The following is a 46,184-nucleotide window of genomic DNA, read 5'->3' as shown; positions in this document are numbered from 1 at the left end:
GATTGAAAGTTTGTGACGCTTTTTGAGCGATTTATGAGTCATTAAATGGGGACTTAACTCTTGTTTAAAACTGTGAACAAACCATGATTTATTGTAGTTTCAGTGAATTTGAAAGTGTAGTGGAAAGATGAATTTGGTCAGCAAACTAGAGGATTACCATACTTGAGCTAATTCATGTTCTTCTAAATTAGCAAAGCCACTGACAAGGTTATGTCCAAACCTGAGTTTGCTCATTGAAAAAGATAGCCTGTAGACCTTAAACAGGCTTCCCTTGAGCAAAGAGACAGTTCTTGCTGGTTACCATCTTTCGTTGCATACGTTCCAGCCTCGCACATTTAAAAAGCCGACTTAGCTGTTGGTTTTTTATATCCAAATTATGTCTAATTGGGTATATACGTTTACCTTATGACTGTGCGAACAGCGAGTTAAGTTTCTATCTCAGAAGTACATGTTTGTGATGGCTTGTTGTGGGGCTGAGGACTGCGCGTTGGTTGTATACTAACAATTTGTGTGTAAGCGATGAGTATCTTGCCAGACTTCCAGATTCTTGGCTCTGTAGGAGTAAACAATGAACATAAATACCGTGAGGCTCGGACTTGCTGCTGCGGCGGCAATGAATATAGGTGGGGTGTTAGTCTTTTCGCGGGCCTTGAGCAATAGTGTGATCAACGAGTTTGACCCTGTTGTGATGTCTAATTTTGGCTTGTTGATGATTATGGTATGGGGGCTTGCCTATCTGGGGGCGGCGACGATAAAAGCCAATATCACATGGCTGGCGGGGGCATTTACCTTAGAGAAGCTGGTGTATGTTGTCGTTTGGGTAAAATGGATAGCGTCCAATAGCCTTTCTGCTGTCTATGATGCCGATTTGTTTGCGGGCATTTTCTATACCATCTACGGGCTCAATGATTTTGTGTTCATGCTGTTTTTCTTTTTTGTGTTCAAATCACAATGGGCAAAGAAAGATTGATCGTTTTAATGAAAATTGCCAGCTAATGCGCTTATACGAAATTAGCTGGCATAAAATATTATTGACTTTCTGTCTTCATAGATAAGCTATATTTCAAGCTCAATAGTGAAACTAACACCAAGCCATAGTAGCCCCAGTAGATACAGTAACCATTAACGTGGTAATAAACATCAAGCGCAGTGATGGCGATGATGGCGGAGAAGGCGAGTGATGAGATAATGGCAAATGCTTTTGTTCTCACTAATGCCGAGAGGATAAACAGCACGACAGAGATAACAAAAAAGGGTGTTATCTCCTCTAATGATTCGGCTGGGTATGTGTAGTAGTTGTAGTAATGTTGCGATGGGGAAAATATGCCCTCATACCACATAACCTTCCAAAAACTGCATGTGGAGTCGAAGCTCTGGGGGATCTCGTAGGCAATGGGCATGTACCACAGAAACAATGCGAGCAATCCGAGAACGACACCCTTTATCATAGATATTTTTTTCAATCGTTCTTTTTCTTTGAATTTTATAATGGCTTCATTTTCAGTGCTGGCGTTTACTTTGTAACAATAATCATATCCATTTTTAAGTAAATCATCAGATTGTTTTTCAGCATTGATATCTGCGGAGTCAATACATACAATCACATCATTATTTTTGAAAATTTTATATATTATCATTCGTGTTTTTAATGTCATAAAAAGATAATGGATAGTATGGCTAAAATATCTATATATCAATAAGTAAATGAAGTCGGAGACTAAATAATGCTAGCAATGTCATTATAATTTGCTGTCTATTGTTATTTTACTGACTTGATTAATCCATAATCAAAATAGGCGCATAAAATGGCTTCTATTCTTCGTTCGATTATTTCTTCTTGGTATGAGTAATATATGGCTTTGCTTTGTGGTGTCGAATTTTGTTTTTGTGTTTACAATAAATCACCATTATATAAACACCTTTAAAAACAACTGCTTGTAATATATCTATGAGTGTTTGGTAACGATTATTATTACCATTGATTGTGTTATTAATATCCCATTAATAATAAATGCCAAAATGGAATGTAAGATTCCACCTAGTGTCATTTTATAAATTGATTGTGGTCAACACAGTGGGTTGTAACACATATAGAGTTGTCAGTAGTGGTTGTCTGTTGAGCCTTGTTATTTGGCTTGGCGAGCTTGCTTAATTGATAGCTTTTGTAAGTGATACATAACAATAAGTTATGGCTTGCTTATTTTATCCGTGTTCTTTCCTGTCTAAAGCTATTAATTAAGCGCCACTATCTAATTCAAACCGGAAATTAGGAAAAACCATGAGCCAAAATGGTAAGTTAAATATTACGCGGCGCGATGCATTAAAGGGCGGCTCTGCACTGGGTGCATTGGCGCTGGCAGGAAACGCGCTGTCTTTGCCTTTCGCAACCAAGGCTGTAGCGAAAGAAACCCCAGCCAAGCCAGATGAGAAAATCGTCTGGTCGGCATGTACGGTGAACTGCGGCTCTCGTTGCCCGCTGCGCATGCATGTGGTTGATGGTGAGATCAAGTGGGTGGAAACCGATAACACAGGTGATGATGTGTATAACCACAATCATCAGGTGCGCGCCTGTCTGCGTGGCCGTTCTATGCGCCGCCGTGTTTACGCGCCAGACCGTTTAAAATACCCACTTCTTCGTGTAGGTAAGCGTGGCGAGGGCAAGTTCAAGCGTATTACCTGGGATGAAGCCTATGATCTGATTGGCGATAATCTGCAGCGTATCATCAAGGATTACGGTAACGATGCCGTGTACCTGAACTATGGTACGGGTACGCTGGGCGGTACCGTGACCAAGAGCTGGGATCCAAGTGCAACACTGGTTGCCCGGATGATGAACCTGTGCGGCGGTTACCTGAACCATTATGGTGATTACTCTGCGGCTAACATCGAATGTATGTCTGAGTACTTTTACGGTACATGGGTCGATAACAACTCGATTGACGATATCCAAAATGCCGATCTTTGCCTGATGTTTGGTAACAACCCGGCAGAAACACGGATGTCCGGTGGTGGCCAAGTCCACAACTATGTGGACGCGAAGAATATCAGCCAGACACGTACGATCTGCATTGACCCTCGATACACGGATACGGCGGCAGGCCGAGAAGATCAGTGGATCCCGATCAAGCACGGTACCGATGCGGCCTTGGTGGCAGCAATCGCGCATGTCTTGATCAGCAAGGACAAGGTCGATCAGGACTTCCTTGACCGCTACTGTGTCGGCTACGACCGCAAAACGCTACCGGCCTCGGCGCCGGAAAATGGCAGCTACAAAGATTACATCATGGGCACGGGCCCAGACGGTATTGCCAAAACGCCTGAGTGGGCACAGCCAATTACCGGTATTCCGGCTGATGTGATCACCAAGCTGGCAGTTGAAATCGGTGATGCTAAACGTATTTACATCACACAGGGTTGGGGCCTGCAGCGCTCAGCTAACGGCGAACAAGCCTGTAAGGCAATCATGATGCTGTCGCTGCTTCGCGGTCAGGTTGGCTTGCAAGGCGGTGGTACTGGTGCCCGCGAAGGTAACCATTCCTACCCGTTCCAGCGCTTCCCTAAAGTGCCGAACCCGATCACCGCGTCTATTCCTATGTTCCTGTGGACCGATGCGATTTTCCGTGGCACCCAGATGACCGATCTGACTGACGGCATCAAAGGGGTGAAGAAGCTAAACAACAATATCAAGTTTATCTGGAACTACGCAGGTAACTGCCTGATCAACCAGCATTCTGATATCAACCGTACTCACGATATTCTGCAAGACGAAAAAGCGTGTGAAATGATTGTGGTGATCGACAACCACATGACGTCATCAGCCAAATACGCCGATATCGTGCTGCCGGACTGCACCACCTCAGAGCAGTCTGACTTCTGTATGGACGGTGCTGCGGCATCTATGCCTTACTTTATTTTTGCCAGCCAGGCGATTGAGCCGCGTTTCGAGTGCAAGCCAATTTACGAGATCATGTCCGGCGTTGCCAAACGCATGGGTGTGTTTGACGAGTTCACCGAAGGCCGCACTCAGGAAGAGTGGCTGCAATGGATGTACGCCGAAACAGTTAAGCAAAATAACGATCCTAACTTGCCGGCATACGACGAGATGAGAAAGCAGGGGATCTACAAGAAGCAATTCGACCGTCCGCATGTGGCGTTTGAGGACTTCCGCCGTGATCCGGAGGCCAACCCGCTTCCGTCACCATCGGGCAAGATCGAAATATACTCGGAGACGCTGGCCAAAATCAGCGAGGAGTGGGAGCTTGACCCGGATGAGTCGATCACCCCGCTGCCGGAATATGTCTCGACCTTCAACGGTTGGGATTCGCCGGATCGCAAGACTTACCCGCTTCAGCTTACCGGTTTCCACTACAAGGCGCGTGCCCACTCGACCTACGGTAATGTCGATATCCTGAAAGCGGCTGCTCCACAGGAATTGTGGATCAACCCGGTAGACGCCACCGAGCGCGGTATTGAAAACGGCGATTTGGTCAGCGTACGCAGCAAGTTCGGCGAGATGAACGTTCGCGTGAAAGTCACGCCTCGCATTATGCCGCATGTTGTCGGTCTGGGTGAGGGGGCATGGTATGCACCGAATGCCAAAGGTGTTGACCAAGCTGGCTCGATTAACGTGCTGACCACGCAGCGTCCTAGCCCGTTGGCGAAATCCAACCCAAGCCATACCAACCTCGTTGAAGTGACGCTAATTAAGAAAATGGGGGCCAAATAATGAGCACCGCGAAGCAGTATGGCTTTTACATTGATTCCAGCAAGTGTACGGGTTGCAAAACATGCCAGCTTTCTTGCAAGGACAACAAAGATCTTGGCGTCGACCGCAACTTCCGCCGTGTGTACGAGTATGTAGGCGGTAACTGGACCGAGCAGGATGGGGCATTCCGCCAGAATGTGTTTGCCTACTACCTGTCGATTTCCTGTAACCACTGTTCGAACCCGGCCTGTACCAAAGTCTGCCCGTCGGGGGCGATGCACAAGCGCGAGGAAGACGGCTTTGTTGTGGTTGACGAAAGCGTCTGCATCGGCTGTAAGTCATGCCATATGGCGTGTCCTTACGGTGCGCCGCAGTACAGCGAGGAAAAAGGCCACATGACTAAGTGCGATGGCTGCTACGAGCGTGTCGCAGAAGGCTTGATGCCTATTTGCGTCGATAGCTGCCCGCTGCGTGCGATCGAATTCGGCCCAATTGATGAGCTGCGTGCGAAGTACGGCTCCAATGCCGATGTGGCACCTCTGCCAGACTCTCGCATTACCAGCCCGAATCTGATTGTTAAGCTGAACCCTAATGGTCGCCCAACCAATGACCGTACCGGTTTCCTCCAGAATCCAAGAGAGGTGAAATAATGTTATACGAAGCGCCATTAGTCGCCTTTACGGTTCTGGCCCAAACTGCGGTCGGTGCGCATTTGACCATGAACGGGTTCCAGACATTCAGCAAATTGCCTTCTATCTCTGAAGCGAGGATGAATATCGCCCGCTTTGCGGTGTTGGTTCTGATGGGGGTGGGGTTCATCTTTTCCACCACGCACCTGGGCAGCCCGCTGCGCGCCTTTAATGCTCTTAACCGAGTAGGCAGTGCCGCCTTGTCCAACGAGATCCTGACCGGTGCGGGATTCCTCTCTTTGGCGGGGTTGTACTGGTTGATGACGGTACTGAAGATCGGTAGCGAGGGGATCCGCAAGAGCATCAACGGTCTGTCGATTGTTGTCGGTGTGGTTTTCATGTTTGCGATGGCGAACGTATACCAGATCGAAACCGTACCGGCTTGGTACACGTCGATGACCACGGTGGCATTCTGGTTCACCGTGGTGACCTCTGGCCTGATGTTTGGTTACACCCTGCTTAATGTTCTGAATGTGTCGGCAGAAGGGATCAACCGCAGCATGATGTGGGCTGGCGTAACGCTGATCGCCCTCAACATTGCGTTTGCCGTGATGCATACCTTGTATTTTGCCGGGATCTCAACGGCTATTCACAGCGGCTTGCAGCAGATCACCCAGCTATCAGGCTACGTTGCCGGGCATGTAGTGCTGTTGGCTGCGGCCGCGGCGCTATGGCTGTATGCCGAGCTGTTTGCTGCGCCGGAACGCCAGAAGAACCTGTTCGTGGTCATGGCCTTTGTCGTGCTGTTCGTAGCCGAGATCCTTGGCCGCAACGTGTTCTATGGTATGCACTTTACCTCTGGCTTGTACTAACAGCCATGAGCGGGCGGGGTAGCGGTGCTATTCCGCCCGATTTTTTTGATATTACCCACCAGACATCAAAGGTACGTCATGCAAATTAGCCAGCTTGAACAACAAGATCTCAGCGTTGTACTCAAATTGTTCGGGGCGTTGTTTTACTACCAGCCCAAAGATTATGCTGCGGCTAATCTGGATGCGCTGCTCCACAGTGTCGATACGCCTGTTGCTGCGTTGAACGAGGTGCTTGCCCGTTTTTCTGCTGAGGATCTATCCATGTTGCAGCTCGAACACGACCGTTTGTTTTCGGGGATAGGCGAGATGCCTGCTCCGCCGTGGGGCTCTGCGTATTTGGATCGGGAAGCGGTGCTGTTTGGCGAATCCACTATTGTTTACCGGTACTTTTTGCAGCGTTGCGGCTTTGTGCTGGACTCGGCGCAGCGTGAGCCTGAAGACCAGATCGGGCTGATGCTGATGGTGCTCGGGATGTTGCTTGAGTCGGGCCGCGAGGAGCTGGCCCGAGAACTGTTGGGCGAACACCTGATGACATGGTTCGGCTTTTTTAATCGGCGTTTTGCGGTTGCCGCCGCCCAGACCCCTTATGCCTTACTAGCTGAGGTAACGGCGGATGTGCTGGGAGCACTGTGCGATCATTACCACGTTGTGGTGCCAACCAAGCGAGATTATCTGGATGCCGCACTCTGAAGTGATTGATCATAGCAAGCGTCGGCTATTCGGGCTCTGCCGCCCGGCCGTGCAACCGCGAAGCGAGCCGCGTATGAACGCGCGTCCGCCTTTTGCGGTTGAGGAGTCGATGTTTGTTCGCCTGTGCGATGGTTGCGGCCAGTGCGCGGCGGCATGCCCCAATCAAATTATCGAAATGGCAGGGGGCGTGGCAGCCATTGATATTAGCTATGCTTTTTGTGACTTGTGCGGGCAGTGCCAGCAGGCCTGCCCGACGCTTGCGCTGTCCGGCCAAAAGATCAGTACGGGGTTGGTGGCGACGGTATCCAATAGCTGCGAAAACCTCTACGGCTACTGCGGTAGTTGTGAAGACAGTTGCCAATACGGGGCATTAATATGGCAAGACGATGCCAAGCCGTTTATTGATGCCGATAAGTGCAATGGTTGCGGGCAATGTGCCCAAAGCTGTTATACCAGCATGATTAGCTTTCAACTCAAACGATAAATATACCCAAGCACCATCGTATTTATGAGGCTTATTTAAGAGCCGCAAGTAATAAGATATGAGGTTGCTTGGTATGTTTGTTTTTAATTTCTCCCTCTTATAAATTATCGATGTTTTTGTCTTGTTGAGCTTTTAGTTTAATCATGATTTTCATGACTTTTAGCTGCGCAGTTATGGTTTTTATTTATATATCGTCTCTGTTCTTCCATGGAAATTATGGTGTTTAAGACAGTTTTTATGAGCTGAAGAGCCTCCTTCTATTTCTCTCTATACTTAATAATCATTCTCATCAACAGCTTATCTCATTCCATAAAGACATAAAAATACAATATTAGATTGATGTTTTATGTGTTTATAGAGCATTTCCTCAGGAATAATATGGCCAATAAGAGTCATATTAATAACTCTCTTTATTTGAAGTGGCGCATGTGATCTTATTTTTCCGATAATGATCCATGCGGTTGGGTGTTGTCTTTAAGATTTTGTACTGAAGGGTCTGAATATAATATTTGGGCGGTCTTGCATGTTTTTTAGATATTCCCATTTATACATTCTTATTGAGTTTAAATAGAAATATTTATATTTCTTTAAATGTGACTGAAAAAAGTAAATTAATAAATAGAATGTGTTTGGAGTATTTATGTGCAAAGACTGTGGTTGTTCTTTAACTGATCATCATCACCACGATATAGTCCAAAATCCGCAGCTAAATGATAAGAAAACGCTGAGAGTTATCCATAAAATACTCGATAAAAATGATCTCGAAGCGGCGCACAACCGCCAGCATTTTGAGTCGCACGGGGTCTCGGCATTCAATTTGATGAGCAGCCCGGGCAGCGGCAAGACGACCCTTCTTGAGCACTTGCACCAACACACCTCACTACGTTATGCCGTGATTGAAGGCGATTTGGAAACCTCGCGCGATGCCGATCGCTTGCAGGCTCAGGGTATTGCTGCCTACCAAATTCAAACCGGATCGGCCTGCCATCTGGATGCGTTTATGGTCCACGGCGCGCTGCATCATCTCCCGCTGGATAATCTGGATATCTGCTTTGTTGAAAATGTCGGCAACTTGGTTTGCCCTGCCAGTTACGATGTGGGTACCCATAAGAATATTGTTTTGGTTTCGGTTCCCGAAGGCGATGACAAAATTGAAAAATACCCGGTGATGTTCCGCCGTGCTGATCTGGTTCTGCTGACCAAGTGCGATTTGCTGCCGTATTTTGATTTCAGTGTCGAGGAAGCACGCGAGCAGGTTGCAAAGCTCAACCCCAACGCCGTGGTTCTTGAAGTGTCGGTAAAACAGCCCGAGACATTGGTCCCTGTTGTGGATTGGCTTAACAGCCAGATTCAGTGAGGAGGCACTATGTGTTTGTCAGTGCCATCGAAAATTATCGCTATCGACGATGATGATCTGAGCGTCACGGTTGAATCGCTCGGGGTGCAACGCAAAGTCAGCCGTCATTTGTACATGGAGCCATTGGCGATCGGCGACTATGTCTTGATCCACATCGGTTTTGTGATGAATAAGATCGACAAGGCCGATGCCGAGCTAAGCCTTGCGCTCTATCAGGAAATGATTGATAAGCTCGAGGATGGAAACGAACCATGCTCGATATAAAGCAGCTTTATGACGGTTTCCGCAATCCGGAAACGGTGCGTCATCTGGCGCGTACCATCAAGGATGAGGCCGAGGATCTTGCCGCCCCGCTCAATATCATGGAAGTGTGTGGCGGTCATACCCATACCATTATGAAGTTTGGCCTCAAGGCGCTGCTGCCCGATAACATCCAGTTCATCCATGGTCCAGGCTGTCCGGTGTGCGTCATGCCCAAAGAGCGGATTGATCACGCCGTGACGCTGGCAATGCAGCCGGATGTGATTCTGGTGACGCTGGGGGACATGATTCGGGTGCCGGGCTCGCAGGGGAGTCTGGCCCAATGCCGCGCCCGTGGCGGCGATGTGCGCCCCCTCTATGATCCGCTCGATGCATTGCGCATCGCGCAGGACAACCCAACCAAAACTGTCGTTTTCTTTGCCATCGGTTTTGAAACCTCAACCCCGATGACTGCCGTGCTGTTGCAGCAGGCCGAGTCACGCGGGGTCACCAACTTGCTGTTCCATATCAACCATGTCTTGGTGCCCCCTGCCGTCAATGCGGTAATGGATGATCCCCAAGTGCAGGTCAATGCCTTTATCGGCCCGTCGCACGTTAGCGTGATTCAGGGGGCGAAGATTTACCAGCCGCTGGTGGATAACTTTGCCACTCCTGTGGTTGTGGCGGGGTTTGAGCCGGTCGATGTGATGGAGTCGGTCTTGCGTCTGGTTCGGCAGAAAGTGGCCGGCGAGGCGAGGGTCGATATCCAGTATAGCCGTGCTGTTAGCCCTGATGGGAACGTTCCAGCCCAGCAGTTGGTGAATACTTACTTTGAAACCCGCGACGCGTTCCGCTGGCGTGGGTTGGGGCCCATTGCCCATTCCGCACTTCGCCTCAAGCCCGAGTATGCCCATCGTGATGCCGAACGTCAGTTCGGTGCCGTTCTTACCGATCGCGAAATTGACGACCACAAAGCGTGCCAGTGCGGCGATATTCTCCGTGGTCTTGCCAAGCCCGCAGACTGCCGAGTGTTTGGCCGGGGATGCACCCCGCAGCGCCCGCTTGGCAGCTGTATGGTGAGCTCGGAGGGAGCCTGCAACGCCTATTACCGATATCAAGGAGTGCTGAATGAAAGATAAATATATCCAACTGAGCCACGGTGGCGGCGGCGAAGAAATGAACCAGTTGATCAAGGGAATGTTCTTTTCTGCGTTCGACAATGAGGTCTTGCGGCAGGAAGAAGACGCGGCGGTATTGTCGCTGTCGAACCAGACCGCTTTCACGACCGATAGCTTTACGGTGTCACCGCTGATTTTCAACGGTGGCGATATCGGCAAACTGGCGGTGGCCGGTACCGTCAATGATCTCGCGATGATGGGGGCCCAGCCGCTCTATCTCAGCTGCAGCTTTATTTTGGAAGAAGGGTTGGCGATTGAAACCCTCGGCACCATTGTCGAGAGCATGGCCAAAGAGCTTCAGGTCAGCGGGGCGCTGGTTGTGTGCGGCGATACCAAAGTGGTGCCGCGCGGTTGTGCCGATGGCATCTTCATCAATACCGCAGGCTTGGGCCAGTTGCGGCGGCCGGGCATTTCAGCCCATCAGATCCGCGAAGGGGATGCCATTATCGTGTCGCGCGATATTGGCTGCCACGGCGCAACGGTGCTGATGAACCGCGAGGGGCTGGAACTGAGTTCGGATCTGCAAAGTGACTGCGCCACCTTGTGGCCGGTGGTCGAGGCATTGATTGCGGCGGGCATTGATATCCATGCCATGCGCGATGCGACCCGGGGCGGTCTGTCGGCGGTCGTCAATGAATGGGCCCGTACCGCTGGTATCGGTATCACGCTGGATGAAAAGGCGATTCCGGTTCGTGACGAGGTGCGGGGCCTGTGTGAGCTATACGGCATGGAACCGTTTGATCTCGCCAACGAAGGGACGTTCGTTCTGGCCCTGCCAGCCGAGCAGGCCGAAGTGGCACTGGCCGTGATGCGTCATTTTTCTTGTTGCCCAGAGGCGGCGGTGATTGGCTGTGTGGACCAGCGCCAGATTGGCCGGGTTCTGCTGACTACCCCGTGGGGCAGCCTGCGCTACCTTGATGCCCCGCAGGGGGAGCTGTTACCGAGGATTTGCTGATGCATGAATACTCTATTGTCAGCGCGCTGATCGACCAGTGTGAACGCCATGCCCGCGAGAATCAGGCGAACCGAGTGACACGGGTCGCCATCAAGGTCGGCCAGCTTAGCGGCGTGGAGCCTGCGTTGTTGGAGACGGCGTTTGAGACGTTCAAGCAAGAAGGGGTATGCCGCGATGCCGTGCTCGAGATGCAAATTCAGCCTCTGGTGATCCGCTGTCGTGAATGTGGGCATGAATCGGTGATGGAGACACGGCAGGTGATCTGCCCGCACTGTAACAGTCGGGATACCGATGTCATTGATGGTGAGGAGCTGCTGCTGATGCAGCTGGAGCTGGAAACCTGAGCCCTGCAACATGACGGGTTTACTCTCGTCTTTTTTTTCGCATGAGATTCCTTGGGCCGTCTGCCTTATCGGGCTGGCGGCCATCGATACCACAGAAACAACCAACCCATAATAATAAGGATGAGCAATGGATACACATGCTGCCCTCTACGAGCTGGGTAAGGCCCGGCTAGAACAGCTGCGCCAACTCCCCAGTAATAAACAACAGCCTTTGCAAGAGCGCTTGGCTGAAAATGGTATTAGCCGCCGGGAATTTCTTGTGTGGAGCGCGACCATGACGGCCGCGTTGGCACTGCCTATGCCCTTTAGCTCGTTGGTGGCCGAGGCTGCCGAGCTGGCAGATCGGGTACCTTTGATCTGGCTGCACATGGCCGAATGTACCGGGTGTTCAGAGTCCTTGATCCGTTCATCAACCCCGGATGTCAGCACGCTGATTTTTGATCATGTGTCGCTTGAGTATCAGGAGACCTTGATGGCCGCAGCAGGCTGGCAGGCGGAAGAAAACCTTGATGCGGCGATGCGCAACTACAAGGGCCAGTACCTGCTGGCAGTTGAGGGTGCTGTTCCGACCGCTAACGGGGGGGCTTTCCTTACCTTGGGCTGCAAAGGTCGTACTGGCTTGGAGATGGTGCAGGAGGCTGCGGCAGGGGCGGCAGCCATTATTTCGGTTGGTACCTGTGCGTCGTTCGGCGGGGTACAGGCCGCCAAGCCTAACCCAACTGGTGCCAAAGGTGTCCATGCCGTGGTTGACCGCCCGGTGATCAACCTAGGTGGTTGCCCGCCGAGTTCTTCGAACATTGTCGGCACCCTGATGTATTTCATCATGTTCGGCAAGTTGCCGGCCCTTGATACTTTCAACCGTCCGAAATGGGCTTACGGGGCCCGAGTGCATGACAACTGCGAACGACGCGGCCATTTTGACGCCGGTGAATTTGTCGAAGAGTTCGGTGATGTCAGTGCAGAGAACGGTTATTGCCTATACAAAATGGGATGCAAGGGGCCTTACACCTACAACAACTGCCCGCAGGTGCGTTTCAACAACCATACCAGTTGGCCTGTTTTGGCCGGTCACGGCTGTATTGGTTGCTCCGAGCCGGATTTTTGGGATGACATGGCGGATTTCGAAAAGCCGCTGGGCCGCCAGCTGTTGCATGGTCTGGATGCGACGGCGGACACTATTGGGGCCGTCACCCTTGGCCTGACCGCGGTAGGAATTGGCGCTCACGCAGTGGGTAGCTTCTTTGCCGGTACGTATAACGATGAGGACAACTAAGAATGAGCAAACGTGTTGTAATTGACCCTATCACCCGCATTGAAGGGCACCTTCGCATTGAAGTCGAGGTCGACGAGAACAATGTGATCGAAAAGGCGTGGGCGTCTTCGACCTTGTTCCGCGGGCTGGAGATCATCCTCAAGGGCCGTACGCCGTTTGACGTCGGTTTGTTGGTTCAGCGCATCTGCGGTGTTTGTACCTTCTCGCATTACCTGTGCGGCACCATGGCGGTGGAAAATGCCATTGGCGCGGCCGTTCCGATGAATGCCCAGTACTTGCGTTCGATGATGCTCGAAGCACTGCACATGCATGACCATATCGTGCACTTCTATATCCTGCACGGCCTCGACTGGATAGATGTTGTTTCTGCCCTGAAGGCGGATCCAGCCAAGGCCGCCCAGGTAGCAATGAAGTATTCCGATACCCCGATGGCTGCCGGTGAAGGCGAGCTGCGTGCGGTGCAAGAGAAAGTGAAGAAGTTTGTCGATACCGGCAAGCTTGGGCCATTTGCCAATGCCTATTGGGGGAACCCGTCGTATTCGTTTACGCCGGAGCAGAACCTGATTGGTTTGTCTCACTATTTCAAGGCGTTGGAAATTCAGCGTGTTGTGGCCGAAATGATGGCGATTTGGGGGGGCAAGAACCCGCACCCGCAATCGGTAGTGGTTGGTGGGATCACCTGTGTCCGTGACATGATCAACCCAGCAAGGCTCCAGGAGTGGGAACAGCGCAGGGCCACGGTGGTGGAGTTTATCGAGCGTGCCTACCAGGCTGATTTGATCATGGCGGCTGACGCCTACGGCAAAGAGACCTCGGTGCTCGGCGGTGTCAACGTGCGCAACTTCATGTCGACCGATGATGTACTGGTTGGCCAGAACCAGCACCTGTTCAAGAGCGGTATTGTTCGCAACGGCGACTTGGCCAATGTCGAGGATATCGACCCGTACAAGATCGAAGAGGATGTCACTCACTCTTGGTATAACGCGGCGCACCCGCAGCATCCGCTTGATGGAACGACGATCCCCGAGCATACCCCGTTTGTCGAGCGCGATACCGTTTATGGCAAGCTGCCGACGGTTGACGGCGAGGGCAAATATTCATGGGTGAAATCCCCGCGCTATGCCGGAGAGCCGGTTGAAGTCGGCCCGCTGGCCGCCATGCTGGTGAACTACGGCCGTGGTGTGCCGGAGGTCGTCGAGGTTGTCGATGACTTCTTGGCCCGTACCGGGTTGCCGAAGGAAGCCTTGTTTACCACGTTGGGCCGTACTGCGGCTCGTATGCTGCATACCTTGGTGCAGGCCCGTCATGGTAACCGTACCTTTGATGCCCTTGTCACCAATATCCAGTCTGATACCTCGACCTACATTGCGCCGGATCTCGATGCAGCTAAGGAGTACAAGGGCTTTGCGATGATCGAAGCGCCGCGTGGCCTGCTGAGCCATTGGATTCGTATCAAGAATGGTTTGGTCGAGAACTATCAGGCCGTGGTGCCGACCACATGGAATGCCGGCCCGCGTGACGGCAATGGCAAGGTGGGCCCGTACGAGGCTTCTCTGGTTGGCCTGAAACTGGATGATCCGACCAAGCCGTTGGAGATTTTGCGGGTGATCCACTCCTTTGACCCGTGCATGGCCTGTTCGGTACACGTGATGGACTACAAGGGCCAGTCTCTGAGCCAGTTCCGTATCGATCCTAACGCACTGTAAGGAGTTCGCGATGAGTACCGAAGAAGTTCTCTATAAACGAGAGCGGGTCTTTTCTGTTGTTATCCGCGTCTGCCACTGGCTGCGGGCCTTGGCGATTACGGCCTTGGTGATCACGGGTTTTTATATCTCGTGGCCGTTTTTGGTCGCACCGGACAGCAGTGACGTGCTGGTCAATGGTTGGATCCGTTTTGCCCATGAGGTGTTTGGCTTCATGCTGGTGGCAATCACGATGGCCCGGGTCTACCTGTTCTTCTTTAGCCGCAGCAATGTGGAACGACGTTCTATCAGTGATGCCCTGAGCACCAAGAGCTGGCTTCAGCAGATCAAGGCGTATTTGTGGATGGGCAAGCCGCCGCACCACGGTGCCTACGGTCCGTTGCAGCTGATGGTGTATGCCGGTATTTCGACATTGGCCATCTTCATGTGCGTAACGGGGTTGATGCTGTATGACAACGTTTATCACGGTGGTCTGGCGGCCTTGCTGCTGCCGGTGACGGACTACCTGACTCGCCTGATGGGTGGGCTCGCGAATGTTCGTTTGTGGCACCACTACGTGACATGGGCCTTCATCATCTTTGTGTTTATGCACATCTACATGGTGGTATGGACCGGGATCCGCTTCCGTAACGGTTCGGCCGACTCGATCCTGTCCGGTTACGATTACAAATCCGTCCGTAAGGATCACGCTGAATGAAGATATTGCTGCTTGGTATTGGCAATGTCTTGTACGCCGACGAAGGAGTCGGCGTACACTTCGTCAATTATATTGCTGAAAATTACCGCTTTAGTCATCCCGAACACCAAATCGACACCTTGGACGGCGGCACGCTGGCTCAGGGGCTGACGCCGATCCTGTCCCGCTATGACCACTTGGTTGTGGTGGATACCGTCAATGCCGCCGGGGTCGAGCCCGGTCAGGTCTATTACTTCAACTTTGATAATGCGCCGCCGGAAATCGACTGGCAGGGCAGCGCCCACGAAGTGGAAATGCTGCAGACCCTGATCATGATGGAGATGGTGGGCGATCGGCCGGATACCTGGATTGTCGGCGTGGTGCCGACCGTGCTGGAGCCTATGCATTTAGGTCTGACAGGAAAAATTCAGGCGGCGATCCCGGTGATGGAAAAAGCCCTGCTCGACCATATGGGCTCGCTGGGTATTGAGTGTCGGCGGGTTGCCGATGTCGATATCAATGCCTTGATCCCCGATTCATTCAAACGCGGCTAATGTCAGGTGTCCTATGAAGCTAATTCGATTTTCTTTTGCCTGTTCGCGCAAGGTGCCGTTCTACGCCCAGTTGTGCAACCACTACCTTGATTATCCTGAACTGCAGGTCACCATCGCTTGGCACAACAGCTGCTTTATTCTCGAAGCAGAGGGCAACCAGAGCCAGTTGGAAGCGTTGGCTGCGTCGGTTGCCAAGGATTTCCTTTACTCAATCTGGTTGACGGATGCCAAGATGGAGGAGGTCGCGGAGCGGATCGGCAGCCGCAGCGCTCTCAGCCACCTCATGGTGCAATTGCCGTTCTGCAACCATTGCCATCCGCAGTTTTCCGACAACCAGTCATCCCTGTTTGGCCAAATGGCGCTGGAATGCCCGCTGTGTCATGGTGAAAAGCACGTACCCGGCGAGGTTTCGCTGGGCGGCTTGCAGGAGCTGGCTGCCCAGTTGCGCCGTTGCGGTGAGGCGAAACTGATTTGGGCAGGGCACCGCTATGATTTCCGGACCACGCCGTTTGCCGATGGCCTGCGGGCGCAGGTTCTGGTGTGCAACCCCAATCGGCTTTCTGCCCATTTTGCGGCAGATCACCACCATGTCTTGGCGTTATCGAGCTTGGAAAAGCCGCGGGTTGCGTTGCGTGCCAAGGAGGATCACCAAACATTGGTGCATACCCTATATGATGTGCGCTTTGCTTGGAGCCGGGCGCTGTCTGTTTTGGCCGAGGTGCTGCGCCAGCAGGGGATGGACTATCTCTTTTACCACACCAGCGATGCCAAGATGGCGGTAGCTTGGGTTAACGGCCAGTGGAGTGAGCTGGCTTACGCCTCGCAAATGCCGTTGCCCAACCCGCTGTTCGGGATCAAGGAGCCGCTGCATGACAGCGCGACAATCCGTGGTTTGCGTGCCGACTGGCACAAGGGCAAGGTTAAGGGCAAGGTGATGTTTTCGTCGCATACCCCTGACACCTCAGGGCGGGAAACCCATGCGCTGTGCGCGCTTCATGGTGGCAATATTGAATCGGGCGTGTTGCGCAATAGTGCCGTGGTGTATTTTAGCGACCAGTCCCCCGGTCAGCTTGCCGTTCTCGATCACCGCCTGAATACCGAGGTATTCTTTATGCTGCGCCCATTGCCCAAAACGGGGGAGCAGTTGCTTCACGAGTTGGAGACGCGGGGGCGTAGCGAGCTGGTTGGCCGCTTCACCACCGAGTACCCCGATGCCATGGCTGAGATGGCCTATACCTTGTTTCAGGGCGAGCGCGATAACCTCACCACCTTGTTTGCGGCAGCCGCCTGTGTGATGGGGCTGGCGTCATCGGGGTTGTCGAAGCAGCAGTTGGCCGATCGGGTCGTCGCGGCGGCGTTGGCCTACCGTGGCAAGAATGCGCACCGTATTGATTTTGCCTTTGATGAATCATCGCCGGTAAGCGGGTTGGATTTCTACCAGACTCTAGCCAGTATCATGGCCTTTCGGCTTGCCACCAACGGGGATGACAGCCTAGTGCCCAAGTTGGCGTTTGGGATCATGGATTCTCTGGCTGACTATCTGGCTACGTGGATCGAGCACCTCGACGGCAAGCATGGTATCGAGCAGGTCGTGCTGGCGGGTAATGAAATGGGCAACGAGTGCCTTGCCCAGCGTATCGCGGTACGCGTTGGCAAGAACTTCTCCCTGTTCGCCAACCGTCGCCTGATGCTCGATGGCAGCAATCTTAGTGTCGGTGCCTTGTTGCTCAAGCAGCGTCGCCGGAGATAAGCACGATGGCTGTAGCAACAACAATTCGCCATTGTGAGGTGAAAATCCAAGGCATTGTGCAGGGGGTCGGCTTTCGGCCTTTTGTCTATCGCGTGGCAAAGGGTTTTGAACTGGATGGCACGGTGCTGAACAACGCGCAGGGCGTGACGATTCACCTTCATGGCAGCGCGGCATCGGTTGAGGCTTGCGTTGCGGAAATCATTGCCAATCCGCCGCCGTTGGCCCGCATTGACGGTTGTACGGTAGAGGATCTCGCCCAATGGCTACCGGTTGACGGTTTCCATATCATCGGAAGTGATGAATCTTCTGCGGGGGCTACCGTTGCGCTGTCGCCGGATATGGCAACCTGTGAGGACTGCCTTGCTGATATGGCCGATCCGGCCAGCCGTTTTTATCGCTATCCCTTCACCAACTGTACTAACTGCGGCCCGCGTTATTCGATTATTCGCCATCTACCCTATGATCGGCAGGCGACATCCATGGCGGGTTTTGCCATGTGCCCGGATTGCGCCCGTGCCTATCATGACCCGCTGGATCGCCGTTATCATGCCCAGCCGATTAGCTGCCATCATTGCGGGCCCCAGTTGCGCTATTTGACAGTCGACGGCGCGGTAACGGGCTCAGAAGAGGCCGCTTTGAGCGAGGCAATCACGGCGTTATCACAGGGAAAAATTATCGCCGTTAAAGGATTGGGTGGTTTTCATTTGATGTGCGATGCCACCAATGATGCCGCCGTCCAGTTGCTCCGCGCTCGCAAGCAACGCCCGGCCAAGCCGTTGGCAGTGATGGTGAAGGACGAGGCGATGGCTAGGCAAATTGTCGTTGGTAACAGCGATGAGTGGCGGACACTGGGCAGTGCCCGTCGGCCGATTGTCCTGATGCAAAAGCAGCCGCACCCGGTGTGCGCGGTGGCTGATAGTGTGGCGCCGGATATCGACACTCTTGGCTTGTTCTTGCCTTATACCCCCTTGCATACCCTGCTTCTGGAAGGCTTGGCGACGCCGCTGGTGGCAACCTCGGCCAATATCAGCGGGGAGCCTATTCTCACTGATTATGAGTCGGTGATTGGTCAGCTGGCACAGGTGGTTGACGGCATTTTGGACCATGACCGTCCTATCGAGCACCCGTGTGACGATAGCGTCGTGCAGGTCATCAACGGTCAGGAGATGGTGCTCCGACTCGGGCGCGGGTATGCCCCGTTGAGCTTTTCCCTGCCCGAACCGGTTGACCGCACGGTCTACGCAGCCGGGGCCCAGCAGAAAAACAGCTTGGCTGTCGCGTTCGAGCGGCAGGTTCTCGTCAGCCCCTATATTGGCGATCTCTATACCTTGGCCAGTGAGCAGCACTATCGCCAAGTCTCCGATTTTCTTATTCATTGCTACGGTTTGACACCAGAAGTCGCGGTGCACGATTTGCACCCTGATTATGCCTCGACCCAGATTGCTCAGGCGTTTCCTGCGGCGCATCTCGCGGTGCAGCACCACTATGCGCATATTCTCGGCCAGTTGGCGATCAACCAACGGACCGCGCCTGTGCTGGGGTTTGCCTTTGATGGTACCGGGCTGGGTGATGACGGCAGTGTGTGGGGATCTGAGGCGATGGTGGCCGATGTTCATGGCTATCGGCGTGTCGCCAGTCTTAAGCCTTTCTTTTTGATAGGCGGTGACAGTGCAGTCAAGGATCCGACCCGGTTGATGTTGGCTCTGCTGTTCGAGCGGTTCAGCGCCGATGAGGTTGTCGCGATGGAGTTGGAGGCTCTTGATGGCGTAGACCCTCGCTGGATACGAAACCTGCACCGGTTATGGGCATCCAAGGCGGCCTGTGTGGCCTGTAGCTCGATGGGACGTCTGTTTGATGCCGTTGCCCGGTTGTTGGGCTTGGTTGGTCAGACCCAGTTTGAAGGGGAGGCCGGAATGAAGCTTTCCGCGCGGGCGGCACTGGTGGGCGCGGCTGATGGCAATGGCCAATGCGAAGAGGCACGGGCGGCGTTTGAATTGCCGTTGGTGGCGTTTGAAGGGCGTGAAGTGTGGGATACGCAGGCGTTGTTTGGGCAGATCGTCGCGGCGGTCAACGCGGAGCCCTTATCGCATGCACGGACGGCCTCTATTGCTTTGGGGTTTATTCAGGCTCTGGCCGATGCTGTTTGCCAGCTATCCGTTGCACATTATTCCCAAGCCAAGCGGGCTGGGGGGGAAAAAGAAGAGCAGCCTTGTATCGCTTTGTGCGGCGGGGTGTTTCAAAACAAATTGCTGTATGCCTTGTGCCAGCAACAACTTATCGCGTTGGGCTTGCCGGTTCTGCCTTGCAGGCAACTCCCGGTCAACGATGCCAGCATTGCGCTGGGCCAACTCTGGTATGGAATTCACAATGAACAATAATACGTTCCCATTCGTGGTGAAACGAAAAAACAACGGGACGCAGGCCAGAAGACGATCGGCACTGTGCTCCGCCCTTTCTGTGTCGGTGCTATTGAGCGGTGCGGCTTGGCACCCGCTTGCGTGGTCTGCGGTATCGGATCATCCGGCAGCCTCTGTGCAGGCCACGGACGGTTATGATCAGCCAGTGACACTTTCGCTGGGGGATGAGCCGGAGGCCGGTTTCGATCCCATTTATGGTTGGGGCCGATACAATAATCCTTTGATCCAATCGGCTTTGCTCAAACGCAACGGCGAGCTGAATGTGGAAGGGGACTTGGCGGAGGGCTGGACGCTCTCCCCTGACAAGAAGGCGTGGACAGTCACACTCCGTCCCGGCTTGGTATTTAGTGACGGTAAGCCCCTGACGGCGGAGGATGTCGCCTTTACCTATCGTACGGCCCAGTCGGCCGCGACGCTCTATGATTTGAGCAACCTTGACCGGATAGAGGTTAACTCACCGGAATCGCTGACCTTCTACCTCAAGCAAGCGGATATTCTATTCGCGGATACGCTGGCCTCGCTGGCTATTGTGCCGCAGCATGCGTACGGGGCGGATTATGCGCAGCATCCGATTGGCTCCGGCCCGTATCAGTTTGTGCGCTGGCAAAAGGGACAGCTTCTCGAATTGGTGGCCAATCCCCTGTATTACGGCCCCCAGCCTCATCTCCGCCATCTTATTATCGTTTTTAGCGATGAGGAGAGCCGCTACACCCAGTTGCTGGCCCGTCAGCTCGATCTTGCTGCGATCCCGCCGCAATATGCACGTAATCTTCCGGGAACGACCAAGTTATGGAGTATCACCAGTGTCGATAACCGGGGGATCGCCTGGCCGATGGTGCCTTATGACGGCCATAGTATTGGCAATGATGTCACCAGTGACAAGGCCATACGGACAGCGATCGATGGAATCATTGACAGGAAGCTGCTGGTCGGCGCCTTGTTGGATGGCCACGCGAGGCAAGCATACTCGATAGCCGATGGTCTGCCGTGGAGCACAGAACCGGTTCACCGCCATACCTCTTTGGATCAGGCTAAGGCGCAACTGGATGCGGCTGGCTGGCAGGTTCAGCCTGACGGTGTTCGGGCCAAGAACGGGGTGAGGGCTGAGTTTACGCTCTATTACAAATCCGGCGACAGTATTCGCGAGCAACTGGTGCTGGCCGTGGCGCAGATGATCAAACCGCTGGGCATTGCCGTCAGGACTAAGGGAACAAGTTGGGAGAATATCAGCAAGGTGATGCACCGTTCCCCAGTGCTGTTCGGGTTTGGGGCGCTGTCGCCAAGCGAGATGCGCTACACCTACCATAGCCGTTTTCGCGGAGTGGATTTCTACAATAGCGGGTATTATAGCCGTCCCGCCGTGGACCGCGAGCTGGATGCGGCCCAGTCATCGCCGTCGTGGCTGGAGGCGATGCCCCATTTCCAACAGGCCCAGCAGTTGGTCTATCAGGATGTCCCTTGGACGTGGCTGGTGAATTTGCAGCATTTGTATGCGGGCAATCCTTGCCTTAATCTGGCTTCGCCGATGGTTGAACCCCACGATCACGGCTGGCCCTTGACGAATAATATTACCGACTGGACGTGGGAGTGCTCGGCCCGGCCATGATGTTTTCGATATTCAGGACCAGTATCAGGCTGGGGCTGCAGCTCCTGCTGGTGGTTGTGCTGGCGTGGGGGCTGCTTGCCTTTTCCCCGTTGGATCCTGTCACCCAGTACCTTGACGGCAATGTCTTTGCCGCATCGGCGGCGCAGAAAGCGCTGTTGGCCGAGCGGTTGGGGCTGAGCGGGTCTGGTGGTGTGCCTGATGGTGGGTCTAGTGGCGTGCACTGGTGGCCGGTGGTCTCGCAGTGGCTGGCGAACCTTATTCGCGGGGATATGGGATTTTCTAATCTCTACCGTCAGCCAGTGCTGGATGTGCTGTGGGCGCGGGGACAGCTCTCTTTGCTGCTGATGGGATCAAGCTGGCTGCTTGCGCTGTTGGTGGGGTATGTGTTGGGCTTGCTTGCCGGTCTTTTTTCCTACCGCTGGGTCGACAGTATCATCCGCACTTTTGCGTGGGTGCTGGCTGCCATTCCGCCGTTCTGGCTCGGAATGGTGATGATCGCCCTGTTCGCGGTGAAGCTCCAATGGGCTCCCGCGTGTTGTGCCGCCCCGTATCATAGCAGCTTTGGCGATCAGGGGATGGCCAGCATGTTATTGCATCTGGTCTTGCCGATGACCACGCTGGCATTGGTCTACATGGCTCCACTGATATTGCATACCCGGGAAAAGGTCATCGATGTATTGGCTGATTCCCCGGTGCAATATGCGCGTCTTCATGGCCAAAGTGTCATGGCGCAGATCCGCTTCCATGTTGTGAAAAACAGTCTGCTTCCAGCCCTTGTGCTTCATCTGGCCTGTTTTGCCGAGTTGTTCAGCGGCTCGATCTTGGCTGAGACGATTTTCAATTACCCGGGGTTAGGGCAGACGCTGGTGAAAGCAGGATTGGCGAACGATGTTGCCCTGTTCATGGGGGCCACCCTAATCAGTGCCGTACTTGTTTTTGTCGGCAATATGGCAGCATCGCTGTTTGCCGCCGGGTTAACGCCGGGAGTGCGGGGGTGAGTGCTGTGTTATGTCTCCGTAAGTTACGTTTGATGGCGTGGCCGCTGTGGGGCGCGATATTCTTGGTTGTAATAGCGGCGCTGTGGCCTCAGTCTGGGCTGGAACTTAATTTGCTGGCCCGCAACATGCCGCCTAGTTGGCTGCACCCCTTCGGAACTGACTGGCTCGGGCGGGATATGCTGACTCGTAGCTTGAAGGGCTTGCTTAACAGCCTTTTTCTGGCTTCTGTGGCTGTGGTGATCAGCAGTATGCTGGCGATGGTGCTTGCTTTGGCCTCGACGTTAAATCGTTGGATCGGCAGTGGTATTGAGTTGTTGGTCGATGTCTTCTTGTCTTTGCCGCACCTGCTGCTTTTGATTTTGTTGTCGTTGGCCTTCGGTGGCGCGTCATCGGGGGTGGTGGCCGCCATTGCGCTGAGTCATTGGCCGCGCCTGACCCGCTTGCTGTTGTGCGATATGCAGGCCGTGACGCATTCGACGTATTATCAATTGGCCCAGCAGTTTGGTCAGCCCAGATCCCATTTGCTGCTCCGGCATATCGTGCCTCATGTTGCCCCTCAATGGCTGACCGGGGCATTGCTGATGTTGCCCCAGGCCCTGTCACACATGGCGGGATTGACGTTTTTGGGGTTTGGCCTTGAGCCCTCAACACCGTCGATGGGGGTGATATTGTCTCAGGCCAGTCGTTATCTTCTTGCCGGTGAATGGTGGCTGGCCGTGCTGCCCGGTGCCTTGCTGGTGGTCTGTTTGTTGTTGCTGTCGTTGCTGACCCAGCGAGTCAGCCTGCTGATCCGCGGGCAGTGCTCACCGTTGTCATTATACCGTTCGTCTTTGTCCGAGAATCATTATGCTGCACGTTAATCAACTGGCCATTGCTGCCAATAATGGGGGAACATATTTGCTCCACCCGCTGAGCTTTACCTTGGCGCAGGGAGAAATCGTCGGGGTTATTGGCGAGAGCGGAAGCGGCAAGAGCCTGTTGGCACATGCCATGCTTGGTCATGCCCCCAAGGGTTACCGTTTGCAGGGGGATATCCAAGGTGTCGGCTCGGTGGCACTCTCGGCCCAGTCGGCGTCGGTGTTCGATCCGCTCAAAAGTGTCAGACAACATCTGTCACGTTGGCTGTTGCGTTCGTCTTGCCAAGAAGAGAGTACGGCATCCCACCACCGCTGGAGCACGTTGGGTATCGATCCTGAGATTGCGGGTAGCTACCGTCATCAGCTCTCTGGCGGCATGGGCAAGCGGGCCTGCTTGGCGCAGGCACTTGTGCAGTCCACGTCCTATATTCTGGCGGATGAACCCTGCGCCGGTTTGGATGAGGTAGGCGCACAGCGTACTTACCGTCAGTTGCGCGATAAAGCCGATAGCGAACACCTTGGGCTGCTGATCATCTCGCACAATTTGCGCCAGCTGCTGACGTGGGCCGATCGTATTTTGGTTCTGCGCCATGGTCAGTTGGTTGATGTCACGACCCCAGCAGCGATAAGGCGGGGGGACTGTGCCCCGTACAGTCGGGCGCTTTGGGAGGCATTGCCGGAAAACTGGGGGGAAAGCCATGTTGATGCTGCGTAATGGGGTGGTTTGCTATCAGCGAAACCGTCTTTCCCTGTGTGATCTTTCACTGGCTCGTGGCGAGGTGGTGGGATTGTCCGGGCCGAGTGGCGTAGGCAAGTCGACTCTGGCCAAAGTGCTGGCGGGGATCCAGCCGCTAAGCAGCGGCATATTGTCGGTTCCTGAGCGGCAAAAGGGGCAGGCGAATCCCGTTCAATGGGTGGCCCAGCAGCCGGAATTTGCCTTTAACCCGTATTTGACCGTGGGCCAGTCGTTACGCGAGAGCTGGCGATCAGAGGATTTTTTCGCCTTGCTGGATGATTACCGTATTTGCCCGAGTTGGCTGGAGCGTTATCCGCAGCAGTTGTCCGGCGGGCAACTGCAACGGCTCAATGTCGTTCGTGCTTTGATCCCGTCAACCCAGTATCTGCTGTGTGACGAAATATCGGCCCCGCTCGATCTGCTGACCCAAAAGCACCTTTGGCAAACCTTGCTGGGCCATTGCCGGGCGAGGGAATTGGGCGTACTGGTGATTTCCCATGATCGTATGCTGTTGGGCCAAGTTTGCGACCGTCTACTGAGCTACTGAATTGGGGCCTTCGTCTTCCGGTGAATGCCGGCTTGTAAGGGGATTGGGATATTATCCGTTGTTATTCGAATGCCCTTTCTTTTTGTCGCAGGAACTCAATCAGGGTCCGGACGCGTAATGGCATCAGGGCCTTTTCCTGATATACGGCATAGATAGGGATCGCCAAGTCATGCACATCGGGCAAAAGGCGGGTTAGCTCTCCCCTTGCCAGCTCGTTCTTCATCATGAAGCTGGGCATAATCGCAAAACCCAGATCATTTAAGACAAACTCTTTCACCGTGGCGGAGGTGCGAACTTGTACTTTCGGGCTGTGGGGTAATCGGGTAATCGTCCCTTGGTTGTTGGTCAGGGTCAGTTGTTTGTCGCCGTGGACGATGTGATGGCTTATCCAATCAAGTTGCAGCAGATCTTCCGGTTTGGTGACGGGGGCAACCTTGGCGAGGTAGGCAGGGGAAGCGCACAGCATATCGCGGAAGTAGCCGAGCTTGACCGCATACAGGCTGGAATCCTCCAAGGCTGAAGAGGCACGCAGCGCAATATCACAGCGTGATTCAATCAAGTTGCTATAACTGTCGCTTTCAACAATATCCAGTTTGATCTTGGGGTAGAGGTGGAGAAATTCACTCAGGATATCGACCATTGCCGAGCTGGGGGTCGATATCCGGATGATACCGCTTGGGATCTGGTTGGTGTCTTGCGTCTCTGCATTGGCCTCAAGGGCGATCTCTCCAATCAGCTTACATTTGTCGTAGTAGCGGGCTCCGGCATCAGTTAGCGACAGTGAGCGGGTTGTACGGTGCAATAGGCGGGTATTCAAGGATTGCTCGAGCTTGGAAACAATTTGGGAAACCCGTGCCTTGCCGATATCCAGCTCTTCGGCAGCTAAGGTAAACGACTTTCGTTCCGCGACTTTGGCAAAAACCATCATGTCATCAAGTGAGATCATAGTGCGCATTGTTTAGCTTTAGTTAACAATCAGTTTAATCAAAGGCTAATTATCTATCAATCATCAAACGATATAGTGTCTCCATCAACAGCGAGACGCCCGCGCATGAGGGGGATCGCTGTCTTATTTAGCATCAATAGATGGAGAGACAGATATGTCAGATCGCAAAATTCTTGTTACGGGTGCCTCAGGCAAATTGGGTGCGCAAGTGGTTGAAAGTCTGCTGAAGGATCTGGGTGTGAAACCAAGCCAGCTGATTGTGACGACGCGAAATGCCGAGCGACTCCAAACATTGGCTGCGCAAGGTGTCGAAGTGCGCGAAGCTGACTTCTTCAGCGCGGCATCACTGGAAAATGCCTTTCAGGGTGCAGATAGTATGTTGCTGATTAGCATGGATGCCACGGGCCCGCGTACCCAGGCTCACTTAAATGCCGTGGCAGCGGCAGAAAAGGCCGGCGTTGATCATATTGTCTATACCTCGATGGGGGCGGCGCAATCGTCACCGGTTGTTTTTGCCCATGAGCATGCCGCAACGGAAAACGCCATTAACCAAAGTGCCATCGCGAACGCGACGATCCTGCGCAACAACTGGTATTTTGAGAACCTGCCGGAATATTTCGCCAGTGTGTTGCAAACGGGGCATTGGCTGAGCTCTGCCGGAGAAGGCCGAGTGGCACAGCTGTCTCGCAAAGATTTGGCCTTTGCAGCGGCGTCTGCCCTTGTTAAGCCAGCACAGGGCAAGGTGACGTTGGCGATGAACGGCCCGCAGTCACTGACCCACGCCGACATGGCCAAGCTAATCGACAAGGTGCTGGGTACTTCCACCACTATGGTGCATCTGACGGATGAGGACTATCAAGCACAGCTGGAATCATTCGGGCTGCCAGCACCGATAGTGGATTTGTGCGTGACGATGGATCAGCATAACCGCGCCCAGTGTTCAGATGGCACCAGCGAGGCATTTGAAACCCTTACCGGAAAACAGCCTCAACCCTTCGAGGCTTGGCTTCAAGAGCACAAAGCCGATCTCATCAAGCTGGTTGCTTGATAGTACACAAAAGGGACGCCTTGGCGTCCCTTTTGTTGTATGTGGAGACACTTAGCCTGCCACAGGTTCGACATGGTATTGGTGAATTATCATTTTCCCTTCGCTATTCAAAGAAAGTTGCCAGGTTTCGTTGACCAGAATATTGATGGTTTCGCCGTTGAAACACGAAGTTGCTTGGGTATCTGCCTGTAGGCGCACTCGAAGTTCGGCCTCATAGCGATCGCCGTTGGGTTTAATATCGATTTGCTCGATGGTATGGGTGCATCCCGGCTTGAATAGGCTCCGTGCTGTACCGTACCAGTCACGGAAACCGTTGACGCCATTGAAAGTGCCTTCGGGCATATCCATCATGAGATCATTGGCAAGATGCACGGTAAAGCTATCGGTATTCTCCGGTAGTTTATCCATGGTCGCGAACCATTCGATGATCTGTTGCTTGATAATGTTTTCGCTGCTTTGGGCCAGAGTATTGATCTGTTCGGCAAGGCGAACGGCATGGGCTTTGGCTCTGTCTTGCACCTCTGTCAGTTCGTTATAGACCCCTGGGATATAAACCATGCGGTGGCTGTAAACCGGTTTTTGGTAGTTCATCCCTGCCAAATAGGCTGTTTGCTGCAGCGGGTGCATGATCTGTTCGATGGTGAAGTGGTTGTAGCCGAGCGGATCATAGGATTCGGCTGGGCCGCCGATGGTAAAGGATAAAATGAAATCTTTGCCTTTTAGTTTGTCGCCTTTACTGCCGTAGGCGAAGTTGTAGCTAAATACGTCATCGATCCATTTTTTGAGTAGGGCCGGAACGGAATACCAGTAGAACGGAAATTGGAGCACGATGATATCGGCCTTGAGTAGTGCTTGCTGTTCGGCGGCGATATCGATCTGGTAGTCTGGGTAGAGGCTGTCTAGGCGACGCACTTCAAGGCTATCGATACGGCGTTCGAGCTCATTGAGGATCACGGTGTTGGTATTGGAAGACTCAAGGTTTGGGTGGCCTGAAATCACAAGTACATGGCTCATGGTGCTGTCTCCTAGCTATGTGGTGGTCTTATTGCAGGTGTAGGGCCCTGCAATGAAATCTAAAAACGGTTGATGTGGTTGCCAGTGTACGTGAGCCAATAGCTAATGATTAGATGACTTTTCTTTAAATCATTATTAGTCTTTAGCTAATAATAAAGTGTGTACAGTGGTGCTGGGTACACGGTGCCTAGGTGAATACGTGAATGAATGGAACGACATTTAATCAGTTGACAATGTTTCATACGATTGTCAATGAAGGCAGTATTACCAAGGCTGCACAGAAATTGGAAATTGCCTCGCCGTCAGTCAGCAATGCCCTCAAGGCGTTGGAGAATGAGTTGGGGTTGCCTCTATTTACCCGTACAACTCGGCGCATTGAGCTGACCGAGGCCGGTAGGCTGCTGTATGAAAGTACCAAGGGGGCGGTTGCCGAGCTCAATGTGGCTGTTGAAAGTATTAGTGATCTTAGCAAGAGTCCGTCTGGTAAGGTGCGGCTGACGGTGCCGCGTTTTGTCTATCAAACACTTATCAAGCCGGTTTATCCCGAATTTTGCCAGCGTTATCCGTCGATTGAACTAGAGATCTCTATTTCGGATGCTGCCATTGATATTCTCAAAGAGGGGTTTGATGTGGGCATTCGTTTTGGTCATCGTATCGAAGAAGGGATGGTGGCAAGGCCGCTGACTCCGCCGATGAAAGAGGCGTTGTTTGCTTCGCCCGGTTATGTGGCCCATTGGGGGAATCCCTTGCAGCCAGCTGATCTGAAACAACACAGGCTGATCCAGTATCGATTTATTGCGTCTAACCAGTTGGCACCGTTGGTGCTCAATAACCACGGCGAGTCACTGACCGTCGATATGGCCAATGCGCTGGTGGTCAATGATACCGATGTGATGGTGGATGCCGCCCTGAATGGGCTTGGTGTCGGCCGAATTGTCGAACCGATAGTTGCCGGGCATTTCGCCAAAGGGGATTTGGTGCCGGTGCTGGAGGCGTTCTGGCATACCTATCCTGGGGTGTTTATCTATTTTCACAGAAATGCCCAGAAAGCGAAGCGGGTTAGGGTATTGATTGATTTTCTGCTTGAGCGCAGCCAGGTTGTCTGAGTTCTTTGCCTTGTTTAATGGATCAAAAAGCCCTGCTTGATGGGATATACCAACTGGCAGGGCTTTGTCTTTTTAGCTTGTCTTTTTCGTTAGAGCTAAACTAGTTAGCTCGCTTGATATTCCGGGTAATCCAGAAGACCTTTCTCATTGCCCCCAAACAGGGTGTTGGGATCATGCTCGGCCATCGGGTAGCCGTGCTGGATTCGGCTTGGCAGATCCGGGTTTGCGATGAACGGACGGCCAAAGCCAATCATGTCCGCTAAGCCGCTGTCGATAGCTTCGCTCGCTTTGTCGCTGTTGTAGCGACCCGCATAGATGATCACGCCCTTGTAGGCATCGCGTACTGCCTGCTTGAACTCGGCGGGTGTGTCTGGTGCGTCATCCCAATCCACTTCGGCAATATGTACGTAGACCACGTTGAGTGCGTCGAGCAACTTCGCGGCGGCAGTGTAGGTTTCGACGGGCGTCTTATCTACCGTGCCGTTTAGCGAGGTAAACGGTGCAAGGCGAACACCGACACGGTCGGTGCCGATGGCATCGGTCATTGCTTCAACGACCTCGCCCAAAAAGCGCAGGCGGTTTTCGATTGAGCCGCCGTATTCGTCGGTACGGTTGTTGGCTTCTGAATCGATGAACTGGTTCACTAGGTAACCGTTCGCTGCATGCAGTTCGATACCGTCAAAACCGGCCTCAATGGCATTGAGTGCTGCTTGGCGGTATTCGCCAACGACTTTCTTGATATCTTCCTTGGTCATTTCGCGCGGTTCGACAACCTCGACAAAACCCGGCGCATCGGTGCCGTTATCAATGAAGACCTTGACGTTTTCTGCCTTCAGTGCCGATGATGAGATGGGTTGGTTACCACCGATATTATCCGGGTGGGTCACTCGACCAACATGCCACAGCTGGGCAAAGATAGCCCCGTCTTTTTCATGTACTGCATCGGTGACTTTTTTCCATCCGGCAATGTGTTCTTGGGTGTAAATGCCCGGTGTCCAAGCGTAGCCTTGACCCATTTCTGATATCTGGGTTCCTTCGGCAACAATCAGGCCCGCACTTGCGCGCTGTGCGTAGTAGGTAGCCATCATATCGTTGGCGACATTGCCCGGCTGACTGGCGCGAGAGCGCGTCATTGGCGGCATAACAATACGGTTGTTCAGTAATAGCGAACCCAGTGTGATAGGTCGGAAAAGTGCATTGCTCATACTCTGGTCCTCTTATTTGCTGACTTGGATAAGTTCGATTTGGTAGCCGTCCGGATCTTTGACGAAGGCAATATGGGTATCGCCTCCCTTCATTGGTCCCGGTTCGCGGGTAATATTGCCACCCACTGATTTGATAGCGTCGCAGGTTGCGTAGATATCGTCGCAGCCAATTGCAAGGTGACCGAATGCATTGCCAAGATCGTAGTGATCGGTATCCCAGTTGTAGGTCAGCTCGATGGTTGCGCTGTCGTGGCCTTCGTAGCCGACGAAAACCAAGGTGTATCGATATTCGCTGTTTTCGAATTTGTCCAAAACGCTCATGCCTAGCACTTTGGTATAGAACTCAATGGATTTATCTAAATCGGTAACACGAAGCATTGTGTGCAGAAATTTCATGGCGAACCTTCGTTGACATGTTGAACGGGCCAAATGCCGTAGCATTTCAAGGCTGAACTATGCAGGGGATAGCTCGTTGATGAGCACTAAGATAGGCCTTTTTCTGCCAAAAATTAAATTATCATAATTTATAATTTTGATAGCGAAACGTTATTGTTGATGGGTTTTTTGATGAAAATAAAAAAGCACCCGAAGGTGCTTTTGTTCGTTGTTGCCTGCTGTTGCTATAAGGGAGTGTAACGCTGATGCGATTCCCTTAGATTTTGAACTGCGAGGTCATACTGTGCAGGTTGTTGGCCAGTGTCGATAGCTCTTCGCAGGCACGCGAGGTTTGGGTTGAGCCTTCGGTTACTTCGCTGGCTGCCTTGGTGATCCCCGCAACGTTGATCCCCAACTCGTCAGATACGGCAGTTTGCTGCTCGGTGGCGCTGGCGATTTGGCTGCTCATATCGAAGATCTCGGAAACCAGTTGGTTCATCTGTTCGATAACCTCGCCGCTGCGGTTGACGGATTCAACACCGCTGGCAATTTTCACCACGCTTTCGTTCATCGTCATTTCGGCAGCGACCGCCTGCTCCTGCAGGTGCTTGATGATGTTGCCAATCTCTTCGGTTGAGGCTTGGGTACGGGTTGCCAGCGAACGAACTTCGTCAGCAACAACCGCAAAACCACGGCCTTGATCGCCCGCGCGGGCGGCTTCGATTGCGGCGTTTAGGGCAAGCAGGTTGGTTTGTTCAGCAATAGAGTTAATCACATCGACAATAGAGCCAATACGCTGGCTTTCTTCTACCAAGCGGTGGATGCTGTCTGTCGTGTTACCCATTTCTTCTTCAACCAAACGGATTTGGTTGATTGAATCAGAGATTGATTCGCCACCGACTTTGGCATTGTGTGCCGCGTTGTTGGTTGCTGTTGCTGAGTTTTCGGCATTGTTGGCAATATCAAGCGAAGTGCTGCGCATCTCTTCCATAGCGGCGGACAGCGAATCGAGCTGGCTTTGCTGATCCTGCATATTTGCCGAGGTTTGTACCGAGATCGCGCTCACTTCTTCGGCGGCCGTACTCAACTGGGCACTGGATTCAACAATGCGAGATAGCATGGTTTGAATGTTGACGCGCATCTTGTCCAGCGAGCGGGAAAGTTCGCCGAATTCGTTTTTGCCGTCATCAACAATTGATTGGCTCAAATCTCGGTTGCCAATGGCTTCTGCTGATCTCATGGTGACAGAGAGCTGGGTGCTCATCTGGTTTACCATCAAGGTGGCAACGATAGAGGCAGCGATAAGACCGGCAATAAGTACTTGAATAGTCAGCGTGTTACTGTCGTCTGTTTTCTGAAGGCTAGCATCGGCAAAGTTATAGCCGAATTCACCCAAGACATTTTGTAGCTCTGACAGCAGTGGTGTTAGCTCATCGCCCATCGCGACTACCGCTTTTAGCGCGGTATGGTATTGGTCAATGCCGCTATCGAGCATTTGCATCGCTGTTTGGTAGCGTTCTGCCGCAGCCAAGACTTCAGCCGTTGCGGGATCGGCTTGATTTTCTTTTAGGATATTAACGGCGGAAGTGATTTGTTCAAGGGCATTGTCTAGGTAGTTGATGCGCATTCCCGCTACAAAACCGTTGTACCACAGGCCCGCTGTGATCAGATTTTGTGATGCTTCGGTCGCTTTTAGCTTCCATGCTTGGGAGTAATTGGCGGTGGCGACATGTTGGCCGAATTTGCGGAATTTATCACCAGAACCTAGCACACCGTATTTTACCGCTTTGTCTACCAAGCGGTAATAGTCGAACATGTGCTTAGTTTGTTGGACATAAGTAGGAATGAGCGTTTTGATTTTACGGCCCACTTCGGTTGTCGCATCAAACGATTTTGCCATTTCATCTAATTGGCTAAGCGCTGATTCTGCTTTGGCAACGCCATTGAGATCCCGTGGGTTTGCCCAAGTGGTCACAAAGGTTACTCGGGCAATCCAAGCCTGAGATGCAAAGTCCGTTGCAATTTTAAGGTGTTCGATTTCGGTTGCGCGTTGTTGCTGGAATTGGCGCTCATTGTTTTTGTGGCCGCTGTAGAGCCACCATGAAAGTGCCATAATCAATGCCGCCATCATGATGCTTGGCAGCATGACGGATGTGCGGAAGCTAATATCTTTTAAGCGTAGAGGTATCATTCTATTGTTTACTCTTATTGCCACTTCTTGTTTTTGTCCATATCTGCTTACCATTGCCGGCTGACTATTCCATCGCGCACACGCAAGGGCGGCGTAATATAACCGCAAAGTATGATTTTCAGTGATCTTATAAATTGTAATAAAGTGTGATATTTAGCCCAAAAAATGAACGTGCAATCGTTTTTCTTACGAGGAGGGATTAGCGGTATTGAATTAAATTCCCAATGGGTATAACTGCGGCCTTGGCGGTAAAAATTGCTTTTGATGACGATGAGAGTTTTATGTGGTGGCATATCGGCAACCGAAAATAAAAAACCGCTGTACGGAATACAGCGGTACCTTGAATGTGGCGTTTCTTTTTGGGGGTATTCAGAAGCCTTGCCGACTAAGGTAAAAATGAGCAAAGGGTTAAACGGTGATTTCTAGGGTATTGCCTTCTGGATCTCTAATCGCGCATTCGTAATATCCGTCACCTGTTCGGCGTGGCCTGTCGATCACGGTGAAGCCATCCTTGACGAATTGGGCTGACATCCGCTCGACGTCCGCTTCAGAACCCACGGAAAAGGCGAGGTGGGCATAGCCTGTGAGTCCTTCAATACTGTCTGCTTCTGTTGTCCTCTCTGCCATATGCATTAGTTCGATTCTCGTCCCTTCCGGGAATGACAAGAAATATGACGAGAACCCTTTTTTGGGGTTGGTGTATTTGTCATTGCTGCTGGCATTGAAATAGTGCTGGTAGAAGTGTTTCATCTTTTCCAGATCTCGGCACCAAATAGCGATATGTTCAATTTTCATTGTTTTTCTCTTTCTCTGCGTTTTCATCTGGCCATTGGTATAACGCCAGTAGCTCTTGGGTATAGATGATGCACTCTCTTTCGAGCGCGTTGCGGCTTGCGATTAACCGCTCTTGAAAGTAGTTGGATAACGCACGGGCTTGTATGCGTATGTTTGTCTGATTGGTACTTCCTTTGAACATACAACCTCCTTAATGGCTGCCAATCGATAACAAGAGAAGGGCTTGTGGCTCGTTCTATAGAGGTATTGTCATGCAAAACAAGGAAGTGAAAAACTGACGGAATATTTTTATTAATTGCCGTATTTGGCTGTGAGCTGGCAAAATAAGCCCTAATTGGCTGATACAGGGAACAGCTTTGGGCTGAAAGGTGCCGGTTTTGTTGAAGAATAAGCAGTTTTTATATTATTCGCGGTTGTGTGTGCTTGGGGTCCGGCAAGATATTGCGATCACGCTGGATGAAGTGGCCGAGGCGATGTTTACCAGCTCGCGGCATTGCCGGACATTGCTCAGGGAGATGCAGGCGTTGGGGTGGTTGGCATGGTCTCCCAAGGTTGGTCGTAATCAGCGTTCCGGGTTGTACTTGAATTACTCTTTGCCTTCCCTTAAAGCGGAAATTGCCCAGTCGATGATCGCTGAGGGAAAATATGAAAGAGCCTTGGCGTTGATTGACAATGATCAGGCGCTGTTTGGCCAGCTGCTGAAAAAGACCTCCGGTACTAATCGTCGCGAGGGACGCCTTCATATTCAGCTAACCTATACCCGTGCGTTTTCTCCTTTGTTACCCCATTACGCGGCCAGAAACAGCGAGCGGTTTTTCCTTCGCCAGATCTATAGCTGTCTGACTCAATGCGATGCTTTTGGCAATGTGACTGCGGATCTCGCTCATCATTGGGCCTTTGATGAAAACACCTTGCAATGGCGTTTCTATCTTCGGCCACAACTAGTGTTCGATGATGGTAGCGAGTTGGATGCCACGACTGTTGCGGCGTTGTTTAGCCGTTTGAAACAGCGGGATGTTTATCGGCAGGAACTTGAGCACGTTGTCAGTATCGAGGCGGTTAGTTCTCAATGTGTTGTATTTACCCTCAATCAATCTGATTGGGGATTTGCTGGGTTATTGGCGGATGTCCGATATGCCATTCAACCTGTCAGCCAGCTTGAGGCGGCTCCGACAATTGTCGGAAGCGGGGTGTTTAGGGTGCAGGAACACTCTGGGCAACGGTTAAAACTGGAAGCCAACGGGTCTTACCACGGTTATCGGGCGTTGGCCGATACGGTGTCAATTTGGCAGGTGCCTGCCCCCTTGGTGGGGCGCGAGGATACCAAGGGGCCAGCCAGCAAAGCAACGCTGGATGATGCCATGGTGGGTGATGGGGGTACCTGTGCGAACTATCTGTCGCTAAGCGGCAGCAAGGCTCCGGATCATCGTCAGCGAAGCCGGCTTGAAGATGGCTGCCTGTTGGCACTGGTTAACCGGCATGCAGATCTTAATGTCCTGCAGCGTCGCTATTTGGCCCAGTTGTTTGCCAGCGATGAGTTAGTGGATCAATTTAGGCATACCAACAGCGCCATTGATGTCGTGCCTGCTTATAACTTGCTGCCCCAATGGCTGAAGGTGGCCAGTCCTTGCCTTGTTGAGCCTTCGCTGCCGGCGCGGATCAGTATTGGTATTTATCGGCAGCAGGCGTTGCAGGCGGCAGCACAGACGGTTTTGCATTTATTGGCGCAAGTGGGTGTGCAGTGTGATATTACGGTTTATGCCTTTGATGAGTTCAGCCGTATGGCTCAGGAAGGTGCATTGCGTGAGGATCTGCTGATCACCAGCCTTAATTTTGATGACAACCGGCCCTCCTCGGCATTTCGGTGGATGCTTTCTAATCCAGTGTTGTATCAATGCTTGGCTTCTTCTGAAATAGAGTGGCTGCGTTGTGAATTGACCCGAATTCGCCAGACCCAGAAATTACCTGACTACCTTGATCAGTTGGAGGTAATAGCAACGGCATTGATAGCCGATGGTCGTTTGTTGCCGATATTTCATCATCAGCAAGTGCTCAATTTTGATGATGTTTTGAAAGGAGTGGCAATCAATGTGTGGGGGTGGCCGGAGTTGAGGGATGTTTGGTCTGAGGATTGAGTCATTATTCGTGTGCACAGAGACCTAAGCGACATCTCAATGAGGTATCGTGAGGCAATTGGGTTATATGCGGGTTGTTTCATTGTGATGTCGGCTGTATTTACATTCTAGGTTCATTGTCTGGTTGGGTTAGTTTTGTGATATTTCATTCCCTACACATAATTAGGGGATGAAATATGCGTCAGGCATATCGACGTACATTGGCCCGCCTAAGTTGCGCAGCGCTGCTGCTGGGGGGGACTTGGGTCAGTTTTCAGGTTTTGGCCCGTAGCGATCAGCCAAATGATCTGACTTATGAGCGAAATTGCCATCTTGAGGGTATCCGGGAAAAAGTCCATTGTAATACCTTACCTGTTGCCGAAAACCGCAGCGACCCCACGAGCCGGAAAATTGAACTCTCGTATTCGGTCTTGCCAGCACATAAGCAAAAATTTCCCGACGAAGCTTTTGTGATCATTGCTGGGGGACCCGGCCAGGCGGTGTCGGATTACGCTGGGGTATTTGATAAGGTATTTTATGCCATCCGCCAGAGTCGGGATATTATTCTGCTGGATCAGCGGGGAACGGGGCGCTCCAACCCTTTGAACTGCGAGTCGGGCGAAGAGATGTCCGACTTGAGTTTTGATGATCGTGCCATTGATTATTCCGCCCTCGCCAAGGCGTGCCGAGAGGAAATTAAAGCTGATGTCAGCCAGTACGGTTCGTTACATGCGGTAGCGGATTTGGACGCATTGCGTCAGCATCTTGGGTACCGCAAACTGCATCTCTATGGCGTATCCTACGGGACTCGTGTCGCCCAACTCTATTTGAAAAAGTACCCTGATCATGTCGCGACAGTGAGCTTGGATGCGGTGATGCCGCTGGAAAAAAGCTTATTGAATAGCGATGGCAATGTTGCCCGAAGTGTATCCGGCCTGCTGGCACAATGTGCGGCGGACCCTGATTGTCACCGTTTCTTCCCTGATCTCGATAACAAGCTCAAAAGCATCAGCCGTTCATTGGCTGATCAAGTGGTTGATATCGAAACCATGCATCCCATCAGTGGTGAGATAGGCACCGTACGTTTAACGGAAACAAAGTGGGAGAGTCTGATCCGCGCGGGTCTCTATGCCGATTCATCGCGGGCGATGCTGCCTTTTGTTATTGACCGCGCCGCCAAGCAGCAATTTAGCGCCATTGTTGGTTTGCTTTCTTCATGGAACCAGAATTTGACCATGTCGATGGGGATGCATGCCTCGGTTGTCTGTGCGGAGGACTGGGGAAGGGCAACTGACACCGTACGCCAGCAGATGGCGCACGATAATGACTATGGTGCTCGCCAGTCGTTGGCGCTGTATCAGGCTTTTTGCCGCGAGTGGCAGATCCCCTTGGTTGAGCCGGTTGAATTTGAACAGTTTGAATCGAAAGTGCCGGTTCTGATGCTATCTGGTGGGTATGATCCTGTGACCCCACCAGAATGGGCGAAGCCGCTCGAAACGGATTTTTCTAACTCCTTGCACCTCGTCTCGCCGTATTCTTCCCACGGCCTTGCCCTGCAAACCTGTGCCAATGGCATTATTGCCGATTTTGTTGATAAACAGCAGCTCGATGAGCTTGATACGGATTGTATCGACAACCGCCAGCCACGTAAGTTTTGGCTGAGCCCCAACAGTGCCGAGCCACGGTTTACCCAAGAAAAAAAACGCAACAAGGAGGACGCATCATGATCAACGTTGAAGGGTTGACCAAGCGCATCGGTGAGATACAGGCGCTTAACGGTTTGAGTTTCAGTGCGGCTGATGGCCAGATCACCGGTATTCTCGGGCCTAACGGTGCGGGCAAGACGACGTGTCTTCGCACAATGTTCGGCTTGTTGAAGCAAGATGAGGGCAAGGCGTATGTTGATGGTATCGATGTTCATCATGATCCGATTGCGGCAAAGCAGCGGTTGGGACTGTTTCCTGATCCTTTCAGCCTTTACGAGCATCTGACCACCCGTGAATATCTAGAATTCAATGCCCAGCTCAGTGGCTTGCGGCCAGCGGACGTTAAGGCGGCCGTAGATTGGGTTATTGCCGAGCTGGATATGGATTCGATTGCAGATAGGAAAACCAAGGGGTTTTCCCAAGGCCAGAGGATGAAAGTCGCCTTGGGGCAAGCTATCGTCCATCGGCCGCAGAATATTATTTTGGATGAGCCGACCCGAGGGCTGGACGTAATGAGTACCCGTGTGTTGCGCCAGTTGCTGAATAACCTCAAGCGACAAGGGCACTGCATCGTATTTTCAAGCCATGTGATGCAGGAAGTCAGTGCACTTTGTGATCATGTGGTGGTGATGACCGAGGGGAAGGTCGTGGCCAGTGGCAGTCCCGCGTCGCTGTGTGCCTCAACCCGCAAGGAAACATTGGAAGAGGCATTTATCTCGATTATCGGTACGGATGAGGGGATCGCGGCATGATGACGATACTCAGGGCCTTGTTTGTCAAAGAGTGGAGGCAGGCCACGCGCTGTTCGCGTACGTTGCTGGCAGGTTTGTATTTTGCCATCGGCGCGCCGCTTCTGACGGTGTTGGGATTTTCTTTTGGAATGTCGATGATAGGGGATAATTCGGCAACGAAAATTCATATTGTGGGGAAAGGCATGGCGCCGGATCTGGTGGCATTTCTCAATAACTATCAGATCGAGCATGTCCCAGAGGATGACGCCCATTTTACCTTGGTGATCGGCGATCGTTATGCAGAGCAGATGCATATCGCAGAGCCTGCCACGGTGACGATTGTGGCGGATTTTTCGGATGAAAAATTGATGGGGAAATTGTCGCGGGTGCAAGCCTTGCTGCAGGGGTATTCGGCGGAGGTCGCCTCGCTGCGCCTGCTATCGAGGGGGGTCGACCCTGTCGTGATCAATCCGCTGGATATTCAGGTCAAAGATATCTCGTCGAGCCAGGATAAAGGCGCGCTTTTTGTCGGGATGATTTTATTTTTATTCATCTATTCATTGTTTATTTCATGTTTGAGCATGGCCATTGATACAACCGCTGGCGAGCGGGAGAAAGAGACGTTGGTGTTATTGCTCAGTCATCCGGTCATGCCACAGACGATTATTATTGCCAAGGTATTGTGCGTGTCGTTGATGTCTTATATCGGTTATTTGCTCAGCGTGTTATCAACGAAGTTCATCTTGCCGTTTGCGCCGTGGGATGAGCTGGGCATGAAGGTTGAGATTGGAACGGAAATGGTACTGGTACTGGCTGTGATTGGCTTGCCGTTGGCATTTCTTTGTTCGTCGTTTTTGATGCTGACGTCATTTTTGGCCAAGTCATTCAAAGAGGCCCAATCCTATGTCACGTTTGCCTTGATTGTGCCGATGCTAGCGATCAGTGCGGTGATGTTCAATGTTGCCGGCGGGAGCATTGAATATTGGCCGTTGGTCGGCCAGACCTATACCTTGCTTGAATTTGTGGGAGGCCAAGAGATTAGCACCGTGGCCGTATTAGTTCAGGCTGGAGGGACACTGGCTCTAACGGCACTGCTGGTGCTGGCAATGGCCAAGCTGCTGCGGCGAGAGGCGTTTATTTTCGGCTAGTTGGATAAAACATCTGCGATTGGCAAGCAAAACAAGCGTCTGGGTGGTGTGTTCTTAGATAGCGGTAAAATGGCGTCTGCGCGCACGGTAGCGATCATGCGATTAGGGTATAACTATACTTCTACTGGTATGTACATTGAAGGAACCGCAATGAAAACCTTTCCAGCCGGATTTTTGTGGGGCGGCGCTATCGCAGCCAATCAGGTCGAAGGCGCATTTGAGACGGATGGCAAAGGGCTGTCGACGTCAGATATGCTCCCTAATGGTATTTTGAGTCCGCATCAAAGCCGTGACGAGAGAACGCCGGGGATCAAGGATTTGGCGATTGATTTCTACCATCGCTATCCGGAAGATATCGCGTTGTTCAAGGAGATGGGGTTTACCTGCTTACGCCTATCGATAGCCTGGAGCCGGATTTTCCCAAATGGCGATGAGGCAGAACCTAACGAGGCCGGGCTGGCGTATTACGACCGGATTTTTGATGAGCTAGCCCATCATGGGATCACACCGTTTGTCACCTTATCCCATTATGAAATGCCTTACTATTTGGCTGAACACTATGGTGGCTGGGCAGATCGTCGTTTGATTGGTTTTTTTGAGCGTTACGCCAGTACGGTGTTCCAGCGTTATCAGGATAAGGTAAAGCTCTGGCTGACATTCAATGAGATCAATATGTCTCTTCATGCCCCGTTTACTGGGGTCGGGTTGGATGAAGCCGCATCAGAAGCTGAAATCTATCAGGCCATTCACCATCAGCTGGTGGCAAATGCCAAGGCGGTGTCTCTTTGTCATGCGATGATCCCTGATGCCCAAATTGGCAATATGCTGCTGGGGGCGATTAACTACCCGTATACCTGTAATCCGGATGATGTGATTGCGGCTATGCATGAAAACAACAAATGGTTGTTTTTCGGGGATGTTCAGACCCGTGGTCGCTATCCGGGCTATATGCTGCGCTATTTTAGGGAAAATGGTATTGAGATTACTATGGCCCCGGGGGATTTGGAGGCGATTGCGGCTGCCAGTGTCGATTTTATCTCGTTTAGCTATTATGCGAGTGGGTGTGCCAGCGCTGATCCCAAGCAAAAAGAAGTCGGAAACATTGTTGATAGCGTGCCGAACCCTTATCTAGAGAAAAGCCAATGGGGCTGGTTGATTGATCCTAAAGGATTGCGGATTTTGCTGAATTTCCTTTATGACCGTTATCAAAAGCCTTTGTTTGTGGTTGAAAATGGTCTGGGTGCCCGTGACGAAGTCAATGAGCAGGGGGAGATTGAGGATGATTACCGTATCGCCTATCTCAATGACCATTTGGTTCAGGCTCGTGAGGCGGTATTGGATGGTGTGGAGCTTATGGGGTTCACATCATGGGGCCCGATTGATTTGGTAGCCAATTCAACGGCAGAAATGAGTAAACGCTATGGATTCATCTATGTTGACCGCCATGATGACGGCAGTGGTGAGCTTACCCGGATGCGTAAAAAGAGTTTTGGTTGGTATAAGCAGGTAATTGCCACCAATGGGGCCTCATTAAAGAGTCGTTAGTACCTGATTATTATGTGAAAAAAGCCACCTTTCGGTGGCTTTTTTGTTTTTGAGGTAACGCAATGTGCTGGAATTTTTACGCAGTTATCGAGTGTGTTAGTTCACTAGAGTAACCTGCTGTTCACAACGGTAGCCCTTTTATTGCACCGCATTTTCCTTTGCTTTTGTATTGGTGTGGGTAAATAAACCTTGGTTAGGCTTGTCCATCATTTGGTCATACAGGGCGACCGTTTCCTCAAACTGGCGTTTTTCTTTGCTCGGTACGGATGAGGCCATTGGAATATTGGCTGTCATCGGGTTGACCGGGCGGTTGCGGATTAGAAACTCGTAATGGATATGAGGACCGGTTACACGGCCGGTTGCGCCAGCCAATGCAATCTTCTGTCCACGGGAGACTTTCTGTCCTTTATGAACCAGAATCTTGCTGTTGTGCAGGTAGCGGGTGCGGTAGTTTGTACCGTGCTGGATCACGATATATTTCCCAGCGTAAGGGTGGCTGACCGTCTGGATCACGACACCGTCACCGGTGGATAACACTGGGGTGCCTTTCGGTGTGGCAAAGTCAACGCCGTTATGTGGCGAAACTCGCCCAGTTACCGGATGGCGACGTTTAGGGTTGAAGCTTGAGCTGATGCGGTACTTGCGGTTGGCATCATAAGGGTAGCGTAGGAATGCACGTTGTAGGCTATCGCCTTTGGCATCGTAGAAGTTACCGTCGCTGTGTAGGTAGGCCGAGATTGTTTGGCCACGGTTGTGGATGCGAATAGCGCGGATCTCATGTTGGCCGGTAAGCTCTTTGTCTACCGACTGACGGGAAACAACCACTTCGAAGTTGTCACCGGCACGAAGATCGCGGGCAAATTTCATTTTGTCTTTGAGTAAATTGGTGATTTCATAAATTTCGGTGGCATTGAGGCCTGCTTTTTCGGCAGAGACAGAGAAGCTGCCGTGGATCTCCCCAGTGGCGATAAGATCATCCCAGTCACCAGGAATATTGATTTCTTCAATTTCAAAGCCATTGTCATCAACGCGCTTGTAGGCCACGATTTGGGCTCGGTTGAATTCAAGCTCTAGACGTTCAAGTTGGTTGGTCCCATCGGCTAACCAGAAACGTAGTTTATTGCCTGGCTGAAGGGTATCGATTTTAAGGTGGTTGAGATCAGCTTCCATTAATTGTTGCATGCTGGCAATAGGCACATGGAGGCGAGAAAAGATACCACTGAGGGTATCGCCCTTTTTGATCGTGTATTCAAAACGAGGTTGTTCAATACGGGTAGGATTATCGCTTTGAGTCGGTGCCCACGGGGCAGAACTAACAAGATTCAGAGGGATAGTGCGGTCCGTTTGCGACGGGGTACTGAACAAGACGGCCAATGTGATAAAAGAGAGGCTGGCAACCCCCAAAATTGTAGCCGGCATCCACTTTTTGGATTGCACTGAAGGTTTGTTAGATATCATGGCATTCTTCGTTTTATTAGTTTAGTCAGTACTGGCTTGGTGTTGATTGCCGTCCGTGATGGCAAATTCCAACGTTACGTTTAACCGTTTTGTGTAAAACGTGCGCAGTACTATACGTCCTAGCAAGGAAGCATGACGAAGGTACGTTGTACTCATGCTGGTTGCTTCCTTGCAAAATTCTTTTAAATTATCAATCGCACGATTGATTGCCTAAAATGGCTCTATTTTCGGTATCGTCTCAAAATGATACACATGAGCGTTACACTGAAAAATTCAATCAAGATATTATTTTTTCACTTTTTACTCAGTCTAGTGTGCCATACAAGGAAATTTTTTGTGTAAAAAAGCCGATGCAAACCACAGAAAAATACCTTTTAGTACACGAAATATGTAAAAAACGTGACCTGTGTAATGTTTTTTACTGCATCAATTCACGCAATGTGACAAAACGAGCGAAAACAAGTTATAAGCATAAATCTGACATACTCAACGTTAATATCAGCATCATCACGCATATTCTGCACCTGCTTTCTGACAAGTCTATGAGGAAAAAGTTCTACATAAAGGCAGAATTATCTGTAAGTTATTGTCAGGAACGACGGTTGAGGATGGATCTGAGTACATTCAGTCTATTTTGAATTCTGTATATAGATGTGAGCTCGATGATAAGGGGACAAATTTATCTTGAAGAAGGACGTATTGACCGTTGATACGATGAAAGAAGTAAGTGAAGTGGTTGGTAAGGCAGGTAAACAGCAAGGCCATCGCGGCCTTGCTGTATCAGTAATAGAATAACGCTTATAGGTAGCGGATGTTTACTGCTTCAAGTGCGCAGTTTGAATCATCCACGGTAAATTCAACCATGCTACCAGATTCAGGCTGTTGTAGGCTGGTAATCTGGCAAGCTGAGAAATTGATATCGCCACCCAGATCACAGGTAATCATGCCTGTGTTGTTTGCTGGGTTAAAGCTGCGAATAATACCTGTTTGTGCATTCATGGTGTTTTCCTTTTCCCATTACCTGCGGTTGGCACCTTGTGCTTGTCTTGGCTAAATGCTAGAGCAGGTGTTTTGGGATAAATTGAGTATTAACAGTGCGTTCTTAGCCAGAGGCAATGAATCACACCGAGTTCCAAAACCAGCCCTTGTAATCATCACATTGGGCTGAGTTACTCAACAACCTTCCTAATTGTTTACCGGAGCTCACCTAACTCACGGCAACGCTTGCAGTCATTCGCAACATATGTCTGCAAGGGGGGGATCATTGTTCTACGTTGAGGATGCAGCTGACTTTGGCGAGAAGTGAGGCATGGACGTGGAAAATGAAAGATCGGTTAAAGGTCTGAGTAACAGACCAATCAACACTAACTATAAATTTGATTCTTGTAAACAGACCAAATTGCAAAAATATGTGACTTTTATCGATTTTTGTTACTTGAAATGAAAGTGTTGAAATAAAAATTAAACTTATCACACTGTTTTTAATGGTTTTATTGGGTATGTGGCTTGGCGTTGAATGGCATTGGTATAATGCGTGTTTTTTTCTGTGCAATAAATCAAGCGGTGTCTATTTGACCGTGTTGGCTAACTGTTCGACATGGCTTTATGTGAAACGTTCTTTTCTGGCAGACCAAAAATGCAGTAGTAGTGAGAAGGTGTTGTACTTTATTCGCAGGCTGTCTGGGTTTTCTGACGTAATACTTACGTTTATATGACGCTATACCAACATAAGGCGCGCTATAATTTTGTCCACGCATTGAGATTGTATTCACAAGGATTACACCATGAAAAAAACCTTTATTGCACTGGTAGTTGCTGGCTTTGTTTTGGCTGGCTGTGATCAGCAGGGCGCAAATGACCCTGCCGCACAATCAAATGATAGCCAGGCGGTGGTTGAAACGACGGTTGTAGAGGATGGAGCGGGCGAAACCGTAGATCTTGTCGTAACAGAAACAGAGCAAGCCGAGCAGCCAGTTGTTGATGGCGCGCATAATGCTCAAAATGCCTTGGACTGGAATGGAACGTATACTGGTATTTTGCCATGTGCTGATTGTGAGGGAATTAAAACCGAGCTGGTGCTCGGGCAGGATGGTACGTTTAACCTGACGGAAGTCTATCTGGGTAAAAAAGACGGAACGTTCGAGCATGACGGCACATTTAATTGGAATGCAGCCGGTAATACGATAGCTTTGCCGGGGATCAGCGATCAGCCGATTCAATATTTTGTAGGGGAGAACCAACTGTTCCGTTTGGATCGCGAAGGCAATCGCGTTACTGGTGAATTGGCAGATCACTATACGTTGAAGAAACAGTAAGTTTGTTGTTTAGCAAAAGAGCGCCAGTAGGCGCTCTTTTTGTTTTAGGGCTGCTGGCTGTTATTTGCTCAGAGCTTGATCAAGCCACTGATCGAAATGGCCTTTTGGTAGTGCGCCATTGATAGTGTCGGCGAGTTGACCGTTTTTAAATACCATGATGGTTGGAATGCTACGGATTCGGTATTGGGCTGCAAGTGCTTGCTGGGCTTCGGTATCAATTTTTACGAAGCGTACATCACCGTTACGTTCTTTGGCGACATCTTCGAAAACAGGAGCGAAACCGACACAAGGGTTACACCACGGTGCCCAGAAATCGACAACTACAGGCTTGTCACCTTGTAATAATGACAGGAAGTTATCTGATGTCCCTTCAACGGGTTTGCCGTCAAGCAGTGGCTCTTTGCAGACGCCGCATGTCGCGACATCATCTAGGCGCTCGGTAGGGATACGGTTCATCGCTTTGCAGTGAGGGCAGCGGGTAGTCATCGAAGTCATAATTGCGTTCCGTTTTATTTTGTTACGCACTAATGTAACGACTACCCAAGTATTAGGAAAGTAGGAATAACAGATTGTTGTGATAGACGATTTCTATCAAGCCTTGCTCTGCTATTACAAGGTTATGAGGTTAGTGTATCAATCCGAGTTCCTTGGCCTCTTCGATGGTCAAGCCACAGGCTCGGATGTCTCGGAGCATCTCAATCCGACGTCGTGCTTCGGCTTGTTGGCGTTTGTTCCGGGAAATATTTGACGCTGTTTCGTCTTTGAAGTCCCATTTTGATGACACGTCTGCAATTTCACTATGGTCGATAGAATTGATAGACACAATTACCTCCTGATAAAACCCTGCGTCGACCTTGCGTTATCTTTATCAAACGATTTTTGGGTGGTTAAGCACTATCGGATGACTTTGTGATATGTCCCATAATTGTGAGAAATGAATGAAATCTTGCTTTGAGAAGGGATAAAACAAGAGTAGTGTTGAAGATTCCTCCCCAGTGAAAATGCTGTTGGATCTTGTTCAAGTTTTCTACACCAGCAGTAAATAGCGAAAAATAGCCGATCTTCCCAATATGTACGCTTATTAATCACTCTGCCTGTATTGTGGTCTATGGATGATGATGTTCTGTTGTGGCTGCATAAATGTGGGTAAACAACCGGGGCAGAGATAGCGGGCTTGACCTTCCTGTAGCTGGAAGCATTATTTTGGCGATACAGAATAAAGAGGGGGAGTTATGGGATGTTGTAATCAAGCACCGAAGGGAGGAACGACCCGTTTGGCCTTGCTCTTGAAAGCCATGGGTGGTTTGCTGCTCTTTGTTTTGCTACTGGCCTGGTTGTTTGGGTAATTATTGGTAGCAAGATCAAGCCGGTATTTTAGCCCCGTTACTATATATGGCAGGTAAAAGCTGGTTTACTGGCAGTGATAAATGCATTCCGGTGCATTTGCATGGGATAGTGATGCTTCATTGGTGATCATTGTGGCTTGATATTGTGCGGTTGGCTTTTTTTGTGAAATTTGTACTTTACAGGATACAAAGAAGCCCTTATTATTCACCGCACTTACGGAGGGATGGCTGAGTGGTTGAAAGCACCGGTCTTGAAAACCGGCATACGTTTATAGCGTATCTAGGGTTCAAATCCCTATCCCTCCGCCACATTCTAGAGATTGGGCGAAAGCCGAGTTTCATAAAGAATTGGAGCGGTAGTTCAGTTGGTTAGAATACCGGCCTGTCACGCCGGGGGTCGCGGGTTCGAGTCCCGTCCGCTCCGCCACTACAACGAAGCCTCAGCAGAAATGCTGGGGCTTTTTTGTGTGCGTTGAATTTAAGTTCGCCCTGCGGTCGAATGAGTCCCGCTGGAGTGCCAGCCCAGCCGTTCCGCCACTACAACGAAGCTTCAGCAGAAATGCTGGGGCT

Annotated in this window: 42 protein-coding genes and 2 tRNA genes; 32 read left to right on the top strand and 12 right to left on the bottom strand. The window is 51.4% G+C overall.

Annotated features, from left to right (window positions below; all coding sequences use genetic code 11):
• Positions 1 to 568 precede the first annotated feature (568 nt).
• Positions 569 to 970 carry a hypothetical protein gene (locus ABT56_RS20795; protein ID WP_047880846.1) on the top strand — a complete coding sequence of 134 codons (402 nt, stop codon included), beginning with the start codon at positions 569 to 571 and terminating at the stop codon, positions 968 to 970.
• Positions 971 to 1,028: 58 nt separating this feature from the next.
• Here ABT56_RS20795 and ABT56_RS20790 read toward each other — a convergent pair whose 3' ends face one another.
• Positions 1,029 to 1,655: a hypothetical protein gene (locus tag ABT56_RS20790; RefSeq protein ID WP_047880845.1), complete on the bottom strand. Its 627-nt coding sequence runs from the start codon at positions 1,653 to 1,655 to the stop codon at positions 1,029 to 1,031.
• 623 nt (positions 1,656 to 2,278) lie between these two features.
• Here ABT56_RS20790 and ABT56_RS20785 point away from each other — a divergent pair.
• From ABT56_RS20785 to ABT56_RS20685, 21 genes are all read left to right on the top strand, one after another.
• Positions 2,279 to 4,726 carry a DmsA/YnfE/YnfF family dimethyl sulfoxide reductase gene (locus tag ABT56_RS20785; RefSeq protein ID WP_047880844.1) on the top strand — a complete coding sequence of 816 codons (2,448 nt, stop codon included), beginning with the start codon at positions 2,279 to 2,281 and terminating at the stop codon, positions 4,724 to 4,726.
• Positions 4,726 to 5,355, top strand: coding sequence for a DMSO/selenate family reductase complex B subunit (locus ABT56_RS20780; protein WP_047880843.1), 630 nt, complete (start codon positions 4,726 to 4,728; stop codon positions 5,353 to 5,355). The genes ABT56_RS20785 and ABT56_RS20780 overlap by 1 nt, the downstream gene beginning before the upstream one ends.
• Positions 5,355 to 6,206 (top strand): dimethyl sulfoxide reductase anchor subunit family protein, encoded by an 852-nt coding sequence (locus ABT56_RS20775; protein WP_047880842.1) that lies wholly within the window; start codon positions 5,355 to 5,357, stop codon positions 6,204 to 6,206. Before ABT56_RS20780 ends, ABT56_RS20775 begins: the two co-directional genes overlap by 1 nt.
• Before the next feature lie 78 nt (positions 6,207 to 6,284).
• Positions 6,285 to 6,896 carry a molecular chaperone TorD family protein gene (locus ABT56_RS20770; RefSeq protein WP_047880841.1) on the top strand — a complete coding sequence of 204 codons (612 nt, stop codon included), beginning with the start codon at positions 6,285 to 6,287 and terminating at the stop codon, positions 6,894 to 6,896.
• Positions 6,883 to 7,380: a 4Fe-4S binding protein gene (locus ABT56_RS20765; protein WP_047880840.1), complete on the top strand. Its 498-nt coding sequence runs from the start codon at positions 6,883 to 6,885 to the stop codon at positions 7,378 to 7,380. The genes ABT56_RS20770 and ABT56_RS20765 overlap by 14 nt, the downstream gene beginning before the upstream one ends.
• A gap of 640 nt (positions 7,381 to 8,020) precedes the next feature.
• Positions 8,021 to 8,737, top strand: coding sequence for a hydrogenase nickel incorporation protein HypB (hypB, locus tag ABT56_RS20760; protein ID WP_047880839.1), 717 nt, complete (start codon positions 8,021 to 8,023; stop codon positions 8,735 to 8,737).
• Between the two features lie 9 nt (positions 8,738 to 8,746).
• Positions 8,747 to 9,001 carry a HypC/HybG/HupF family hydrogenase formation chaperone gene (locus ABT56_RS20755; protein ID WP_047880838.1) on the top strand — a complete coding sequence of 85 codons (255 nt, stop codon included), beginning with the start codon at positions 8,747 to 8,749 and terminating at the stop codon, positions 8,999 to 9,001.
• A complete protein-coding gene (gene hypD, locus ABT56_RS20750) occupies positions 8,989 to 10,116 on the top strand; it encodes a hydrogenase formation protein HypD (RefSeq protein ID WP_047880837.1) in 1,128 nt (375 codons plus the stop codon). The genes ABT56_RS20755 and hypD overlap by 13 nt, the downstream gene beginning before the upstream one ends.
• Positions 10,106 to 11,110, top strand: a complete 1,005-nt coding sequence (hypE, locus tag ABT56_RS20745; RefSeq protein ID WP_047880836.1) for a hydrogenase expression/formation protein HypE — start codon at positions 10,106 to 10,108, stop codon at positions 11,108 to 11,110. Before hypD ends, hypE begins: the two co-directional genes overlap by 11 nt.
• Positions 11,110 to 11,454 carry a hydrogenase/urease nickel incorporation protein HypA gene (gene hypA / locus ABT56_RS20740; protein WP_047880835.1) on the top strand — a complete coding sequence of 115 codons (345 nt, stop codon included), beginning with the start codon at positions 11,110 to 11,112 and terminating at the stop codon, positions 11,452 to 11,454. Before hypE ends, hypA begins: the two co-directional genes overlap by 1 nt.
• Before the next feature lie 127 nt (positions 11,455 to 11,581).
• A complete protein-coding gene (gene hyaA / locus ABT56_RS20735; RefSeq protein WP_047880834.1) occupies positions 11,582 to 12,727 on the top strand; it encodes a nickel-dependent hydrogenase small subunit in 1,146 nt (381 codons plus the stop codon).
• A gap of 2 nt (positions 12,728 to 12,729) precedes the next feature.
• On the top strand, positions 12,730 to 14,433 hold the full coding sequence (locus ABT56_RS20730; RefSeq protein WP_047880833.1) for a nickel-dependent hydrogenase large subunit: 1,704 nt from the start codon (positions 12,730 to 12,732) through the stop codon (positions 14,431 to 14,433).
• Between the two features lie 10 nt (positions 14,434 to 14,443).
• Positions 14,444 to 15,127, top strand: coding sequence for a Ni/Fe-hydrogenase, b-type cytochrome subunit (gene cybH, locus ABT56_RS20725; RefSeq protein WP_047880832.1), 684 nt, complete (start codon positions 14,444 to 14,446; stop codon positions 15,125 to 15,127).
• Entirely contained in the window at positions 15,124 to 15,660 is a 537-nt protein-coding gene (locus tag ABT56_RS20720; protein WP_047880831.1) for a HyaD/HybD family hydrogenase maturation endopeptidase, read from the top strand. The genes cybH and ABT56_RS20720 overlap by 4 nt, the downstream gene beginning before the upstream one ends.
• Before the next feature lie 13 nt (positions 15,661 to 15,673).
• On the top strand, positions 15,674 to 17,410 hold the full coding sequence (locus tag ABT56_RS20715) for a Kae1-like domain-containing protein (protein ID WP_047880830.1): 1,737 nt from the start codon (positions 15,674 to 15,676) through the stop codon (positions 17,408 to 17,410).
• 5 nt (positions 17,411 to 17,415) lie between these two features.
• Positions 17,416 to 19,788, top strand: coding sequence for a carbamoyltransferase HypF (gene hypF, locus ABT56_RS20710; RefSeq protein ID WP_047880829.1), 2,373 nt, complete (start codon positions 17,416 to 17,418; stop codon positions 19,786 to 19,788).
• Entirely contained in the window at positions 19,778 to 21,433 is a 1,656-nt protein-coding gene (locus tag ABT56_RS20705; RefSeq protein ID WP_084722446.1) for an ABC transporter substrate-binding protein, read from the top strand. The genes hypF and ABT56_RS20705 overlap by 11 nt, the downstream gene beginning before the upstream one ends.
• On the top strand, positions 21,430 to 22,431 hold the full coding sequence (locus ABT56_RS20700) for an ABC transporter permease (RefSeq protein WP_047880828.1): 1,002 nt from the start codon (positions 21,430 to 21,432) through the stop codon (positions 22,429 to 22,431). Before ABT56_RS20705 ends, ABT56_RS20700 begins: the two co-directional genes overlap by 4 nt.
• Positions 22,428 to 23,291, top strand: a complete 864-nt coding sequence (locus tag ABT56_RS20695) for an ABC transporter permease (RefSeq protein ID WP_240478374.1) — start codon at positions 22,428 to 22,430, stop codon at positions 23,289 to 23,291. The genes ABT56_RS20700 and ABT56_RS20695 overlap by 4 nt, the downstream gene beginning before the upstream one ends.
• The gene (locus tag ABT56_RS20690) at positions 23,278 to 24,003 is read left to right on the top strand and encodes an ATP-binding cassette domain-containing protein (protein WP_047880826.1); all 726 of its coding nucleotides are present in this window, start codon (positions 23,278 to 23,280) and stop codon (positions 24,001 to 24,003) included. The genes ABT56_RS20695 and ABT56_RS20690 overlap by 14 nt, the downstream gene beginning before the upstream one ends.
• Positions 23,987 to 24,571 carry an ATP-binding cassette domain-containing protein gene (locus tag ABT56_RS20685; protein ID WP_047880825.1) on the top strand — a complete coding sequence of 195 codons (585 nt, stop codon included), beginning with the start codon at positions 23,987 to 23,989 and terminating at the stop codon, positions 24,569 to 24,571. Before ABT56_RS20690 ends, ABT56_RS20685 begins: the two co-directional genes overlap by 17 nt.
• A gap of 61 nt (positions 24,572 to 24,632) precedes the next feature.
• On the opposite strand, the gene ABT56_RS20680 is transcribed toward ABT56_RS20685, so the two are convergent.
• Positions 24,633 to 25,517 carry a LysR family transcriptional regulator gene (locus ABT56_RS20680; protein WP_047880824.1) on the bottom strand — a complete coding sequence of 295 codons (885 nt, stop codon included), beginning with the start codon at positions 25,515 to 25,517 and terminating at the stop codon, positions 24,633 to 24,635.
• A 154-nt stretch (positions 25,518 to 25,671) separates the two neighbouring features.
• Between ABT56_RS20680 and ABT56_RS20675 the strand changes: the two genes are divergently transcribed.
• Positions 25,672 to 26,565 carry an SDR family oxidoreductase gene (locus ABT56_RS20675; RefSeq protein WP_047880823.1) on the top strand — a complete coding sequence of 298 codons (894 nt, stop codon included), beginning with the start codon at positions 25,672 to 25,674 and terminating at the stop codon, positions 26,563 to 26,565.
• A 51-nt stretch (positions 26,566 to 26,616) separates the two neighbouring features.
• Here ABT56_RS20675 and ABT56_RS20670 read toward each other — a convergent pair whose 3' ends face one another.
• A complete protein-coding gene (locus ABT56_RS20670; RefSeq protein WP_047880822.1) occupies positions 26,617 to 27,579 on the bottom strand; it encodes an NAD(P)H-dependent oxidoreductase in 963 nt (320 codons plus the stop codon).
• Positions 27,580 to 27,782: 203 nt separating this feature from the next.
• Here ABT56_RS20670 and ABT56_RS20665 point away from each other — a divergent pair, with 203 nt between their 5' ends.
• Positions 27,783 to 28,685, top strand: a complete 903-nt coding sequence (locus ABT56_RS20665) for a LysR family transcriptional regulator (protein WP_047880821.1) — start codon at positions 27,783 to 27,785, stop codon at positions 28,683 to 28,685.
• A 104-nt stretch (positions 28,686 to 28,789) separates the two neighbouring features.
• On the opposite strand, the gene ABT56_RS20660 is transcribed toward ABT56_RS20665, so the two are convergent.
• The 5 genes from ABT56_RS20660 to ABT56_RS20640 all read right to left on the bottom strand — a co-directional run bounded on the left by ABT56_RS20660 (position 28,790) and on the right by ABT56_RS20640 (position 33,432).
• Complete coding sequence (locus tag ABT56_RS20660) at positions 28,790 to 29,890, bottom strand: alkene reductase (RefSeq protein WP_047880820.1); 1,101 nt, start codon at positions 29,888 to 29,890, stop codon at positions 28,790 to 28,792.
• 12 nt (positions 29,891 to 29,902) lie between these two features.
• Positions 29,903 to 30,286, bottom strand: coding sequence for a lactoylglutathione lyase (gene gloA, locus ABT56_RS20655; RefSeq protein WP_047880819.1), 384 nt, complete (start codon positions 30,284 to 30,286; stop codon positions 29,903 to 29,905).
• A 256-nt stretch (positions 30,287 to 30,542) separates the two neighbouring features.
• Positions 30,543 to 32,456 (bottom strand): methyl-accepting chemotaxis protein, encoded by a 1,914-nt coding sequence (locus tag ABT56_RS23420; protein WP_169753955.1) that lies wholly within the window; start codon positions 32,454 to 32,456, stop codon positions 30,543 to 30,545.
• Positions 32,457 to 32,864: 408 nt separating this feature from the next.
• The gene (locus ABT56_RS20645; protein WP_047880818.1) at positions 32,865 to 33,251 is read right to left on the bottom strand and encodes a VOC family protein; all 387 of its coding nucleotides are present in this window, start codon (positions 33,249 to 33,251) and stop codon (positions 32,865 to 32,867) included.
• The gene (locus ABT56_RS20640) at positions 33,241 to 33,432 is read right to left on the bottom strand and encodes a hypothetical protein (protein ID WP_047880817.1); all 192 of its coding nucleotides are present in this window, start codon (positions 33,430 to 33,432) and stop codon (positions 33,241 to 33,243) included. The genes ABT56_RS20645 and ABT56_RS20640 overlap by 11 nt, the downstream gene beginning before the upstream one ends.
• Before the next feature lie 187 nt (positions 33,433 to 33,619).
• Between ABT56_RS20640 and ABT56_RS20635 the strand changes: the two genes are divergently transcribed.
• From ABT56_RS20635 to ABT56_RS20615, 5 genes are all read left to right on the top strand, one after another.
• The gene (locus ABT56_RS20635) at positions 33,620 to 35,386 is read left to right on the top strand and encodes an SgrR family transcriptional regulator (RefSeq protein WP_240478372.1); all 1,767 of its coding nucleotides are present in this window, start codon (positions 33,620 to 33,622) and stop codon (positions 35,384 to 35,386) included.
• A gap of 176 nt (positions 35,387 to 35,562) precedes the next feature.
• Positions 35,563 to 37,092 (top strand): alpha/beta fold hydrolase, encoded by a 1,530-nt coding sequence (locus ABT56_RS20630; protein WP_053062591.1) that lies wholly within the window; start codon positions 35,563 to 35,565, stop codon positions 37,090 to 37,092.
• Positions 37,089 to 37,823, top strand: a complete 735-nt coding sequence (locus ABT56_RS20625) for an ABC transporter ATP-binding protein (protein ID WP_047880815.1) — start codon at positions 37,089 to 37,091, stop codon at positions 37,821 to 37,823. The genes ABT56_RS20630 and ABT56_RS20625 overlap by 4 nt, the downstream gene beginning before the upstream one ends.
• The gene (locus ABT56_RS20620; RefSeq protein WP_047880814.1) at positions 37,820 to 38,950 is read left to right on the top strand and encodes an ABC transporter permease; all 1,131 of its coding nucleotides are present in this window, start codon (positions 37,820 to 37,822) and stop codon (positions 38,948 to 38,950) included. Before ABT56_RS20625 ends, ABT56_RS20620 begins: the two co-directional genes overlap by 4 nt.
• A 150-nt stretch (positions 38,951 to 39,100) precedes the next feature.
• Positions 39,101 to 40,495, top strand: coding sequence for a glycoside hydrolase family 1 protein (locus ABT56_RS20615; RefSeq protein WP_047880847.1), 1,395 nt, complete (start codon positions 39,101 to 39,103; stop codon positions 40,493 to 40,495).
• Positions 40,496 to 40,633: 138 nt separating this feature from the next.
• Here the strand turns inward: ABT56_RS20615 and ABT56_RS20610 are convergent, their stop codons facing one another.
• Entirely contained in the window at positions 40,634 to 41,953 is a 1,320-nt protein-coding gene (locus tag ABT56_RS20610) for a peptidoglycan DD-metalloendopeptidase family protein (protein WP_047880813.1), read from the bottom strand.
• Between the two features lie 798 nt (positions 41,954 to 42,751).
• Complete coding sequence (locus tag ABT56_RS20600; protein ID WP_047880811.1) at positions 42,752 to 42,952, bottom strand: cold-shock protein; 201 nt, start codon at positions 42,950 to 42,952, stop codon at positions 42,752 to 42,754.
• A gap of 785 nt (positions 42,953 to 43,737) precedes the next feature.
• Between ABT56_RS20600 and ABT56_RS20595 the strand changes: the two genes are divergently transcribed.
• Complete coding sequence (locus ABT56_RS20595; RefSeq protein WP_047880810.1) at positions 43,738 to 44,268, top strand: copper resistance protein NlpE; 531 nt, start codon at positions 43,738 to 43,740, stop codon at positions 44,266 to 44,268.
• A 60-nt stretch (positions 44,269 to 44,328) separates the two neighbouring features.
• Here ABT56_RS20595 and trxC read toward each other — a convergent pair whose 3' ends face one another.
• Positions 44,329 to 44,763 (bottom strand): thioredoxin TrxC, encoded by a 435-nt coding sequence (gene trxC, locus ABT56_RS20590; protein WP_047880809.1) that lies wholly within the window; start codon positions 44,761 to 44,763, stop codon positions 44,329 to 44,331.
• 130 nt (positions 44,764 to 44,893) lie between these two features.
• Complete coding sequence (locus tag ABT56_RS20585) at positions 44,894 to 45,091, bottom strand: hypothetical protein (RefSeq protein WP_047880808.1); 198 nt, start codon at positions 45,089 to 45,091, stop codon at positions 44,894 to 44,896.
• A 741-nt stretch (positions 45,092 to 45,832) separates the two neighbouring features.
• Here ABT56_RS20585 and ABT56_RS20580 point away from each other — a divergent pair.
• Positions 45,833 to 45,923 (top strand) — tRNA-Ser (locus ABT56_RS20580).
• A gap of 41 nt (positions 45,924 to 45,964) precedes the next feature.
• Positions 45,965 to 46,041 (top strand) — tRNA-Asp (locus ABT56_RS20575).
• Positions 46,042 to 46,184: the final 143 nt, after the last annotated feature.

It is taken from the genome of Photobacterium aquae, assembly GCF_001029445.1.
Taxonomy (GTDB): Bacteria; Pseudomonadota; Gammaproteobacteria; order Enterobacterales; family Vibrionaceae; genus Photobacterium; species Photobacterium aquae.
The sequence above is the reverse complement of the archived record's forward strand: the minus strand, read 5'-3'. Positions and strand labels throughout refer to the sequence as shown.

Bases quoted from the DNA above. Each gene is read 5' to 3' on its own strand.
- ABT56_RS20595 (WP_047880810.1), top strand. From the start codon at position 43,738: ATGAAAAAAACCTTTATTGCACTGGTAGTTGCTGGCTTTGTTTTGGCT.
- hypE (WP_047880836.1), top strand. From the start codon at position 10,106: ATGAAAGATAAATATATCCAACTGAGCCACGGTGGCGGCGGCGAAGAA.
- ABT56_RS20640 (WP_047880817.1), bottom strand. From the start codon at position 33,432: ATGTTCAAAGGAAGTACCAATCAGACAAACATACGCATACAAGCCCGT.
- hypF (WP_047880829.1), top strand. From the start codon at position 17,416: ATGGCTGTAGCAACAACAATTCGCCATTGTGAGGTGAAAATCCAAGGC.
- ABT56_RS20790 (WP_047880845.1), bottom strand. From the start codon at position 1,655: ATGACATTAAAAACACGAATGATAATATATAAAATTTTCAAAAATAAT.
- ABT56_RS20685 (WP_047880825.1), top strand. From the start codon at position 23,987: ATGTTGATGCTGCGTAATGGGGTGGTTTGCTATCAGCGAAACCGTCTT.
- ABT56_RS20690 (WP_047880826.1), top strand. From the start codon at position 23,278: ATGCTGCACGTTAATCAACTGGCCATTGCTGCCAATAATGGGGGAACA.
- ABT56_RS20765 (WP_047880840.1), top strand. From the start codon at position 6,883: ATGCCGCACTCTGAAGTGATTGATCATAGCAAGCGTCGGCTATTCGGG.
- ABT56_RS20755 (WP_047880838.1), top strand. From the start codon at position 8,747: ATGTGTTTGTCAGTGCCATCGAAAATTATCGCTATCGACGATGATGAT.
- ABT56_RS20625 (WP_047880815.1), top strand. From the start codon at position 37,089: ATGATCAACGTTGAAGGGTTGACCAAGCGCATCGGTGAGATACAGGCG.
- ABT56_RS20770 (WP_047880841.1), top strand. From the start codon at position 6,285: ATGCAAATTAGCCAGCTTGAACAACAAGATCTCAGCGTTGTACTCAAA.
- ABT56_RS20620 (WP_047880814.1), top strand. From the start codon at position 37,820: ATGATGACGATACTCAGGGCCTTGTTTGTCAAAGAGTGGAGGCAGGCC.
- ABT56_RS20660 (WP_047880820.1), bottom strand. From the start codon at position 29,890: ATGAGCAATGCACTTTTCCGACCTATCACACTGGGTTCGCTATTACTG.
- ABT56_RS20700 (WP_047880828.1), top strand. From the start codon at position 21,430: ATGATGTTTTCGATATTCAGGACCAGTATCAGGCTGGGGCTGCAGCTC.
- ABT56_RS20795 (WP_047880846.1), top strand. From the start codon at position 569: ATGAACATAAATACCGTGAGGCTCGGACTTGCTGCTGCGGCGGCAATG.
- ABT56_RS20645 (WP_047880818.1), bottom strand. From the start codon at position 33,251: ATGAAAATTGAACATATCGCTATTTGGTGCCGAGATCTGGAAAAGATG.
- ABT56_RS20730 (WP_047880833.1), top strand. From the start codon at position 12,730: ATGAGCAAACGTGTTGTAATTGACCCTATCACCCGCATTGAAGGGCAC.
- ABT56_RS20675 (WP_047880823.1), top strand. From the start codon at position 25,672: ATGTCAGATCGCAAAATTCTTGTTACGGGTGCCTCAGGCAAATTGGGT.
- hyaA (WP_047880834.1), top strand. From the start codon at position 11,582: ATGGATACACATGCTGCCCTCTACGAGCTGGGTAAGGCCCGGCTAGAA.
- ABT56_RS20780 (WP_047880843.1), top strand. From the start codon at position 4,726: ATGAGCACCGCGAAGCAGTATGGCTTTTACATTGATTCCAGCAAGTGT.
- ABT56_RS20600 (WP_047880811.1), bottom strand. From the start codon at position 42,952: ATGAATGCACAAACAGGTATTATTCGCAGCTTTAACCCAGCAAACAAC.
- ABT56_RS20785 (WP_047880844.1), top strand. From the start codon at position 2,279: ATGAGCCAAAATGGTAAGTTAAATATTACGCGGCGCGATGCATTAAAG.
- hypB (WP_047880839.1), top strand. From the start codon at position 8,021: ATGTGCAAAGACTGTGGTTGTTCTTTAACTGATCATCATCACCACGAT.
- ABT56_RS20720 (WP_047880831.1), top strand. From the start codon at position 15,124: ATGAAGATATTGCTGCTTGGTATTGGCAATGTCTTGTACGCCGACGAA.
- ABT56_RS20610 (WP_047880813.1), bottom strand. From the start codon at position 41,953: ATGATATCTAACAAACCTTCAGTGCAATCCAAAAAGTGGATGCCGGCT.
- hypA (WP_047880835.1), top strand. From the start codon at position 11,110: ATGCATGAATACTCTATTGTCAGCGCGCTGATCGACCAGTGTGAACGC.
- ABT56_RS20615 (WP_047880847.1), top strand. From the start codon at position 39,101: ATGAAAACCTTTCCAGCCGGATTTTTGTGGGGCGGCGCTATCGCAGCC.
- ABT56_RS20775 (WP_047880842.1), top strand. From the start codon at position 5,355: ATGTTATACGAAGCGCCATTAGTCGCCTTTACGGTTCTGGCCCAAACT.
- ABT56_RS20670 (WP_047880822.1), bottom strand. From the start codon at position 27,579: ATGAGCCATGTACTTGTGATTTCAGGCCACCCAAACCTTGAGTCTTCC.
- ABT56_RS20680 (WP_047880824.1), bottom strand. From the start codon at position 25,517: ATGATCTCACTTGATGACATGATGGTTTTTGCCAAAGTCGCGGAACGA.
- gloA (WP_047880819.1), bottom strand. From the start codon at position 30,286: ATGAAATTTCTGCACACAATGCTTCGTGTTACCGATTTAGATAAATCC.
- ABT56_RS20715 (WP_047880830.1), top strand. From the start codon at position 15,674: ATGAAGCTAATTCGATTTTCTTTTGCCTGTTCGCGCAAGGTGCCGTTC.
- ABT56_RS20705 (WP_084722446.1), top strand. From the start codon at position 19,778: ATGAACAATAATACGTTCCCATTCGTGGTGAAACGAAAAAACAACGGG.
- trxC (WP_047880809.1), bottom strand. From the start codon at position 44,763: ATGACTTCGATGACTACCCGCTGCCCTCACTGCAAAGCGATGAACCGT.
- ABT56_RS20665 (WP_047880821.1), top strand. From the start codon at position 27,783: ATGAATGGAACGACATTTAATCAGTTGACAATGTTTCATACGATTGTC.
- ABT56_RS20630 (WP_053062591.1), top strand. From the start codon at position 35,563: ATGCGTCAGGCATATCGACGTACATTGGCCCGCCTAAGTTGCGCAGCG.
- cybH (WP_047880832.1), top strand. From the start codon at position 14,444: ATGAGTACCGAAGAAGTTCTCTATAAACGAGAGCGGGTCTTTTCTGTT.
- ABT56_RS23420 (WP_169753955.1), bottom strand. From the start codon at position 32,456: ATGATACCTCTACGCTTAAAAGATATTAGCTTCCGCACATCCGTCATG.
- hypD (WP_047880837.1), top strand. From the start codon at position 8,989: ATGCTCGATATAAAGCAGCTTTATGACGGTTTCCGCAATCCGGAAACG.